The sequence below is a fragment of the Pseudomonas sp. A-B-19 genome, from assembly GCF_019947515.1.
GTDB lineage: Bacteria > Pseudomonadota > Gammaproteobacteria > Pseudomonadales > Pseudomonadaceae > Aquipseudomonas.
The window spans coordinates 1-51817 of the sequence record NZ_JAGYGN010000018.1 but is presented as its reverse complement, the minus strand read 5'-3'; the positions used below and the strand labels follow the sequence as shown (position 1 = coordinate 51817).

Here is a 51817-nt window from a genome sequence, read left to right as displayed (position 1 = left end):
GTGAAGCGGCGCGCGTGCTGTTCAACCACGGCCTGTGGCCGGCGGCGCTGGAGATCTGGCGCCAAGGCCCTTACGGCGGCCAGGCCAACCCTTACGTGGTGCGCCGCGAAGACGCCCATTGGGTCGACGGCAAGCTCACCGCCAACGGCATGGAGCCACTGCCATTTGCCATGCTGGCCAAGCGCGTTCACGAGCGCGGCCTGGTGAGCGGCGCCACCGTGCACGGGTTCAACCGCTGGAGCTGGGCCGAGGCCGAGTTCAGCATCGACGGTGTGCGCGAGCGTTTGCCGCTCGATGGCCTGGCCGTGAAGTACGGCGACGGTGCACCGAAGGCGAAGAAGGCGCAGATGAGCAGCGCCGGTTTCCATCTGCTGGATCGGCAGAACATAGCCTACCCGGCAACTCAGTTGAACAACGCGGCGGTGACTTACTACAGCCCGGTCGCGACGCTGGTGGAAGTGAAGGTCAACAAGGGTTCGAACGAAGTGTCGGTGCTCAACCACCACTCGTGGGTCGAGTGCGGTCGGGTGCTGGTGGAAGAACTGGTCAGGGGCCAGCTCGAAGGCGGTATCGCCATGGGCATCGGCCATGCGCTGATGGAAGAAATGCCGCTGTACGAAGGCGGGCCGGGGGAGGGTGACTGGAACTTCAACCGTTACCGCCTGCCGATGGCGCGTCACGTCGCGGTGTGGAAACAGACGGCGGACATCCTGCCGCCACTGTCGCCGAGCGACCCGTCCAAGGGCATCGCCGAAGTGGTGATGATCCCGGTGGTCGGCGCCATCGGCAACGCCGTGGCCCATGCCATCGGTAAACGTGTCCGCGACCTGCCTATCACTTCTGCACGCATCAAGGAGGCCCTCAATGGCTAACCGCCCGCTTCAACTGACCCTCAACGGTCAATCCGTCGGCCCGGTGGACATCCCTGATGACCTGCCAATGATCGACTACCTGCACGAGTACAAGAACCTCACCGGTTCGCGCCTGGGCTGCGGCCAGGGCATCTGCCACGCCTGCGTGGTGATCGTCGACAACCCCGACGGCACCAGCGAAGAAGTGCGCTCCTGCATCACCGGCGCACACTATTTCGAAGGCAAGAAGGTTCGGACCATCGAAGGCCACGCGACCCGTGACGAGCAGGGCAAGGTCACCGAGTTGAACCCGATCCAGCAGCGCTTCGTCGACGAGTTCGCCTTCCAGTGCAGCTATTGCGCGCCGGGCTTCGTGAATGCCGCGACCGTGCTGGTGGAAAAGCTGCAGCGTCAGCCGATCGTCAAAAGCCAGCTGGAAAAAGTCATCGAGGACAGCCTCGGTCATCACATCTGCCGTTGCACCGGATACGTGCGCTACTACAGCGCCACGCGCAACGTGCTGACCGATCTCGGCCTGGTCAAGGAGGGTTAAGCATGAAGCTTCTATTTAGCCGCCTGGCGCTGGCGGTTGGTCTCGCTGCGCCTGTGCTGGCGGCTCACGCCGATGATGCGCAGGTCAAGCAAGGCGAGTACCTTGCCCGCGCCGCGGACTGCATGGCGTGCCACACCGCACCGGGTGGCGCGCCCTATGCGGGCGGCCTGCCGATCGTGTCGCCGTTCGGCACGATCTACGGCACCAACATCACCCCGAGCAAAGAGCACGGCATCGGCCTGTACAGCGATGACGAGTTCTTCGCCGCGCTGACCGCAGGCAAGCGTCGCGACGGGGCGAACCTGTATCCGGCGATGCCGTACACCTCCTATCACCTGATGCCGCGCGCAGATTCCGACGCGATTCATGCCTACCTGAAAACCGTCGAGCCGATCGAGCGTGCCGCACCGGTCACCAGCCTGAGCTTCCCGTTCAACGTGCGCCTGGGCCTGATGGGCTGGAACATGATGTACGGCAAGGACGTGAAGCTGGAACCGGCTGAAGGCAAGAGCGAAGCCTGGAAGCGCGGCCAGTACATGGTCGACGTGTTGGGTCATTGCGGCGAGTGCCACACCCCGCGTGGCTTGCCTGGCGCGATGCAGCAGGACAAGCGCATGACCGGCGGCATTCTCAATGGCTATCTGGCGCCGAGCCTGCTGGCCACCGACCTGGCGGCCCGTGGCTGGAATCATCAGGACCTGAGCTCGTTCCTCAAGCACGGCATGAGCGCCCAGGGCACGATGTTCAACGAGATGTTCCCGGTGTTCCACAACAGCACCCAGGGCCTCAGCGATCCGGATCTGGCGGCCATGGCGACCTTCCTGCTCGGCGATCAGCCGCCAGCGGCGAAAGTGCTCACCGAAGTGCCGTTGGACAAGCTGAGCCCGAGCGCCCAGCGCGGCCGTCAGGAATATTTGAATGTCTGCGCCGGGTGCCATGCGTCGGGCGGTGAGGGCAAGCCGCACATCGCCGTGGCCATGCGTGGCAACACCACGCTGCGCCTGGAAGACCCGCGCAACCTGGTGCGGGTGATCGACGACGGTATTGGTGAGCAGAAGTTCTCCGGTTTCGAACACATGCAACCGATGCCGGGGTTCGCCGGGAAGTTGAGCGACGAGCAACTCACGGACCTGTTGAACTACCTGCGTCAGGGTTGGGGCGGTCAGCCGAATGATCTGGCGGTGAACGACGTGCAGAAGCTGCGGGCCGATGCGCCGCCGCTCGAGCACAAGGCCCACTGATATGCAGCATCTGGATCTGCAAGTGGTGCGCCGGGCGCTGGAGTGGTCGGCGGCCGGTCAGCGCATCTGGTTGTGTACGGTGCTGGCCACTTACGGCTCGGCACCGCGTGCACCGGGTTCGCTGCTGGCGGTGAACACTGATGGGCAGTGGATTGGTTCGCTGTCCGGTGGCTGTGTCGAGGAAGACTTTCTCGAGCGAGTCGCCGAGGGCGCGTTTGTGCAGCAGGTCAGCGCTGTTCGTTACGGCGAAGGCGATGACCCACGCTCGCGCGTCAGCCTGCCGTGTGGCGGGGTGCTCGATGTGCTGGTCGAGAAGCTGGATGCCGAATGTGACGTGCAGGCGCATCTGCGGGAGCTGGAGTCGGCGTTGTCGGGCCGGCGTCGGTTGATCCGTGAAGTTGATCTGCAAAGCGGTGCGCGCAGTCTGTTCGATGATCGTGAGCAGGGTGTACGTATCGAGCGTGAAATCGATCGGGTGCGCGTGCGCGTCGGCGCGGCTCAGCGTTTGCTGCTGGCCGGGTATTCCAGTGTGGCTCAAGCCTGTGCAGAGTTTGCCGTGGGGCTGGGGTTCGAGGTGATTCTGTGTGATCCGCGGGACGAGGTGCTGGAAGGCGTCGTGCTGGAAAACGTGGAGATTCGTCGCCAACTGCCGTCGGTGTTCATCGCCGACGGCGGCTGTCACAGCGACACGGCAGTGGTGGCGTTGACCCACGATCCGCGTATCGATGACCTGGCGATGATGGAGGCTGTTCGCACCGAGGCGTTTTACATCGGCGTGATGGGCTCGATGCAGACCTCGCAAAAGCGCTTCGAGCGGTTGCGACGTATTGGTGGGCTGGGGGATATCGAGTTGGCGCGCATTCATGCGCCGATCGGCTTGAACCTGGGCAGCAAGACGCCGGCAGAGATCGCGCTGGCGGTGCTGGCGGACATCCTGCGGATTCGTAGCGGTATCCCACGGGATCGTCTTTAAGATCAAAAGATCGCAGCCTGCGGCAGCTCCTGCGCCGAACGCATTCCCATGTAGGAGCGAGCTTGCTCGCGATGGACTCAAGAGCGCCGCGTTTAGCCAGTAAATACGCGTTATCGTTAACGACCATCGCGAGCAAGCTCGCTCCTACAGAGACCACATTCGCTTATCTGAACAGCATTACGCATCGCAGCGGGCCTTTTGATTTAGCCGTCAGTACCCGAACCTGTCCCGCAATCCGTAATACCAGGCGCCCAATGCCGCAAATGGGGTGCGCAGCATTTGTCCGCCGGGGAACGGGTAGTGGGGCAGGTCGGCAAACGCATCAAAACGTTCTGCCTGGCCGCGTAAAGCTTCGGCCAGTACCTTGCCCGCCAAATGCGTGTAAGTCACACCATGGCCGCTACAGCCCTGGGAGTAGTAGATGTTGTCGCCCAGGCGTCCGACCTGGGGCAGGCGCGACAGGGTCAGCAGGAAGTTGCCCGTCCACGCGTAATCGATTTTCACGTCCTTGAGTTGCGGGAATGCCTTGAGCATCTTCGGTCGAATGATCGCTTCTATGTTCGCCGGATCCCGCGCGCCGTACACCACGCCGCCACCGAAGATCAGACGCTTGTCACCACTGAGGCGGTAGTAGTCGAGCAAGTAGTTGCAGTCTTCGACGCAATAATCCTGAGGCAACAGGGTCTTCGCCAGTTCTTCGCCCAGTGGCTCGGTGGTAATCACCTGAGTGCCGCAAGGCATCGATTTGGCGGCCAGCTCCGGCACCAGATTGCCCAGATAAGCGTTGCCAGCGACGATGATGAACCTGGCCCTGACCTTGCCCTGCGGCGTGTGCACAACAGGGTTGGCGCCGCGCACAATGCGTACCGCCGGCGACTGTTCATAAATCGTCCCGCCCAGGGATTCGACCGCCGCCGCTTCACCCAGTGCAAGGTTGAGCGGATGGATGTGGCCGCCACTCATGTCGAGCATCCCGCCCACGTACTGATCGCAGGCCACTACTTCGCGAATGCGGCGTTGATCCATCAACTCAAGCTGGGTATGGCCGAATCGCTCCCACAGGCGCTTCTGGGATTCGAGATGCCCCATCTGTTTGGCGGTCATCGCGGCGAACACGCCACCGTCCTTCAAGTCGCACTGAATGTTGTATTTGGCGACGCGCTCACGAATGATTCGCCCACCCTCGAACGCCATCTGCCCCAGCAACTGGGCCTGCTTGGGGCCGACCGTACGCTCGATGACATCGATATCGCGGCTATAGCTGTTAACGATCTGCCCACCATTACGCCCGGACGCCCCGAAACCCACCCTGGCGGCTTCCAGCACCGTGACCTTGAAGCCGTTCTCCAGCAGAAACAGGGCAGAGGACAGCCCCGTATAACCGGCGCCAATCACACAGACATCGGTCTCGACGTCATCCTGCAACGCCGGGCGCGGTGGAGCCGCATTGGCCGATGCGGCGTAGTAGGACTCTGGGTAGGGGGTGTTAGCCATCCTGCAGCCTCTGTTTAATATATTTTACGAATGCGCCGATCGTACCCGAGTTGAAAATCGCCCGCCAGCCACCCGGAAAATCTTCTTTGCAGCAGCAAAATTAAATATTTTGCATATTCATAGGGTTAGCTCGAAAAAAGGTGTTGACACCCCTCCGGAATTCCGTAGAATGCCGCCTCACAGCAGGCACGTAGCTCAGTTGGTTAGAGCACCACCTTGACATGGTGGGGGTCGTTGGTTCGAGTCCAATCGCGCCTACCAAACAAAATCCGCTCTGCTGGGCGGTCTGGAAGGGCTCACCGAAAGGTGGGCCCTTTTTTGTTATTTGAAATTTTTCCTGGTCTGCCTAAAGCAAGAAACTCAAGCCTCTTGCCTCGCGTTACTGTGTCGTCGTCTGTACGCTGATACTCATGGCCCCTCCCTATGGCCGGTGTTACCACTCGATATTCAATAGTGCTGTTCGTAGTGTCCACTACATTACAGCGCATGAAGCCAGTCTCCAATGTTTTTGACGTTAACCTTGTCAGTGACGGCTTAATATTCTTTCGCCTGGACGTATTAATAAAACAGTGAGGAATAACCATGCCTTTAACTCCGGTAGTGTCTGGTCTGCCGGCGATGGGTGACTGCTCTTTAGGAAGTGTTGTTGAGTTGGTACTACTGCTAAAAGCTGTTGCGTCGATATTGAAATGGTTTGGGTCCGCTATAGGCGAACTGCCTGTTGTATAGGCGCCCGATATAAATGTTCCTGCACTTGTCGCTCTTGTAGGTGAGGGGCACAGCGACTGATTCAGGTGGGCGCCACTTTCCAGGATCGTGGGTGCCATTAACGAAGGAGTCGATAGCAACTCCTGATTTTTTCTCCCGTTTTTAACAGTTTTCAGGCGCCAAATATTTGAACTATTGAAGTTGATAGAAAGGCGATTGGCCTTAGCGCGATTTATTCATACGCGTCATTACAATCTCAGCCATAAGTAAAAAACACCCAACTAGAACAAGCGGCGAGGAGTACTGCAATCCGACAAAAGCCAAAATACTGACAACAAAAAACAGTCACATCCTCCCAATTAAGTCGGTGATATATCATGATCAAAATCATGGCCTACTTTTTAATTGGAGCTGTAACTGCAGGATGCAACGGCATCGTAAAACCCGACTTTTCGGGTCCTGCCAACGATTCATACTTTTCAGTCCACTCGGGGTTTCCCGCACCGTATCTATACATGGCCTCGGCCGTGCAATGGAACGATGACTATGCGGTAACCACCCGCCACACTCCGTTCATCCCCAACGTGAAGTACAGCTGCAGCACAGGCTGCGATCTCGTCTTCATCCAGCACAAGGCCAGCGGCCACTACCCGTCATGGCGCGCACCGCGAGTGGGCGAGAGCATCACTGCCGTTGGGACGAGTCCTTACCTCATGACCGCTACCGGGAAAGGCAAGGTGTATCAAACACCTTTCATCAATGCCGACGAACACAGCGGTGATCTCTATGCCATCCATGATGCCCCGCTGGTCAAGGGCATGTCGGGTGGGCCGGTCCTCACCAGTGACGGCTGTATTGTCGGCATCAATATCGGTTTCTACTCAACCACTCTGAACGATGTGAGCAATAACTCCGGCGTGAAGGGGGCTGAGCGGATCAGCATCTTTATTCCTTACTCGATCATTCAGCGCGAGTGGGGGATATTGCAGGCAAAACTCAACGATCCACACGGCGCGAGGTATGTCGCGAAGTAGCTTTTAGCTGTCAATCAATAAGCGGCGCGGCGACCGGGTTCTGCGGTCACTCTTGTCAGATGCATCGATCCGGGTGTCGCCTGCTGCATAAAAGATCAGAGTGCAAAACCCGTCGCATGGGCAAGATGTCCCTCCTGTACTCCGGCGATCAGGTGCAGTGAGATGTTCTGCGGTACTTCAATGGACGGTACCTCGATGCTTCCTACAATCTGGAGCTGCCGCTCGCTTGGTTCGGTCGACTCTGCTGCGTTTTCCCTGGCCATTCTTGCGTGGTTCATTGCGATTTCGTTGAGCGTTGACACGTTACATCTCCTGGTGACTGGCCAAGCGTATCGCTGGAGTCCTTAAGCATTGGTTGAATGGCTACTGCGTCAGAATCATGTCGTTCCGGCCGCTGCTACGGGCGATCTTAGCAATCGGCAAGCCACGGATGCGGGTGAATTCTTCGTTGTGTTCTCGTAGGCGACGAATGGCGGGCCACGGAGGATGATAGTCCGGATTCTTTGCCATTCAGGCGTAAACTAACAAGGCTGCCTCATCGAAAGGAGCGGCCTATGAACGTCGATCAAATCAGCAAGCAGGCATCTGTGGACAAGGCTGTTTGGGATCAATACTTCTGTACTGCATTAATTGCGGAAAGCAATTTGACTGCCCCGATTGTGGGCGGTGCTACGCACGAAGACAGGCAGAACCTGTTGATCGAGAGGGCGATAGCCCTCGCCGACAAAATGATGGAAAGTAGAAAATAAACAGAGCCCAGCCATCGCGCTGGGCTCATTGCATGCGCGGTTGTGCTCCGATGCGGGCGATGCGCGTGTTGCGGTTCAAACGATCAACTCTACCTTGCCGCTTGCCAGGCGATAAATCCCTCCCACTATCTTCAACCTGCCCTTGCTCTGTGCGTCTGTCAGCAAGGGCGAGGCCTGTTTCAGGCTGTTGACCGAGTTCTTGACATTCTGCGCGGTGGCGTTTTCCATCAGGCTCCCGGGTTGCTTCAGCACTGTCTCGATTGCCGACTTGAGTGCGTCAGTCAGTTTCGGGATATGGCCGGGGAAAATCGTCTGATCCTTGACGGCCTTGATGCCTGCCTCGATAGCGCCACAGCTCTCGTGGCCGAGTACGAGAATCAGTGGAGCGCCCAGTACGGCAACCCCGTATTCAAGACTGGCCAGGCCTTCCGGGGTCACGAAGTTGCCCGCGACGCGGATGGAGAAAAGATCGCCTCGCGCGGTATCAAACGCATATTCCGGGGCGATCCGCGAGTCAGAGCAACTCAGCACTGCCACGAACGGATTTTGACCGGACACCAGGGCCTCTCGCTCAGCCTTGAAATCGTGTGTCGTGGAAGTACCGCTTACATACCGTTCATTGCCCTCCATCAGTCTTTTCAGCGCCATATCGGGACCGATTACGTTTTGAGGTTTTGGTGGGGCTGACGCTTTTTCGGCTGCCTGGATGAGCTTGCCGGGCAGTGTGCCGGTCAGTAGCAGGGCGCCTGCGCCCAATCCGGCAATTTGAAGAAAACGACGGCGGCCTGTTGTGTTTGAAGCAGAGCTTGAATCACATGATTCACACATGATTTTGTTTACTCAGTTCAATGCGGTGAGAGTGGGTTGTCGTTGGGGCTGATACCGGCACTGCCACGGGCGCTCAATACCGGCGCAGTGGAGTCTAGTTGGTCTGTCATATTGTGTTCCGGGCAATGTCCGCAGATGCCGTGCAAGCAGGCATTTCATGGGCTACTACTGACAGGCTCATACAACTTCGACCTGGCAGGAGTTTTTCGATGCTGACTCACTGGTTTCTCGCGGCGGTTCATCTTTTGGCGTTTGCCTTGGGATTTTGGGCGGTGTTGGTTCGAGGCACCGCTTTTCGGCGTTTGGCCGATGGGGCCGCGCAGGTGCGCAGTGTTCTGGTGGCGGATAATATCTGGGGTATCTCAGCGGTCGTTTTGCTGATCAGCGGGGGAATGCGAGCCTTTGGCGGGTACGAGAAAGGCACGGACTATTACCTGCATCAGCCGCTGTTTCATCTGAAGATGACGCTGTTCGTCCTGATCTTGTTGCTGGAGATTGCGCCAATGGTGACGCTGATCAAATGGCGGATAGCGCTTGCCCGTAAAGTGGCGATCGATACAGGCCGTGCGAAGCTATTTGCGCGGATCAGTCATGTCGAGGCGTTGCTGGTGCTGCTGGTAGTGGTGGCGGCGACGGGTATGGCGCGTGGCGTGATGTTTGGTTGATCACGCAGCTAGCGCGTACTTCCGTGGGGTGAATCAGAAAGGTCTGACAGCCAGAGCGTTGAGCCTGTCGCTAGTATCGGTCTCTGGGGGCTTGTGTGGAAAGCCGGCGCAAGCGATGCAATGCCGAATCTTTAGCCAGCCGTGATTGCGGACTGAACGGGCTGGCTACTGACTGCAACAGGATTCAGGGTTGTGGCTTTTCCGGGGCGGTCAGGCCAGCCTGAATGCGTTGATAGATTTCTTCACGATGCACTGCAACGTCCTTCGGGGCGTTGATGCCGATCCTGACTTGCTGGCCGCTTACGCCCAGGATGGTGATCGTAATGTCATCACCAATGTTTATGCTTTCACCGACTTTGCGGGTGAGTATCAGCATGGTCTTCTCCTTGATTGCTTTGTGGGGCACCTGATTCGGACAGTGCAGAGGTCGGTGGTATGTATAGATTAGTGCGAAGTCTCGCGGTTTGGGTGCCTCTTTCTGACGTGCAGATGGGGCATTAATTCCCAAGGCGTAACTATACAGAGGCGGCAACCATCATTCTCGTTGTTTTGAGCCCATTTTATGGCGCTCGTGAAGTATTCATGGATGTTAAAATCCCCCGCTTTATGGATTCAGAGGGAAACGCCGTGCGCAAAATGGTTTTGGTAATCGCGATATTGGCGCTGGCGGGGTGTGGCGAGGGCAGTAGTGTGCAAGCGCCGAAGCCCGCACCGGCCATGGCTGCCGTACCTGCGGCGGTGTCCGGCCCGCAATGGGATCTTGAAGTGCGAGGCGAAACCCCTCAGGCAGTCAGCGATTTGAGTGGCTGGCTGATCGAGCACAGCTTCATGTCCAGCGTCGTCAAGGAAAATGGCAACACGCGAATCCTGATGGGACCGTTCAATTCGAAAGCCGAGGCCGAAGCCAAACAGGATGAAGTCCGTGCGGCGCTCACTCGCTCGAAAAGGCAGAATATCGAATTGCTGGTGCTTGAGCGTCCGGCCGCTCAGTAACGTTCTGTATCGCGGATGCTCAAGAAACAAAAAAAGGTCTCGGGTGCTCAGCCCCGAGACCTTTTCAACTTCGGGTATTGCCTGGATTCAACCGCAGGCCTTCATGTCTACCGGGCCGACAAACTCGTTGCCGCGCCCCATGACGCACGCCACGCTCTGGTTGCGTTGCCGTTCCCAGGCCTGAACCGGATAGGTTTTGTCCCACGCTTCGTACAGTTGCCGATCCCGTTTCGACAGACGTAAACCATACTGCTTGCTCATGTAGAAGTACGTTCGGGCGATCATGCCGCGGATGGACGGGCGGGGCATGACTTTCTTGGCCTTGAAGTCGATTTGGGTCAGGCACGAACCATATTGTCCCGACTGCTCGGGCAACCAGCCGAAGCTGAAGTTGCTGCGATCGCCGTTGACCTCGCCAATGCTGGGCACCAGGTTGTGCAGATCGGACTCGGCCTTTTGGTAAGCCGGGTCGTAGCGGGTGCAGTTCTTGCGGCCGCCTTCTTGCCAGCACTGGCGTTGATGGCCGATCTGCCAGGCCGGAACGATATGCTCCCATTCGATGCGGGATGCGCGTTTGGCATTTTTACGGGGCACGTAACCGCAAGCGGCAAGGTTCACCCGGTTGCCGGTGTACTTGCAGCCACAGTAAAACTCAGTGGATTGGGGTGCGTAGAGCTTCCACGCGACCTTTTTCGCCTCGGTGAAGGTGCGCGGGGCGTCGGCTTGCGCACCCATGACAAAAAACAGGAACAGCAAAGCAAACCAGCGGGCACTCATCGACTCAATCTTCCTTCGGCACAACCCAGAAAATCTGCACGCCGCCATCGTCGCGATAGGCGAGGGTGACGTTGTCGTTCTCGTCGATTTCTTCCAGCAAGCGTTCCCATTCATCCACCGGCTCGTCAGGAAGGCGGAAGATCAGCGCTGCCCTGGCCTTTTGTGCGGTGGGAGAGTTGATGATTTTCTGAACGCGCAGGCCCATGCGTACATAGGTGTCAGGAGGGGAGGTGGTGTCCACGGAATTATCCTTATTAAGCTGTACGTGCATACAGTATTTTACTGTGGGCCTTTTCGCAACTGCTTAAAAATCAAGAAAATCCTCTGACAGCGATTTGTTCCGTTTGGCGTAAGACGAAGGGGGTTTTTTTGTCGGATCCAGCGGCGGCCACTCGCCAGGGCTGGCGAATGGCGCACGGGGGTGCCCGACCGGATCGGTCGGGCGAGGGCGAATCAGTATTCCCAGAACATCCGCTGCAGCTCTTTGCTGTCATTGGTTTTGGTCAGCGCGACCATTGCCAGGATCCGGGCCTTTTGCGGGTTCAGATCGTGAGCCACAACCCAGTCGTATTTATCGTCAGGCTGTTCGGCGTTGCGCAATACAAAGCCGCCGGCATTGACGTGGGAGGAGCGAATGATCTGCACGCCATCCTTGCGCAAGGCTTGCAGGGATGGAACTACGCGCGACGATACCGAACCATTGCCCGTGCCGGCGTGGATGATGGCTTTGGCGCCGGCTTGAGCCAGGGCCTTGTAAGCAGTGTCGCTGACGTTGCCATAGGAATAGGCGATCTCGACGTCAGGCAGGCTCTTGATGTTTTTGATGTCGAACTCCGAATCCATGGTGTGACGCTTGGCTGGCAGACGGAACCAGTAGGATTTGCCTTCTACCACCATGCCCAGCGGACCCCAGGGGCTTTTAAACGCTTCGGTCTTGATGTTGATCATCTTGCTGACGTCGCGACCCGACTGGATTTCATCGTTCATGGTCACCAGCACGCCTTTGCCCCGTGCGTCTTTGCTGCTGGCCACGGCCACCGCGTTGTACAGGTTCAGCATGCCATCGGCGGACATCGCAGTGCCCGGGCGCATGGAGCCCACGACAATGATCGGCTTCTCGGTTTTTTCCACCAGGTTCAGGAAGTACGCAGTTTCTTCCAGGGTGTCGGTACCGTGGGTGATCACGATGCCATCGACGTCTTTGTTGTCGGCCAGCTCGGCGACGCGGCGACCCAGTTGCAGAAGGTTTTCGTTGGTAATGCTTTCGGAGGCGATCTGCATGACCTGTTCGCCGCGAACGTTAGCCAGTTGGCTCAGCTCAGGAACGCCAGCGATCAACTGTTCAATGCCGACTTTCGCCGCTTGATAGGTTGCGCTGTTGGCGGTGCTGGCGCCTGCGCCGGCAATGGTGCCGCCGGTGGCCAGGATCACCACGTTGGCCAGTTTCTGTTGGGTTTCGGCTTCTTTGGCCTGAAGGGCGGTGGGCAGAAGCAGCAGCAGGGCCAAGGCGCCCGGAACAAAGGTCTTGAGTGCAGATGTCATTATTTTTCTCTTCTGGTTGTGAGGCGGTGCAGATGCAAGTTCATCTAGCCCCGGGCGAATCTGAACGCCGGAGGGTGCGAGGGGAAAAGCAGGATCTGTACCAGTAATATCCGGAATTTAAAAAAACGCTTAAGTTAATGATTTGTAACGGTATTTTTGTTTGTGGTCAGGACGGTTTCGAGGGCGGGGCGTCCGGAATGCCGAACATGTTTAACTTTCGCGTTCGGCTCTCCGAAACGGATCGCTGCCTTGTTTAAGATTTCAACGGGTCAAATCATCACCAACGACTAAAGAAACGCCCGCGCCGGTCGATGCCCCTTGAAGGGATCTTTTTCTTCAGGAGTTCACATGTCGTTATCTATTGGCTTCCCGAATGCCGCGGGCATCACCATCGGAGGAAAGTCTGCGGCGACCATTCGCGCTTCAGGCGATATGACAGAGGATGTGGCTGTTACAGTGCCAGGTGTAAAGGAAAGCGACGGCACCCAGATTAAAACCGGTCCGGTAGGTCTGGGAGAAAGTGCCGGCACACAGGCCGAATCGCAAACCAGCGATAACACCAGCGTTGCGGTGAAAATCCTGCTCAAGCGTTTGCAGGAGCTTCAGCAGCAATTGCGCGAGCAACAGCAGCAACTGGCGCAAGCCCAGGCAGCGTCCTATTCAACCCCGCAAGCCAAGACCACGGCGGTAGCGGCCATTCAGGGGCAGGTTGCCGACACCAACGGCGCCATCCTGCAAGTGAGTGCGAGTCTGATCAAAGAGCTGGCCAAGGGGGCTGGCGCGGGATCAGTAGTCAACACCACGGCGTGAACGGGGTGCCGTTTTCCGCTGGACATCTCTGAAAGCACTTTTCAGGTCGTTGACAAATATCGGCAGGGTTCGCATAGTTCGCTTCACGCAAACGTTTGCGCGACTCCAGTGATGGCTTTCCATCGAGGTGGGTCGTGAAGCTTACGTCGGTGCAAGCGTTGCTCACAATAATCATAAGATCGGAGTGAACCCATGAAGCTGCCATTCGCTGGACGTCTTCTCGCTGTCGCTATGCTGGCCGCCGCATCCGCAGCATTGCCTGTCTCCTCGGCTTTTGCTGAAACCACGGAAAAACCGAAAGTCGCACTGGTCATGAAATCCCTGGCCAATGAGTTCTTCCTGACCATGGAAGACGGCGCCAAGGCTTACCAGAAAGATCACTCCGGCGAATTCGAGCTCATCTCCAACGGCATCAAGGATGAAACCGACACCGCAGGCCAGACGCGCATCGTCGAGCAGATGATCCTGGCCAAGGTCAATGCACTGGTGATTGCGCCGGCAGACTCCAAGGCCATGGTCCCGGTGATCAAGAAAGCCATCGATGCCGGTATCACCGTGGTCAACATCGACAACCAGCTGGACCCCGCCGTCGTCAAAAGCAAAAACATCAATGTGCCGTTCGTAGGCCCGGACAACCGCAAGGGCGCACGGCTGGTGGGCGATTACCTGGCCAAACAGCTGAAGGCCGGTGACGAAGTCGGCATCATCGAAGGCGTGTCCACCACCACCAATGCCCAGCAGCGCACCGCAGGTTTCAAGGATGCGATGGAAGCGGCGCAGATCAAGGTCGTGTCCGTGCAATCCGGTGACTGGGAGATCGACAAGGGCAACAAGGTGGCCGCCTCGATTCTCAGTGAATACCCGCAAACCAAGGCCCTGCTGGCCGGCAACGACAGCATGGCGGTCGGCGCAGTGTCGGCGGTGCGCGCCGCGGGCAAGGCCGGCAAGGTGCTAGTGGTCGGCTACGACAACATCAATGCCATCCAGCCAATGCTCAAGGATGGTCGCGTGCTGGCCACGGCGGACCAGTTTGCGGCCAAACAGGCAGTGTTCGGCATCGAGACGGCATTGAAAATTCTCAAGGGTGAAACGGTCGACAGCGGCGCCAATGGCGTGATCGAAACGCCGGTAGAACTGGTCACCAAGTAGCCCTCTGGCGACGCAGCGGCGCTCGTCCAGCCGGACGAGCGCATGGAGAGTTTTTATGTCAGTTTCCGTCCCGAACGCTGTCCTCTCGGTCAGCGGTATCGGCAAGACCTACGCCCAACCGGTTCTTACCGGCATCGACCTGACGCTGATGCGCGGGGAAGTGCTGGCGTTGACCGGCGAGAACGGCGCAGGCAAAAGCACGCTGTCGAAGATCATTGGCGGGCTGGTCACGCCGACCACCGGCCGGATGCAGTTTCAGGGGCAGGACTATCGTCCGGGTAGCCGGGCTCAGGCTGAAGCGCTGGGTATCCGCATGGTCATGCAGGAGCTCAATCTGCTGCCGACCTTGTCGGTGGCGGAAAACCTGTTTCTCGACAACCTGCCCAGCAGAGGCGGCTGGATCAATCGCAAGCAGTTGCGCAAGGCTGCCATCGAGGCCATGGCCCAGGTCGGGCTCGACGCCATTGACCCGGACACCCTGGTCGGCGAGCTGGGCATTGGCCACCAGCAAATGGTCGAGATCGCCCGCAACCTGATTGGCGATTGTCATGTGCTGATTCTCGACGAGCCGACGGCGATGCTCACTGCCCGCGAAGTCGAAATGCTGTTCGAGCAGGTCACCCGCCTGCGGGCTCGCGGCGTATCGATCATCTACATCTCCCACCGCCTCGAAGAGCTGGCGCGGGTCGCGCAGCGCATTGCCGTACTGCGCGATGGCAACCTGGTTTGCGTCGAGCCAATGGCCAACTACAACAGCGAGCAACTGGTCACCCTGATGGTCGGGCGCGAGCTCGGCGAACATATCGATATGGGGGCGCGCAAGATCGGCGCTCCGGTGTTGACGGTCAAGGGCCTGAGCCGTGCCGACAAGGTTCGCGACGTGTCGTTCGAAGTCCGTGCCGGCGAGATTTTCGGCATTTCCGGTTTGATCGGCGCGGGGCGTACCGAGTTGCTGCGCCTGATCTTCGGTGCCGATATCGCCGACAGCGGAACGATTGCCCTGGGGTCGCCGGCACAGGTTGTCAGCATTCATTCGCCAGTGGATGCAGTAGGTCATGGCATCGCCTTGATCACCGAAGATCGCAAGGGCGAAGGTCTTTTGCTGACCCAGTCGATCGGCGCCAACATCGCCTTGGGCAACATGCCCGGCATCTCCAGCGCGGGCTTGGTCGACAACGATCGCGCAAACGCCCTGGCCCAGCGTCAGATCGATGCCATGCGCATTCGCAGCTCCGGGCCGGCACAGCTGGTGTCCGAGTTGTCCGGCGGCAATCAGCAGAAAGTCGTCATCGGCCGTTGGCTGGAGCGCGACTGTTCGGTGTTGCTGTTCGACGAGCCGACCCGCGGCATCGACGTCGGCGCCAAGTTCGATATCTACAACCTGCTCGGTGAGTTGACCCGCAAGGGCAAGGCACTGGTGGTGGTCTCCAGCGACCTGCGCGAGTTGATGTTGATCTGCGACCGGATCGGCGTGCTGTCGGCGGGACGCCTGATCGATACATTCGATCGCGACAGCTGGACTCAGGATGAATTGCTTGCCGCTGCTTTTGCCGGCTACCAAAAACGTGATGCGCAGCTCTTTGAAGCCGCGCCTGGGGATCTTCCATGAAAACCGCTTCTTTCGCCGGCACACGCAGTGGCAACTTCTACGGCCTGGGCACTTACCTGGGGCTGGCGGGTGCCTTGTTGGCGATGATCGTGCTGTTCTCGGTGCTGAGCAGTCACTTCCTGTCCTACGATACGTTCAGTACCCTGGCCAACCAGATTCCGGACCTGATGGTGCTGGCGGTCGGCATGACCTTTGTGTTGATCATCGGTGGCATCGACCTGTCGGTAGGTTCGGTGCTGGCATTGGCAGCTTCGACCGTGAGCGTGGCGATACTTGGCTGGGGTTGGAGCGTCTTGCCTGCAGCGTTGCTCGGTATGGCCGTCGCGGCGCTCGCCGGCACTATCACCGGCTCGATCACGGTGGCCTGGCGGATTCCGTCGTTCATCGTGTCCCTGGGCGTGCTGGAAATGGCGCGCGGGGTGGCGTACCAGATGACCGGTTCGCGTACGGCCTACATCGGCGATGCGTTCGCCTGGTTGTCCAACCCGATCGCCTTCGGCATTTCGCCGTCGTTCATCATTGCGTTGCTGATCATTTTCATCGCCCAGGCCGTATTGACCCGCACGGTGTTCGGTCGCTACCTGATCGGTATCGGCACCAACGAAGAGGCGGTGCGGTTGGCGGGGATCAATCCCAAGCCTTACAAAATCCTGGTCTTCAGCCTGATGGGGTTGCTGGCCGGCATTGCTGCGTTGTTCCAGATTTCCCGCCTGGAAGCCGCCGACCCGAATGCCGGCTCCGGTCTTGAGTTGCAGGTGATCGCGGCCGTCGTGATCGGCGGGACCAGCCTGATGGGCGGGCGCGGCTCGGTGATCAGCACGTTTTTTGGCGTGCTGATCATTTCCGTGCTGGCCGCGGGGCTGGCGCAGATCGGCGCAACCGAGCCAACCAAGCGCATCATTACCGGCGCGGTGATCGTGGTGGCGGTGGTGCTGGACACCTATCGCAGTCAACGCGCAAGCCGGCGGACCTGAGTCATGGCGACTATCAAAGATGTGGCAGCCCTTGCCGGCATTTCCTACACCACGGTTTCCCATGTGGTGAACAAGACCCGCCCGGTCAGTGAAGAAGTCCGGATCAAGGTCGAGGCGGCAATCCAGACCCTCGACTATGTTCCCAGTGCGGTGGCCCGTTCACTCAAGGCCAAGACCACGGCGACCATCGGCCTGTTGGTGCCCAACAGCCTCAACCCGTATTTCGCCGAACTGGCCCGGGGCATCGAGGATTACTGCGAGCGAAACGGTTACTGCGTCATCCTGTGCAACTCCGACGACAATCCGGACAAGCAGCGCAGCTACTTGCGGGTACTGCTGGAAAAGCGCATCGACGGCCTGATTGTCGCCTCGGCCGGCGGCGACAGTCGCCTGGTACAAGGCCTGAAAGGCGTCCGCACGCCCATGGTGATTGTCGACCGCGGACTGGACGGTATCGATGCGGACCTGGTGCGCATCGACCATGAATACGGCGCGTATCTGGCGACCCGGCATCTGCTGGAACTGGGGCACCGGGATATCGCCACGATCAGCGGACCGGAAAACACCAGCGTGGCGCAGATGCGTCTGGCGGGTTATCGCCGGGCTTTGAAGGAGGCGGGCGTCGAAGTCTCTTCCGAGCGCATGCTGGAAAGCGATTTCACCAGCACCGGCGGTTACGGTGCCGCCGCAATTCTGCTGGAAAACAACCCGCCTACCGCCATTTTTGCGGCCAACGACATGATCGGCATCGGCGTGCTCCGAGCCGCCGCCGAGCGCAATATTCGCGTACCGAGTGAGTTGTCGGTGATCGGCTTCGACGATATCCAGATGAGTCAGTATGTCTATCCGTCGTTGACCACGGTGGGGCAATCGATCGTGCAACTCGGCGAAATGGCCGCCGAAGTGCTTTTACGGCGAATCGCCACGCCGGGCCTGGCGACTGATCAGCGGATCGTGACGCCGAGTATCGTCATACGTGAATCGACGGCGCCGTTGGCGGGCGTGTTTGCCCAGTGCCGTTGAAAATAGAAAGCCGTTGAAAACAGAAAGCCGCTGAATCAAAAACGCCGCCGAAACAGACTCGATGAGTAGCAATGTATGCCAGCAAAAGTAGTGGTAATAGGCAGTTTGAACATGGACCTGGTAACCCGGGCACCACGCTTGCCCAAGGGCGGTGAAACGCTGATTGGTCAGTCGTTTACCACCGTCTGCGGCGGCAAGGGCGCCAATCAGGCCGTGGCTGCGGCGCGGCTGGGAGCCCAGGTGTCGATGATCGGGTGCGTGGGCAGTGACGTCTATGGTGAGGCACTGCGCGGGGCGCTGTTGGCCGAGCAGATCGATTGTCAGGCGGTGAGCACCGTTGACGGTTCCAGCGGTGTGGCGTTGATTGTGGTCGATGACAGCAGTCAGAACACCATCGTGATCGTCCCCGGCGCCAATGGTGCATTGACCACAGAAGCCATTGACCGTTTTGATTCGGTGATACACGCGGCGGACGTGCTCATTTGTCAGCTGGAAGTGCCCGATGCTTCTGTTGGCCATGCGCTCAAGCGCGGTCGCGAGCTGGGCAAGACCGTCATCCTCAATCCGGCGCCAGCCAGTCGTCCGTTGCCAGCGGACTGGTACGCGTCCATCGATTACCTGATTCCCAACGAAAGCGAGGCATCAGCCCTGAGTGGGCTGTCGGTGGACTCCCTGGACACCGCGCAAGCCGCGGCGACCCGCCTGATAGCCCTGGGCGCCGGCAAGGTGATCATCACCCTCGGTGCGCAAGGTTCGCTGTTTGCCGATGGCCAGCGCTTCGAACATTTCCCCGCGCCCGTGGTAAAGGCTGTCGATACCACGGCGGCTGGTGACACGTTCGTCGGCGGTTTCGCGGCGGCGCTGGCCGCGGGGCAAGATGAGGTACAGGCGATCCGCTTCGGGCAGGTGGCTGCGGCGTTGTCGGTCACCCGTGCCGGCGCGCAACCTTCGATTCCCGCCTTGAGCGATGTACAGGCGTTTAAAATTCCATGAAAAAGACACCCCTGCTCAACATTGCATTGTCACGGCTGATCGCTTCATTGGGACATGGCGACAGGGTCGTCATCGGGGATGCGGGGCTGCCGGTTCCCCCCGGCGTTGAATTGATCGACCTGGCCCTGACCCATGGCATTCCGGATTTTGTCAGCACCCTGAAGGTGGTGCTCAGTGAGATGCAGGTCGAAAGCCATGTGCTGGCTCAGGAAATCTTCGATAAAAAGCCGTCGGCCCTGGTCACGCTGGATGAGCTGGACGGCGAAGGCGCACTGGGTCGGCGTGAGGTGCTCACCCATGAACAATTCAAGGTCCTGAGCCGGCAGGCCAGGGCGATTGTCCGGACAGGCGAGTGTCAGCCGTACTGCAACATTGTGCTGGTCGCCGGCGTAACGTTTTGACTGGCTGTCCGCGTGTTTGATGTCCCCGGCACAAGGAGTGTGTTCCGTATCGCTATGCTCAGAAACCAAACCCACTGCTCCGGAGCCTGCTGCTTTGACCTTGAAGACCGCAACGAACACCCACGAGGCAGCAAAGATCGACTTGATCATCGACACCGATCCAGGGGCTGACGATGTCGTTGCCCTGTTGTTCGCCCTGGCATCGCCGGATGAGCTGAATGTTCGGGCATTGACCACCGTTGCCGGCAACGTTCCCCTGGACAAGACCTCGCGCAACGCACGATTGGCCCGGGAATGGGCGGGGCGTGAGGAGGTGCCGGTCTATGCCGGTGCACCCGGGCCGCTGATGCGCGCGCCGATCCATGCCGAGGATATTCATGGTAGGGAAGGTCTGTCGGGCGTCGCGGTGCATGAGCCGAAGAAGGGGCTGGAAAAGGGCAGTGCGGTGACTTACCTGATTGATACGCTGAAATCGGCCAGGCCCCACAGCATTACTATCGCCATGCTCGGCCCGCAGACCAATCTGGCCCTGGCGCTGATCCAGGCGCCGGGTATCGTGCAGGGCATCAAGGAAGTGGTGGTCATGGGCGGTGCGCACTTCAATGGCGGCAACATCACGCCGGTGGCCGAGTTCAACCTGTTCGCCGATCCGCAAGCCGCCGAAGTGGTACTCAGGAGTGGTGTAAAGCTGACCTACCTGTCGCTGGATGTGACCCACAAGATCCTGACCAGCGAAGCGCGCCTGCAACAGATTGCCGCGCTGAACAACAACGCCAGTCGGGTGGTGAGCGACATTCTCAATGAATACGTCAAGGGCGACATGGAACACTACGGCATTCCGGGCGGCCCGGTGCATGACGCCACGGTTGTCGCTTACCTGCTCAAACCGCAGTTGTTCAGCGGTCGCTCGGTCAACGTGGTGGTCGACAGTCGCGAAGGGCCGACCTTTGGACAAACCATCGTCGACTGGTATGACGGCTTGAAGGCGCCAAAGAACGCCTTCTGGGTTGAAAACGGCGATGCCCAGGGCTTCTTCGATCTGCTGACCGAGCGCCTGGCCCGCCTGAAGTAAGCATCATCTCCCGCAGGTGGTTTTACTCCCTCGCGTTAACCGCTTAGGATTTTTGGTCCGACAGATGTTTCTCGAAGATCTGCTCGATGAACGATTGGGCGGCTTCGGTTCCAAGGTCCCTGACCAGCAGGTCGATACCGATAATGGCGAGCTCCTCCGTGCTGCCTGGGCTGTAGGAGCTGTGGCCGTCTTGCCACTTGGCCTTGATGTCAGCGTCGATGGTTACGGTGGTCATGATGGCGCTCGTGAGGTCGGGGAAGGCTGAGTGCCGAGTTAACCACTTTGCGGGGCTTTTGACACGTCGACTTAGGCAGCAAAGGAGGGCTGTGCGACACTTGGTCTCTGACGAATATTCAAGGAATGCGCTGTGCAGATCGATTTGAACTCCCCGGATGGCCTGACCCTTGAGGCGGTGCGCCGGTTGCTGGCCGGCGCCAGTGACGATGAACACACTCAGTTGCGGGTCACCAAAGGAGGCATTGCCTACATCTCCTCGGGTGTCGTGGGCGGTACCGATATCGACGGGTTGTTGTTCCGGCTGGAAACCTGGGCCAAGGGCTCCGGTTATGTCGGGCGAGTCGCGGCCAGCGATGAAGTCTGGGTCATGCAGATCTTCAATGCCTTGAAAGAGAACTGGCCCAATCCGCCATTCGACTACATCGACGTCTATTGAGCGTCGTTCATATTCAGTCACGATTCAGTGATTAAGGGCAGGGCGCCGCTCAGGCAGAATCGCGGCTCGTCCGGATCATGGGCACTGCCTGTGAAACCAAACGCCAGTCTGGCTGTCGCACGATCTCAGCTTAATCATTGAATAAGGAGGCTTCATGCCTTGGAAGCTCGCGTCATTGGGTGCTTTGTTGGCCGTTGCCACGCTGGCCGGTTGCAGCACTGCCTCTACCGAGTCGGCAGCAACGGATGTTGCGACGACAGACTCGGGTCACAGCCGCTGTGAAGCGAAGGCTGCCGAGTTCACCATCGGTAAACAGGCATCGCCGCAGCTGCTTGAGCAAGCGCGTACCCGCGCAGGAGCGCAAAATGCGCGGTTCCTGCTGCCAACCGACATGGTGACGCTGGAGTACCGTTCCGACCGCCTGAATCTGAACACCGATGCCAATAAGGTGGTCACCCGCGTCAACTGCGGCTGATCGCCCGGCTTTTGTTTCACCCATAAAAAACCCCGTCACATGGACGGGGTTTTTTTAGTGCGCCTGGAAATTACTCTGGGCGAACTTGAGCAGCTTGCATACCCTTTTGGCCTTTCTCAGCCACGAAGGAAACAGTCTGGCCTTCTTTCAGGCTTTTGAAACCGTCGCTTTCGATAGCTTTGAAGTGTACGAACAGGTCGTCACCGCCACCTTGAGGAGTGATGAAGCCGAAGCCTTTTTCATCGTTGAACCATTTAACGGTGCCGGTTTGGCGATTAGACATGGTGTATCTCCAAGAAACATATATTTTCAGTAGTGCTGTGCTGCTCAGGCCAACTGGGCACACCCGGATATCATAGTCGAAATGTTCGCTTTGGGAGCCCCCCGGGCGAGCTGTTTGCCGATCGGTCGTGGTTTCTTTATGTCTTTAAATGGCTGAAAGCCCCGGTTTATAAGGCTTTCAGCCGAAAGAAAAGACGAAAAAAAAGCTGTAAAACCTTCAAAAAATGTCAGATAAAGTGACATTCGGCCTGTTTTTTCGGTCATTGCAGGTGAAAAAAACAATGCGAGAAGCTTATTTCTTCGCCCCGGGATCGACCCTGCAAGTGGCGATTTTCTTCATCGCCTGATTTCCCAGTTCTTGACTTGCCGTGCCGTCCATCAATGCCTGAAGGTCTTTGGCAGGATAGGATTTGATCTGGTCGGCGCCGCAACCACAGACGGCTTTTGCCTTCGCATCACCGATCTTTTGTGCCGCTGCAGGGACGCATTGCGCCATGTATTTCTCGCGCTCACCCTTTGGCCAATCGGCGTGGGCGGCCAATGGCAGCAGCAGAACGATGGGTGCGACTACGGCGAACAAACGGTTCAGACGCATGCTGGGATGCTCCTTGTGGGTCAATGTCTTGTTATCTGAGCGCTAATGCGTGGCTCAAGTTCATCACTCTGGCATAAAAACGCCTGATTTACCGCGTCGGAAAACCTCTGCGCAGCTACCGCCGTTCATCTGTGCTAGCATGCCCCGCTCGGGCGTTTGCAGGCTCCGACGGACCTTCAGTCCCGGCAGCGGCAGATGCGCGATTAACCCTGATTTGAATCCCAGTCACTCTGGTTCGGTTTTCCGGTTGGCCGCAAGGCTCCTGCCGCTGTAAGGCAGGCGTTCGTCATTGAATGGCCTGGACCGGATCTTGTACTGGCTCATCCCAACCCACGTGACCTTTGGTAGGGGTCACCACTAGGAGAGGAGGCGCCATGCCAACTATTACTCTTCCCGACGGCAGTCAACGTTCATTCGATCACCCGGTTTCCGTAGCCGAGGTCGCCGCATCCATCGGTGCAGGCCTGGCCAAGGCCACCGTGGCCGGCAAGGTCAATGGCAAGCTGGTCGACGCCAGCGACATCATCGACAGCGACGCGTCGCTGCAAATCATCACGCCAAAGGATGAAGAGGGGCTGGAGATCATTCGCCACTCTTGCGCCCACCTGGTTGGCCATGCAGTCAAACAGTTGTACCCGACCGCCAAAATGGTCATCGGTCCGGTCATCGACGAAGGTTTCTATTACGACATCGCCTTCGAGCGTCCATTCACTCCGGACGACCTGGCGGCCATCGAACAGCGCATGCAGCAGCTGATCGAGAAAGATTACGACGTGATCAAGAAAGTCACTCCGCGCGCCGAAGTGATCGAAGTGTTCAAGGCCCGTGGCGAAGACTACAAGTTGCGCCTGGTCGAAGACATGCCGAACGAGCAGGCCATGGGCCTGTACTATCACGAAGAATACGTCGACATGTGCCGCGGCCCGCACGTGCCGAACACGCGCTTCCTGAAATCCTTCAAGCTGACCAAGCTGTCCGGCGCCTACTGGCGTGGCGATGCCAAGAACGAGCAATTGCAGCGCGTCTACGGCACCGCCTGGGCGGACAAGAAGCAACTGGCGGCCTACATCCAGCGCATCGAAGAAGCCGAAAAACGCGACCACCGCAAGATCGGCAAGCGCCTGGGCCTGTTCCACACCCAGGAAGAAGCGCCGGGCATGGTGTTCTGGCATCCCAATGGCTGGACCCTGTACCAGGTACTCGAGCAGTACATGCGCAAGGTGCAGCGCGACAACGGTTACCTGGAAATCAAGACCCCCCAGGTCGTTGACCGCAGCCTGTGGGAAAAGTCCGGGCACTGGGCCAACTACGCCGACAACATGTTCACCACCCAGTCGGAAAGCCGCGACTACGCGATCAAGCCGATGAACTGCCCGTGCCATGTGCAGGTGTTCAACCAGGGCCTGAAGAGCTACCGCGAGTTGCCGATGCGCCTGGCCGAATTCGGTGCCTGCCACCGTAACGAGCCATCGGGTGCCTTGCACGGCATCATGCGCGTGCGTGGATTCACCCAGGACGACGCGCACATTTTCTGCACCGAAGAACAGATGCAGGCTGAATCCGCTGCGTTCATCAAGCTGACCATGGATGTCTACGCCGACTTCGGCTTCACCGATGTCGAGATGAAGCTGTCCACTCGTCCGGAAAAACGCGTCGGTTCCGACGAGCTTTGGGATCGCGCCGAAGCTGCACTGGCCGCAGCCCTTGATAGCGCGGGCCTGCCGTACGATCTGCAACCGGGCGAGGGTGCGTTCTACGGTCCGAAGATCGAGTTCTCGCTGAAAGATTGCCTTGGTCGCGTCTGGCAATGTGGTACCCTGCAGCTCGATTTTAACCTGCCTGTGCGTCTGGGAGCCGAATACGTCTCCGAAGACAACAGCCGCAAGCACCCGGTCATGTTGCACCGGGCGATCCTGGGGTCTTTCGAACGCTTCGTCGGAATACTGATCGAGCACTACGAGGGTGCATTCCCTGCGTGGCTGGCTCCGACCCAGGCAGTGGTGATGAATATCACTGATAAACAGGCTGATTTTGCCGCCGAAGTGGAAAAAACTCTCAACGAAAGCGGGTTTCGTGCCAAGTCTGACTTGAGAAATGAAAAGATCGGCTTTAAAATCCGCGAGCATACGTTGCTCAAGGTTCCTTATCTCCTGGTTATCGGAGATCGGGAAGTCGAGATGCAGACTGTCGCTGTGCGTACTCGTGAAGGTGCTGACCTGGGCTCGATGCCCGTCGCCCGGTTCGCTGAGTTCCTCGCGCAAGCGGTTTCCCGGCGTGGTCGCCCAGATTCGGAGTAATTATTATTAAGCGTGAAATGAGACAAGATAAACGAGCTGCACCGAAAGCCCCGATCAACGAGAATATCTCGGCACGCGAGGTTCGGTTAATTGGAGCTGAAGGTGAACAGCTCGGGATTGTGTCAATTGAAGACGCGCTTCTTAAGGCTGAAGAGGCCAAGCTGGATCTGGTGGAGATTTCCGCCGATGCAGTACCACCTGTTTGCAAACTGATGGACTACGGCAAATCGATCTTCGAAAAGAAGAAGCAGGTTGCTGCGGCCAAGAAAAACCAGAAGCAGATTCAGGTTAAAGAAATCAAGTTTCGTCCAGGGACGGAGGAAGGGGATTACCAGGTAAAACTGCGCAACCTGGTACGTTTCCTGAGTGATGGGGACAGGGCCAAGGTATCCTTGCGATTCCGCGGCCGTGAGATGGCCCACCAGGAGCTGGGGATGGAACTCCTCAAGCGAGTTGAAGGTGACTTGCTCGAGTACGGTTCGGTCGAACAGCATCCTAAGATGGAAGGACGCCAGCTGATCATGGTCATCGCCCCGAAAAAGAAGAAGTAATCAACAGGGCACGGCAGGCCTTCTGATTATGTTTATCAACTGAATGCGGAGTATCCGAACATGCCAAAAATGAAGACCAAAAGTGGTGCTGCTAAGCGGTTTCTGAAAACTGCTAACGGTATCAAGCACAAGCACGCTTTCAAGAGCCACATCCTGACCAAAATGTCGACCAAGCGTAAGCGTCAACTGCGCGGTAGCAGCTTGCTGCATCCGTCTGACGTGGCAAAAGTCGAGCGCATGCTGCGCCTTCGTTAATTTTAGTCAAGAATAGAGGAAGTAACTCATGGCTCGTGTAAAGCGTGGCGTCATTGCCCGTAAGCGTCACAAAAAAATTCTGAAACTTGCTAAAGGCTACTACGGCGCACGCTCCCGCGTATTCCGTGTTGCCAAGCAAGCGGTAATCAAGGCAGGCCAGTACGCCTACCGTGACCGTCGTCAGAAAAAACGTCAGTTCCGCGCTCTGTGGATCGCTCGTATCAACGCTGGTGCTCGTATCAACGGTCTGTCCTACAGCCGTTTCATCGCCGGCCTGAAAAAAGCGTCCATCGAGATCGACCGTAAGGTTCTGGCTGATCTGGCAGTGAACGAAAAAGCGGCGTTTGCTGCGATTGTCGAGAAAGCTAAAGCCACCTTGGCTTAAGTACCCCCGACAGTCACCCGGCCTCGCATCTGTGGGGTCAGGTGTTAAACGTCATAAATAGGGGAAGAGCCTTCAAGCTCTTCCCCTATTTTGTATCTGGAGTCTGTACATGGAAAACCTGGATGCGCTCGTCTCTCAAGCTCTAGAGGCTGTGCAAAGCGCTGAAGATATCAATGCCCTGGAGCAAATCCGGGTTCACTACCTTGGCAAGAAGGGTGAATTGACTCAGGTGATGAAGACCCTGGGGAATTTGCCGGCAGAAGAGCGTCCGCAGGTCGGTGCGCTGATCAACGTTGCCAAGGAGCGTGTCACAGAGGTCCTTAATGCGCGCAAGGCATTGTTTGAAGAAGCCGATCTGGCTGCCAAACTCTCCGCCGAGTCCATTGACGTGACCCTGCCTGGCCGTGGTCAGACCTCCGGTGGTCTGCACCCGGTTACCCGCACTCTGGAACGCGTCGAACAGTTCTTCACCCGTATTGGCTACGGCATCGCCGAAGGCCCCGAGGTCGAAGACGACTATCACAACTTCGAAGCGCTCAACATCCCAGGCCACCACCCGGCCCGGTCGATGCATGACACCTTCTATTTCAATGCGAACATGCTGTTGCGCACCCATACCTCGCCGGTACAGGTCCGCACCATGGAGTCGAAACAGCCGCCGATCCGCATCGTCTGCCCAGGCCGTGTATACCGCAGCGACTCCGATATCACCCACTCGCCGATGTTCCATCAGGTCGAAGGCCTGCTGATCGATCGCGACATCAATTTCGCCGACCTCAAAGGCACCATCGAAGAGTTCCTGCGGGTGTTCTTCGAAAAGGAACTGGCGGTGCGTTTCCGTCCTTCCTACTTCCCGTTCACCGAGCCATCCGCTGAAGTCGACATGGAATGCGTGATGTGCAGCGGTAAAGGCTGCCGCGTCTGCAAGCAGACCGGCTGGCTGGAAGTGATGGGCTGCGGCATGGTGCATCCGAATGTACTGCGCATGTCCGGGATCGACCCGGAAGAGTTCTCGGGCTTTGCCTTCGGCATGGGTGTCGAGCGTCTGGCCATGCTGCGTTACGGCGTGAACGACTTGCGTCTGTTCTTCGACAACGACTTGCGGTTCCTCGCGCAATTTCGCTAGTCGTAACGAATTCTTAGGAGAGCAGGATGAAATTCAGTGAACAATGGCTGCGTGGCTGGGTTAGCCCGCAGGTAAGTCGCGACGAGCTGGTTGCTCGTCTGTCGATGGCCGGTCTTGAGGTCGATAGCGTTACGCCGGCCGCCGGTGTTTTCAGTGGCGTGGTGGTTGGCGAGGTGCTGAGCACCGAACCGCACCCGGACGCCGACAAGCTGCGCGTGTGCCAGGTCAGCGATGGTTCGCAAACCTTCCAGGTCGTGTGCGGTGCGCCAAACGTGCGCCCGGGCCTGAAGATTCCTTTCGCCATGATCGGCGCCGAGCTGCCAGGCGACTTCAAGATCAAGAAGGCCAAACTGCGTGGCGTTGAGTCCAACGGCATGCTGTGCTCGCAATCCGAGCTGCAGGTCGGTGAAGGTAATGACGGTCTGATGGAGCTGCCGGCCGATGCGCCGGTCGGTCAGGACATTCGTGAATACCTGAACCTGGAAGATGCCAGCATTGAGGTCGATCTGACCCCGAACCGTGGTGACTGCCTGTCCCTGGCCGGTCTGGCCCGTGAAGTCGGCGCGCTGTACGCCGCTCCGGTGGTCCGTCCGGTGGTGGCTTCGGTGCCTGCCGCGCATGATGAAGTGCGTTCGGTAGAAGTGCTGGCGCCGGCCGCGTGCCCACGTTATCTGGGGCGTGTGATTCGTAACGTCGACCTGTCCCGGCCTACGCCGCTGTGGATGGTCGAGCGCCTGCGTCGTGCAGACGTGCGCAGCATCGACGCTGCAGTCGACATCACCAACTACGTGATGCTGGAACTGGGTCAGCCGCTGCACGCCTTCGATCTCGCCGAAATCAACGGTGGCATCCGTGTGCGCATGGCCGAAGAGGGCGAGAAGCTGGTGCTGCTCGACGGTCAGGAAGTCAGCCTGCGTAGCGATACCCTGGTGATTGCCGACCACTCCCGCGCACTGGCTATCGCCGGTGTCATGGGTGGCGAGCACAGCGGTGTGTCCGCGACCACCCGTGATGTGTTCCTGGAAAGCGCCTTCTTCGACCAGATCGCCGTAGCAGGCAAGGCCCGTTCCTATGGCCTGCACACCGATGCATCCCATCGCTACGAGCGTGGTGTGGACTGGCAACTGGCCCGTGAGGCCATGGAGCGCGCGACCGGCTTGCTGCTGGACATCACCGGTGGTGAAGCGGGTCCGATCATCGAGACCGTCAGCGAACAGCACCTGCCGAAAATCGCTCCGGTCACCCTGCGTGCCCAGCGCATTACCCAGATGCTGGGTATGGAAATGGATTCGGCCGAAGTGGAGCGTCTGCTCAATGCCTTGGGCCTGACCATTACTGCCGACGGGGCAGGGCAGTGGCGTGTAGAAGTGCCAAGCCATCGCTTCGATATCAGCCTGGAAGTCGACCTGATCGAAGAGCTGGCACGCCTGTACGGCTACAACCGTTTGCCGGTTCGTTACCCGCAAGCGCGTCTGGCGCCGCAAGCCAAGGCAGAAGCCCGTAGCGACCTGCCTGAACTGCGTCGTCTGCTGGTTGCCCGTGGATATCAGGAAGCCATTACCTACAGCTTCATCGATCCGAAACAGTTCGAACTGTTCAATCCGGGTGTTGAGCCGTTGCTGCTGGCCAATCCGATCTCCAATGACATGGCCGCCATGCGATCGTCGCTGTGGCCAGGTCTGGTCAAGGCGCTTCAGCACAACCTGAACCGTCAGCAGGATCGCGTGCGTCTGTTCGAAAGCGGCCTGCGTTTCGTTGGTCAGCTCGAAGGTTTGAAGCAAGAGCCGATGTTGGCCGGTGTTGTTTGCGGTAGTCGCCTGCCGGAAGGCTGGGCGCAGGGGCGCGATACCGTCGACTTCTTCGACGTCAAGGCAGACGTGGAAGCAGTGCTGGGCTTCGCCGGTGCCCTGGATGCGTTCACTTTCGTGCCGGGCAAGCACCCAGCGCTGCACCCGGGTCAAACCGCGCGCATCGAGCGTGACGGTCGTCTGGTCGGCTTCATTGGCGCTATCCACCCTGAATTGTCGAAAACCCTCGGTCTCGACCGTCCGGTCTTCGTCTTCGAGCTGGTTCTGGCGGAAGTGGCGTCGGGCAAAATGCCTGCATTCCACGAGTTATCGCGCTTTCCTGAAGTGCGTCGTGACCTTGCACTGATTGCACACAAAGACGTCGCAGCCACGGCTGTACTGGACGTAATCCGTGAAAATGCAGGTGAATGGCTGACAGACCTCAGGCTATTTGACGTGTATCAGGGTAAAGGCATTGATCCTGATAGAAAAAGCCTCGCAGTCGGCTTGACCTGGCAGCATCCATCGCGCACTCTTAATGACGATGAGGTGAATACCGCAACGCAAAACATCCTCACCTCGCTTGAACAAAGGTTGAACGCCACGTTAAGGAAGTGACGTATGGGGGCTCTGACGAAAGCTGAGATGGCGGAACGTCTGTATGAAGAGCTGGGCCTGAACAAACGGGAGGCCAAGGAATTGGTCGAACTGTTTTTTGAAGAAATCAGGCACGCTCTTGAAGACAACGAACAAGTCAAATTGTCCGGTTTCGGCAATTTCGACCTTCGGGACAAACGCCAGCGGCCTGGCCGCAATCCGAAAACGGGGGAAGAAATCCCGATCACGGCTCGCCGTGTGGTCACCTTTCGTCCAGGGCAGAAGTTGAAGGCCCGAGTTGAGGCTTATGCTGGAACCAAGTCATAACGACGAGCTCCCCGTCATCCCGGGCAAACGCTACTTCACCATTGGTGAAGTCAGCGAGCTGTGTGCGGTAAAACCACACGTGCTGCGCTACTGGGAGCAGGAGTTTCCTCAGCTCAACCCCGTCAAACGCCGCGGAAACCGCCGGTATTATCAGCGCCAGGACGTGCTGATGATCCGGCAGATCCGCGCGCTTCTTTACGATCAGGGGTTCACCATCGGCGGAGCGCGCCTGCGTTTGTCCGGTGATGAAGCCAAAGACGACACCACCCAATACAAACAGATGATCCGCCAGATGATCGCCGAGCTCGAAGATGTGCTGGTGGTGCTCAAGAAATAAATTTCTGCTTTTAAATACTTTCAGTTTTCAAAAGCTTGCGATATATTCTTGAGCGTTCCTCGAGGTGAGGGACGTGTTTCACGCCTAGTCGGGGCGTAGCGCAGTCCGGTAGCGCACTAGCATGGGGTGCTAGGGGTCGAGTGTTCGAATCACTCCGTCCCGACCATATTTTCTGATTAAAATCAGGCACTTAAGCCGATCAGTTGGATCGGCTTTTTTGTGTCTGCGCAAAACCCGCGCAAAACTGGCGCAAAACTATCCGGTGATTTCGCTGATATTCAGGTCCGGAATTGCCTCGGACCAGATGACTTCCTCGTGGTCGCGCTGGTAGTTTTTGGTCATGCCCTCGCTCGCATGGCCTGCAATTTTCTGCCCGTCCTTTCCGGCTTTCTTGTATAGGTGCAGCGATAGCGCTCGCACTTCGTGGAAGCCCGGCATCTCTTCTTCCTTCCATCCCGCGTAGCAGTTCGCCGCCTCCCTGGCTTCCTTGAATGCTCGCGTCAAATACCGCTCCTCAACCTTCGTCCAGTGGTCCTTGGTCTGCGCCTGTTTCTGTTTCAGGCGATTGGGCTTCCGGTGCACCAAGTACGGTGACGCTGTGTCGTCACGGCAGCGACTGATCACCGCCTGCAACTCGGGCGTCACTCGAAAGCGAATCCACGCGGCATCACTGGCCTTCGCTGTCTTCTTCTGCACCAGGTATAGGAAGCCCTCCCGGATGCCATCAAAGCGCATATCGAGGATGTCCGTCCGCCGCTGGGCGGTGATCAGGGCCAGGTCGATCGCGTTCTGCAACCAGGCTGGCGCTTTTTCCCTAATTGCCTTTAGGCCCTCCACGGTGTGCCGCTTGCGCTGCTTCTTTTCGATGCGATTGATGGTGCTGGCAGCCGGATTGTCCGGGCACAGGCCCTTGGCCGCAGCATGGTTGAAAATGTCAACCAGCAGGGCCCGGCACTGGTTGGCTGTGCGTGGAGTCAGGGAGTCCAGCATCTCGGCGATCATGCGGATTGTGATCTGGTCAACTGCCTTGCCCTCGAAATGCTTGCGAAAGCGCCGGAAGTGCACGGCGTACAGGTCCAAGGTGCCCTTGGCCAGCTCGCGTGGAGGCAGGACGTCGCGCTCGTAGGTGTCGAGGAATCCTGTGAACGTTTCTGTGGCGTTATTCATCACGGCGCCAACCAGATCGGAGCCGCGCATGAACTCAAGGTTCAGCTGTTTCGCTGCATCAATGGCTTTAAGGCGATCGGCGCCGAACGAAAACCACTTCCCGTCGGTAGGCCGCCGGTAGCGATAGGTCGAGCGCCGCGCGTCGTAGTACAGGTTCTGCGGAAGTCCCTTGTTCGCAGGGTTGCGCGGCCGTGGCGCCATCATGCAGCTCCTTTCAATACCATTGCGACCAGGTCGTTGCCGTTCGAGCGGCTGAATGCGGCCCAGTCAACGTACCAGAGTTTGCCTATCTGCTCGCCGGGAACCATTCCGTTCCGGATGTGGTTGCGGATTGCCTGTGAGCAAAGCGGAGTGCCACCTCCGCCCCAGCGTCGGCGCTGAAACTCGCTTATCTTAATCAGTTCTTTTTTCATTGGATGCTCCATGCCGCGCGTGGCGGCAGAAGGTGGCGATGGGGGTACGCTGCTTTTCGCAGCGCCTGAGCTAACTTCCGGCGTCAAGCCATGAGGGGCTGCAACCGATACGCGTGGAATCGACGGCCATCCTGCGACCTGATCTCTGGAGCAAGGTCTGCCAGCTCATCAATCCGGTGATCCGCTGCGTTCAGGCGAAGCTGCAGGGCGTCACGCTCAGCGCGGATCTGGTTGATCTCCTCCTGTGCCTGGTCAACAACCTGCTGCGCTTCGTGCACTTCGATCCAGTTGCCAGTGCGGTCCTCCAGCTTTTGAACGCCGGCGTCTGAAGGCTTCAGCAGGAACATGTAGCGCGGTAGGGCATTCAGTTTGTCCCAGAACTCCTTGCCCGGGCGCGGCGTGAGGACTGTGTTGGATCGGTTTTCTGTGGGCATGGGGATACCTCGGCGGTATATTTAGCCTTTTGGGGATGGGAGGGAGTATGAGTAGTCCAATCAATAGCTATTTCGCCACTGATCGTAACAAGCAAATTTTATCTAATATGGTGAGCAAGGTTCGTGGTGGGTTGGATGCACTAAGAGATAGCGATAAGCCTAAGCATAAGTTCCTGCTTGAGTTTATTGGGGTAACGCTTTTTCACGTTCACAGTAACCCAGAAAGCTATGATGAAAGATGTATTATGAATATTGCTGCTTTGGGCGATCGATTCATGGACGAAGTGAAAAGCTTTGACCTAGGCGAGCAAAGCGCCGAGCATCTTTTTGCTTACTGCTACCGATTTGTGATTGAATATCAGCTTAGTAGTCCTCATCAGATTTCGAACGAGCTCCTCGAGATCCTGACTCGTGTATCTGATTTTGAGTATGGCGCTGCGACTACTCAAGTTAGATATGCTGGCCACCAGATGTTAATTAATGTCGTTCAACATTACCTGTACCACCCAAGTCTCAGTTCCTTAAAGGATTTGCCAGACGTCATCAAACGTTCTGAAAGCGAACGAGAGAGCGCTGAAAAAGCAATCTTAGATAGAGAAATCAGAGTGAACGCTTTGGCAGAAAAGCTTGAGACGTATGAAACAGCGTTCAATTTTGTTGGCCTTTATTCAGGTTTCAAAAGTCTGAAGACGACAAAAGTGTCTGAAAAGAGGTGGAATTTTTTCTTTCTCCTGGGGCTCGGGTTATTATTGCTAGTTCCCGTAGTGGTGAAATTTTTAAGCGTGCTCTATGCTCCAGCCAAATCTGAGCCGGACCTCATTGGTCTTGCTGCATTAGCTGGTTTGGAATTGCTGCTTCTTTATTTTTTTAGGGTCGCCCTTCAAAACTTTCGTTCTATTAAAGCCCAACTGCTCCAAATTGATTTGCGGATGACGCTTTGTCAGTTTGTGCAGAGTTATGCTGAATACTCAAAAGGCGCGCCTGAAGGTAGTGCGGGGTTGCTGGAGCGTTTTGAGCAGGTTGTCTTCAGTGGCATCGTTAACGACGAAAGCGCTATACCTTCTACATTCGACGGCTTAGATAAGCTTGCCGAATTAGTGGGAAAAATCCGTAAGTGACCCGGTCGATTCCCTCGCCAGCTGGCGTGATTCGTAGAAGTGGGGTATTTGTGTTCGGTCCGGCATGGAGCCGGAATGAAGTGACCGCGATTATTTAGGGGGGTAGTTATGGCTATTACTGGCTCTATTCAAACAGATGCGTTTCTAGACCGAAGTCCGAATCGTCAGTGTTGGTTGCTTTTTCGAGCAGGACCCCTTTCTCGTCTGAAGCAATTTCAGAATGGAAAGATGTACATGAACAGCGTTAGTTATTTTTCAGAGTTGAAGGGTGAGGAAGCTACCGCGCTAAGAAAAGATGATTTAGAAAAGAATTACTTGACGCTACACAGTCGAATGGGAGGGGCGTCGGTTGGTGAGCTTTTTGTTGAAATCGATGGAGAGGAAGTTTCATTAGGCCCGGACGCCATCATGCGAGTTGATTTGCCTAACCCCTCAAATATTTTTATTTTTTGTATGGCTGCTTTAGCTGATGGTCTCGATGGCTTGATCCCCGGTGAGCATGAAGGGAAGCTTACTTTAAGTAGTCGCTTTGCAGAGCTGGGTGATCATGTTTTGCTAGTGAATAATATCGGTGAATTCTCAAGGCGCATGAGTGCTGCAATTCTTGCGCACCCGCATTTGTATAGCTCTCCATTTTTTGAAGGAGGCTATGGGCAAGTTGATTATGTAGACATGGGTAATCACAGCGGTGTCGTCGGTTTATTTAGAAAAGATATTCAGTATGCATGGCAGAGGGAATATAGATTTTGTCTGGGGTGCGCATCTGAAGCTCTAAACGCCAATGGTGCACTCGAACTTGATATTGGAGACCTAAGTGATATTACATCTATTGTTCCCGTCGAGAAGTTTGCATCCCAGACTTTTACATTGAAGCGACACCAGTTTGAAATCAAAGATGTTGTAGTGAGCTAGTGGTACGTAGGTTGAGTGCGATAGGTGAGGGTGGGTTAGGCGCGCGCCCTGCGTGACCGATGGTGGCAATTTGGTTTGGGTTGGGGTATTACGGGTGACCGGCATGGGGCCGGGCACACGGAGAAAGCAGATGGAAGAGCACTACAAAAAAATACCAATCCCTGAAGGCCACACGCTGGTCGATAAGGGGATGGAGGCGAAAGGATCCCGCAAAGGTCAAGATACGGACATCTATTGGTATGACGAACTCAACAGCGCTGGCGAAGTAGTTGCCTCGTATGAAGTCACCGATAGCATGTCGGTCTATCCACCATTCAATCGTCACATCAGCGTTTCTAAATCATCCTGATCAAGATGGTGCAATGATCTCGTCCCCAGGATCACGCTGTAGCTCGGCGATGCTCTGATCGGAAAACGCTCGCGACACCTTTTCGTTTGGCTCGTAAGGTGTCGTGACACAGCGGAGCATCCATGCGGCAGTCTCGAAGTCAGCGGCGATCACGTTGCGCAGTAGGTTCTGATACACCTCCTGCTGGTTGTTGAAGCCGTGTTCTTCCATCAGGCGCTTTAGATCCGGTATGAACACGCCGGCCACCTCAACCTTGAATACGCCGATACCTTTCTTGGCATCGTCCGCCGCTTTCTTCTCGCGCTTCTTGCGCTGCTTGATAGCTTCCGCCGTCGGCTCCTGCTGTTCCTCGGCCATGGCCTGCCTCTTCAATACCGTGGGCTGGTAGATCCAGCCATGTCTGTCGTCGGCGCTGGCGCACCTGGTTGCTGATGCGTCTCATGCTGCCCCCTGCTGGGTCCAGACACCCACGGCGTCGAACACCCGGGCGGCCTGTTCTTCAGTCAGTGAGAGCTCGGCGGGAATGGCGATCCAGCCCGACGCAACCCGATGATTTGGGTTGCTTTCGGCGACCAGGGCTTTGTAGGTGTCCTCGATCACGTCTTCGAGGTGGGCGGCCAGATAATTGCCTTGAGGGGCGACCTCGACCGATTTGGTGTAGCGGTGGCCGTGCTGATCGCGACACTGGACGCTGACATAGATCGTCCAGCGATGGGCAAAGTCGCAGACTGCTTCGGCCATGCGTTGTCCTGGCGGGATGCTCTTGCAGCTCTTCCGGTTGAGCATCCCTTGACGTCCACTGGGGTCGATGTGGACCACCGCAACGTGATTGGCATTGAGCAGTGCCCGACTCGCTCGCTCTATCCGGGTACGCATGTTGTTGGGCTTTCGCTTTTTCATAGATTCATTGCAGTCTGGCGATTGGTTTTGGCTTCAAACTGCATGGCGATGTCGTGAGCAGCCTTGTAGTCGGCACGGAAGGCGCGAGTCTTGCCGGTGGTGAGGTCTTTAATCTGGTACATGCCGAAGCTTCCGCCGGCGACTTGGTAGCGCACCGGTTTGGCTGGGGTTCGTCGATCAACAAGACTGTAGAACCCGGAGCGGGCGGCCTTTGTTCGTTGCAGCAGCACACCGACTTCATCGAAGCGCTCAAGAAATGATGGGTGCATGGTTGATCCCTCGGAGTAGGTTAGGTGTATTCATCAGCACTCCGACCACCTGCTGGTGGCCAATTGGCCGGGAAGGGAGCTGATTGATAAATTGCAGGCGTAAAAAAGCCCGATCGGAACCGGGCCATTGTTTGCGTCACAAAGACCTGCTTAAGCGAACGCAGGTGTTGCCATCGCGGATTTCGACAAACCTGCCTGAATGCGCTGTGTGATTTCTTCTCGATGCACCTGGACATCCTTTGGTGCGCTTGTTCCGATACGTACCTGTTTGCCGCTAACACCCAGCACTGTGATCGTGATGTTGTTGCCTATGTTGATGCTTTCGCCTTCTTTGCGAGTCAAAATCAGCATTGTCCATTTCCTTGCGTGAGTTGGTTTTCCAATGCCGCCTTGCAAGAAGCGGCATCAGTGAAACATCACTGTATTACGCGGATTTCATTGCGTGGGAACCAGGCCCCGTCAAACCGAACCATGCAGCCAACAAAGGCGGCGTAGCGGGTCTCTCGATCAGTCTGGAAGCCGTAGTAGGAGCAAGTGGCCCGGGAGGCTACATTGCTCAGCAACATGCAGCCGACGATCAGGGCCAGCAGGATCAGCAGAACCTTTGCCGCGTACTTCAAGCCTCGATACCGTAGTCAGCGAGGCGCAGACCGAAGTGCATGCCTATTTCCTTCAGCACCACCAACTCTGCTGGCTCAATCTGACCATCAGCCTGGGCAACGGCAAGAATGTTAACGAAGGCTTCCTCCGCGTCGGCCGGAACGTTTTTGATGTCGGCCAGTTCCCGTTTGATCGCCAGTCGACCTACTTGAAAGTTGGCGTTCAACTGGCCTGTAAAACGATTGATTGTTTCGGTGATCTCGCTGCCGAAGTGCGTCAAATTCGGGTTGGAGCGAATCAGCTCATCCAGCTTGGAAACCTCGCTGGCTTCAATCTCTCCGTCGGCCGCGGCAACCAATAATCCGCCACCGACAATGGCCTGCATCAAGTCGCGGTTAACGACCTTCTTCATTTCGGCCTGGGCATTGCCGACTTGTTTGCCGAAGAGTTTTTTCATTCCGAACATGGTGTTTCCTCTGGTGGGATTACATCCCGCTGCACCCTGTCACCAAGGTGCAGCAGTGATGCTGTCCGTCCTATTGTCGCCGGAGGAGCGGGGCGCATTGCTTGCCGGGTCATTCACACGGTTCTGGCGTTTCACCATCGATCAGCCGTCCAGGTTGATCCTGTCGTGGGCAGGCTTTCGGGCCTGTCTGCTCGCCGGTCGCCGATAGAGGCAATGCGGTTTGTTGTTTGTTTCGCTGACTGTTAAAGAGCGGCGCGGCTTTCGCTGCTGAGCCGATGGCTTGAGCAATAAATTACTCGCGATAATACAATTGGTCAAGACCGCAGGTAATAAAAAATACAGCAGATAATAAAAACCCGCTCAATCGCGGGCTCTCTCTACGCTTCGCAGTACTCTCGCCACCCGATCCTAATGGCACCGCACTCAAGCCGATCCATGCGGACCCCATCGGTGTCTTCAATCTCCTGCATCACCTGGTGCCACGCTTCGGCAGATTCGTTCTCTGATCTGGTGACTAAAACGGATTGGATCTTCTGCGCATGCGGTGTAGCGATGAGGCGTTGGATACGTCGGCGTAGACGCTCACATAAAGTCTCAGATGAGCTTGCAGAAAGAGGGCGATGCATACGGTGATCCTTACTTTTGTCGTTTGAAAACACCACCATAAAATGTCAAATATTTGACGGGTTGGGATAGCCCTTTTCTGCTACCTGCAGCCGTCCTTATGTAAAAAGAGAAACGAAGGCTGCGGATTTAGAAAAAGAGAAAAAGTTTGTGTGGTCGGAAGACGAAAAAGCCCGCGCATGGCGGGCTCTCTAGAGGTAGATAAGATGGGTTGCCATGTTTATAGCTTTTGCAGCGCCCTAACCACGACTCCGACGATTCGACAATTCTCTGCACACATCTCTGTAGGGTAGGCAGGGTTCAATGGCTTCAAGTAACGCCGACCACCGTCATCTACGAGCTTCTTGAAGGTGGCCTGGTCACTGTCAGCCAATTTGGCCACCACTAGTTTTCCAGCCTGAACGTCAGCCTCAGTATCAACTAGGATCAGCGTTCCTTCAGTAATGCTTGTCCCGACCGGAGATGTCATCGAGTCACCTTTGACCTCAAGCCAGAAAGCCGGGCCCTTTGAGTTGTAGTCCGATAGCTCGTATCGATCTGAAAACCCAGGAGGGAAGGGTTCGACGGCTTCCGCCCAGGCACCAGCTGCAACCCAACTGATGACTGGATAGCGGAAGGACTCAATGGGTTGACGAGTTGAACCCACATTCGAAGGCTCAGAGCTTGAAAGCGAGCCGATTTCTTTAGCAAGACGCTCGCTAAAGGCTGAAACAGGGACTTTCAAATAACGCGCAAATACAGAGGCGGCCTCGATGTTCAAGGCGTTTCGCCCTGTCAAATAGTGGCTCGCAGCGCTCTGGCTATTGGCCTTGAGGCCTTCTATAGCAATTTTTTCTTGACTCAGCCCGAGCTCTTTTTTCTTCGCTTTATAGAGCGCGTTCAGCGCGGCGCATTCCTGCTGCTCTACGTCACTCAATGGGCGTTTTTTCAAAGGTTTATTCATAAAAGCACTGTATTACGTCAGGTAATATCAATCTAAGACCGCCGATATTGACTTAATAAAGACCGCAGGTAATACTTTTGCGTGTGCATGGTGAAAGAGGTTCTGTATGCAGCGCATACCACTCAAAGATTTTGTGACGAAAGTTGGCCAGCTAAAAGCAGCAACAGCGCTTCGTATGAGCCAAGGCGGCATCAGCAAAGCCTTAAAAGCAGGGCGGGAAGTTTATGTGACCGAATTTGATGACGGCAGCTTCGAGGCGGAAGAGGTAAAGCCCTTTCCTGCCCAACCTCAGCGTCTCGCTGGTTAATCAAACACATTATCCAGCGCTCCATTGAAGCCAGATTAGAAGAGAGCAGTTCATATGGATACGTCCAGTCCAGGACACAAATTGCAAACCCGTGATCAGGTGCTGGTTGCGCATGCGGCAAATCAGATCGCTCGCACCAACCTGAGCCAGGACGATTTCGCCCAGGCGCTGAGCCGAGAAATTTACTTAATCGTCCCTGCCGCGAAGATCGAGTTGGCGAAGGTACCTGATTTCGATGAGCTGGCGCGGTTGAACGATGTCCTCCCGTTCGTGAGGGCAACAGGTCGTTGGCTCAAACGTGTTCAACGCTGGCTGTCGAGCGAGCAGGAAATTCCTTCTTGGCTGGAAGAGTCGTGGGTGAATGCACTCGAGCCTGAGTTCCGTGATCACTGCGTCAATGAACTGGCCAGCCGTCACGGTTTGATTGGTGCCCGCCAGATGGCGACCGAACAATGCGGGAGCAAAAGCTTCAGTGCGTTGATCCGCGCCCTGGGGGATGTGATTGACACCGGAAGCGAGGTGTTCGACGACCAAGTGATGAGCGAAAAGGACCTGCCGCACTTGCCAGCGTTCGCCAAGGAGTGTCGGCAAGTTGAAGCAAGGGCAGGGGAGCTTGGCCGGAAAGCCGAAGAGATGATCGAAAAATCTCGCCCAGTGCTGAAGTCGATCGCCTGAGTCGTAGACACAAAAAAGCCGACGGTCGAGGTCGGCTGATTCGCAAAACTAGAGAGCGGCGATTATGCACAGCCACATTGTCTTGAGCAATACCTCCGATGTCATGACACGTTTTAGTGAATCGCCAAAAGTGTCATGTCACACCATGTCTTCACGCGAGATCGCCGAGCTGACTGGCAGCACGCATGACAACGTCCTGAAAACAGTCCGGGGGCTCGTTGCCAAGGGTGTCGTTTCGTCAAACGACACCCCCTATGTCCACCCACAAAACGGTCAGATATATCGCGAGTTCTTGCTATCTCAACGTGACACCTTGGTGGTGGTCTCGGGCTACAGCGTCGAACTGCGCGCGAAAATTATTGATCGTTGGCAGGAACTCGAAGCCCAGTTCAGTCAATTTCAGATCCCGGCGACCTACGCCGAAGCGTTGCAGGCAGCCGCTGACCAAGCAAGGGATAACCAGTCGCTGCGATTGGTCATTCTCGATCAGGCACCAAAAGTTGCTGCGATCAACCGTCTGGCGGCGGCCGGTGGAGCGATCTGCATCACCGACACTGCCAAACAGTTACAGATCCAGCCTGCGAGGTTGTTCGCCTGGCTTGAGCAGCATCGTTGGATTTTCCGCCGCAAGGGCTCCAAACGTTGGGTTGCCTATCAGCCACGCATCACCGCCGGCTACATGACTCACAAAGTCACAGCCCTGAAGCCTGATCCGGAAACCGGCATCGAGCGAGCTGCATTCGACCCAATGGTCACCCCGAAAGGCCTTACCCGTCTTGCTGAGCTTTTGCAGGAGGCCAAGTAATGGCCGGCGATTGGATCAAATTCGAACTCACCACCTTGGACAAGCCAGAGGTCTGCCAGATTGCTGACTTAGCCGACATCGACCCGGATGCGGTAGTGGGCAAATTGATGCGTGTATGGGGTTGGTTCGACCAGCAGACGGAAAACGGTAACGCTCCGAGCGTTAGCAAAAAGTTACTCGATCGGTTGGTGGGCGTTATCGGTTTTTGCGAACACATGAAAACGGTGGCATGGATGCATGAAGTGGGTGGCGTTATCAGCCTGCCGCATTTCGAGCGTCACAACGGGAAAACCGCCAAAAACCGGCTTCTCACAGCCAAAAGGGTAGCCAACCACAAAGCAGCTAACGCCAAAGGTAACGCTCCAAGCGTTAGCAATGCGTTACCTAAAGAAGATGTAGAGAAGAATAAAGATCAACACAACACTCTGGGCGCGAGTGATCGTTCGGCGGCAGTCGAGATGTCGCTTGAGTGGATGCCTGATCAACAGCTCTTGCAGGCTTACGCGCTACGGATGGCCCTACCGTTGACCGCATTCACTTCGGAGGCCACGGCTGCTTTCGTTTGCCATTACACCGCCAGTGGTCGTTTCGAGACGCAAGCAGCCTGGGTCAGTCTGCTCGTGAAGTGGATCAAGCGCGATGTTGCCAAAACGGCCAGTTCCAACATTCGGCAATTTCCCGTGAAGCAGGTCAACGGCCCGGATTTCGATGACACGACCTGGTCTGATGATCTGGGTGACTTGTGATGAGCCAAGTCAAACATGTCCCCCAGAGCGCCAACCAGTTGCTCAGCAAGATGGGCAACCTGCCGCCCGTGACGTTGGAGCGACCGAAACAATTGCCGCCTGGTACCGCTGACGTCGTTAACGCGCTGTTCAAGGAATTGCAGGCGATCTTCCCCGCGTGGAAGCAAGCTTGGCCCGATGATGAAGCCCTACGCGCTGCAAAACGCAGCTGGGTCAAGGCTTTCATCACCGCCGGGATCAATACGCTCGAGCAAATACGGTACGGCTTGCAGAACTGCCGACAGCACGGCGGCGATTTCGCGCCGAGCGTCGGCAAGTTTGTGAAGTGGTGTCAGCCAACGCCTGAAATGCTGGGCATTCCTTCGCACGATAAGGCCTTTCGTGAAGCGCTGGTCAATTTGGCCCCGAGCCGAGCGTTGTCCCGCGTGTGGTCGCACCCGGCGGTACGTCATGCCGCGCTTCAATGTGAGATGCATAACCTCAACAGTCTGGTGTCCGAGAAGGCCAGCAAGGTCTTTGATCGCGCTTATGACATCACCATCCGGATGTTGGTTAGCGGACAGCCGCTCGAAGACATCGCCATTGGCATCAGCCACGACTCGCAAAAGCCCGAAACGCAACTCGCGGAAGAGTACGGCGAGGCGCGGTTGTTGATGACCATGTCGCAACAGTCGATCCCGCTTGACGGCAAGGTCGCCCGCGCCCAGTTGCTGGCTCGTTTTGCCAGTGGTCCGGGAGAACGCGAGCAGCAACAAGCCTCGCTTCCACGTACCCGCTTGAACTCCCTCCCTGATCCATTCAATCCCACAGGTGGCTTCTGATGAATGCAGCCAAGCAACAAAACATGCTCGCCGGGCAATCTTCACTTGCCCGCAAGGTGTTCAAGGTCGTGCCAATCCAGGAGCGTTGGAGTGCCCACGACATTTTCAATTCGTTGATGGTTGCCGAAGCCACGGGGGCCCAGTTCCCGGCTGTCCGTCGCGGCTTGGGTGAGTTGAAGGAGGCAGGTCTCATTCGCGAACCCGTTAACGGTCACTTTCAGCGTACCGCCGTCACCATCAAATCCCCGAGAGAGCAGAGCATGCCAAAAGAAACCCAGTCAGCCGTTTTGACTATTAAAAAAGCCGATGTCAGCGCCCTGGATACGTTGGCGGTGCTGTCTGGCGAGGTCATCAGCTTTGCCGAGGAGGTCGGACAGCGGATGAAAAAACTGGCGGCGCGTATTGAGGAAGTGGCGCTTTCCGTCGAGGCGGAGCGCGAGACCAACGCTGACGCGCTCGAAAAATTCAAGCTGCTGCAATCTCTGCTGAAGGGGGGCTAATGGGCAAGCGCTTGGTGATCGTTTTGGATATGCCTGATCGCCGCCTGGCTGTGCCGAACCCGGCGAACTATCGGTTCGCCGTGTTCTGCTGCTCGTACAAGATGGATATGGGCAGCACTCCCGACCACGCTTTGGCACTGTTCGTTGACCAGGCAATGGCCGAGCGCTACGGCGCCTGGATGTGGCCGACCACGTTTCAGGTCGTTGACCTGGAAGATCCTCTCGGAGCCCGTAAATGACGGCCTTGGCGAAGACCCTGACGGTAAAGCTGTCGGATGCCGAGATCGAACGCAATGCCAAGAAGCTGCATGTCCGAGATCTGCGCGATGCCAGTCACCCGGCGTTGCACTTTCGCTTTGCGAAGAACCGTTCCCGTGGCTCTTGGTACCTGCTCAGCAAACGCACTTGGCACCGTATCGGCGGCTTCCCTGATCTGAGCACCAAGCAAGTGGTCATGGCACTGCCGGCAGTACGTTTGCGCGTGGCTGCCAACGAAGGTTCGGCGCTGTCCAAGTGGGGCACGATCAGCGAGCTGTTGGGATGGTACGCCGAACGTATGTCCCGTGATCGCAGCCTTTCCAGCAAGCGCAAGAGCACTGCCTCCTCGGCCATCAAACGTCACTTGATGCCGCGTCTGGGTGATCTACCTCTCAGCGATATCAACAAAGCCATGCTCGACAGCGAGCTGATCTGGCCATTGCAGGAAAACTACTCAGCGGGCTATGTGCAGCTGGTGTTTAAGCTTCTGGTCCAGGCGATGCGCCAAGCGTTCAAGCTCGGTTTTATCCACGTTAACCCGATGGCGGGAATCAAGTTCACGGATTTCAGCAAGACGAAAGTTGGAGCCAAGCCTGGCCGGTTACGCGGCGTTCAGTTGCCGCAGCTATTGGAGCAATTGTCCCATGTCGTGCTGACGGCGCCGGCCGACGCCATGTTGGCGCTGATGATGCTCTGTCATGGCACGCGTATCGGCGAAACCCGGCAGGCACGCTGGTCGCATATCAGTCTGGCCGAGCGCGAGTGGTTCATCCCGGCGGAGCACACCAAAACTGGCGTCGAGCATCACCTGCCGTTGACTGACCAGGTGCGCGAACTGCTGATTCGTTATCGCGAAATTCAGCAGGCCAAGGGATACGACGGTCAATTCTTGTTCCCGGCGCGCCATGGCAAGGCTCTCAGTGAAGGGCAGGCCAGTGCTGCATTCACCCGGCTGGGGCAAGGCGAATGGACCAGCCACGATCTACGCAAATTGGCCCGCACCGGTTGGGCAGATATCGGCATTGACCACCTGATCGGCGAGCTACTGATCAACCACGCCATGGGCCACAACGTGAAGGTGTACATCCAGTCGGACGTCATGACTCGCAAGCTCGATGCACTGGAGCAGTGGCACATCCATCTAGATCAGAAGGGTTTTGCCCTGATTCATGGGTTGACCGGTGTTAGATCCGGAGATTCCGGTAAACCTCTGGAGGCCTTTAAGAACAAGGCCTGTGATGCCCATCAAGAAACAACCACAGGAGAGGATTTAAAACATGCAGAAAGGGCAGGGGCTTGGCTTTAAGAGACAGCGTATCGAGCTGGAACCTTGCCCGACCTGCAAGGGCAAAGCGGTAGTGAAAGGGCTGTTTTATGAGTTGATTTGTACTGCTTGCAACGGTTCAGGTTGGGTTATTCGGGGTAGCAGGTTGGTGCTTTCTTCGGACGAGTTAGTAACCCAATTGAGCTTCAAATTGCAGCAGGCTCAGCGCGAAATTGAAGTGCTCCAGCAGGGCTCGTCGATATCTGGCCCAGCCGAGTACTACCAACAGAACAACCGTCGCGGTGCCGGCGGAACGAATTTCACGGGGGATTGAGCGATGGTTAATCGGACGCTGATCAGCGAACTGAAGAGGGCGGTAGCATGAAGATCAATTCCGCCCGCCAGGCATGGCATGACTGCAACTACAACCCCGCCCCCGGTCAGACCTCTGATGCTGCCGTGCTGGGTGTTGTGGTGCAGAAAACCGAGCGCGGACCTACGGCTGATCATGCGATCCATGCGACGTTAGCTGGCCAGGTTCAGTCGGCAATCGCCCGTCTTCACAACACGTTGCGTGCATTCGGTAACGCCATGTACGCAGCTGAACCTACCGATGATGATCGGGAAGAGGCAGAAGAGGCCGTGTTCAATCTGGCATGCACCCGGGCGGCACGCATGACAGCCGACAAGAGGGAGCGCGCCGAGTACGTGGCCAAGGGTGTGTTCCGTCGTTATCGCTACATGCATCAGGGCGGCCAGTCGGCTAATGATGATCCGCTGATCAAGCCTGAACAATTCAGGTCCTGGATGAATGCCGAGTACGGGGTCAGGCTTCCATCCGCAGCCTGGGGTCGGGATTGGGAGCCGTTTGTGCAGCTCTGCTTTGACGCCTGCTACGACATCGACGCGAAGGCTTTGAGCCCGATCGGGGGACTGATTTACAAGATGAAAGAGGCTGCTTGACTTCCCGCACGGCTGGCGGCAATATTTCGCCACTGTTAGAGTTTTGCCTTTGGCAACTTACTCATAAATCAAAGAAAACCCCGCCTTCGAGCGGGGTTTTTGCGTTTAGGCCGACTCGACTGAGACCGTCAGGCGTTTGCCCAGGGCAGCCAAAGCGCTTTCGACCTGTTCGATTTTCGAGCTGTGTTCAAAGTCGACAAGCCGATCTACTTTCGATTGAACAGCGCCCAACAGGCGGCACAAGTCAGCTTTTCGCATGCCCTTATCTCGCATGGCATTCCACAGTGCGATCTTGGCGTTCACGAGCGCGGACAAATGAATGACGTGCTGACCGTCCTTCGCAGGCGATGCCTGGGGAATGTGCCGTAACTGGTCAACATAAATCGACAACGCCACCTCAAGGCCTTCGGCAGCGTTGTGCAGCAACTGCTCAAGCGTATCGCCAGCGCTGTGTGCCTCTGGAATGTCGTCACACGATGACCAGAATGAGCCCACATCTTCTGTCACGTTGATCGCATAGTCGTACATGGTGTTACCTCTTGTGGAGCTGATGACCCGGAGTTCAATGGGTGGAGCCTCAATCCTTGAGGCCCAGTTGTTTGATGATTGCCCTTCTTGTCCCTTCGGCCATCTCCTTGGCGCCGTGGTCTGGAAGGGTTGTCTGTTTGCTTCCGTAGTAGAGTTTGAAGTGGCTTCCTTTTGCCGTATTCGAAATCTCTACCCCTTGGGCTAACAGCCACCGCTTGAACTCGTTACATTTCATCAGCTCTCCTCTGTCTGTCTGATGGATTCAGTATATACCATAAGTGGTATATTACAATGCATTTGTGATGTGTTTTTGAGTTTTCCTATTTCCAAGGCCTCGCCATCGTGCGGGGCTTTTTTGTGATCCTTCTTCCGAGCCTCGGGAGGCAATAGAGACCCCTGAACATGCCGGACAAACCCGATACCTGGGCCATTGCATTTATGTGGCTAAGTCAGCATTCACAAACTATTTGGGCGGCATTTCTGTCGTTGTGCATGACCGTGCTGCGTGTGTTCTACACAGGCGGCACTTGGAAAGACGCGCTGATCGAAGGCCCCATGTGTGTCTTGCTATCCCTCAGCATTATTTGGGGCTTCGAGTTGATGGGGTTGTCGTCGTCGCTTGCCCAGCCGGTTGGTATCTGGGTTGGGTTTCTTGGGGTGAAGAAGGTTGCCCACTGGGCCGATCGGATTGCTGAAAGCAGGTTTCCTAAATCGGATTGCTAAATGGTCAAGATCAAGATCACGCCAGACATGCTGCCCGTGTCCGAGGCGCTGCTGGAGCTGGAGAAAAAGCACATTCCGCATGTGCTTACCCTGACTGCGACCCGATTGGCCCAGCGGGTCAAGAAGGGTGAACTGACCGTCATGGCTCAGCGCTTGGACCGGCCAACGCGGACCACGATGAACAGCCTGTTCGTCAAAATCGCCACCAAGAGCAAGCCAGCTGAAGTCTATTTCAAGGACTCTTGGACCTCGGGAATCCCCGCTGATACCTATCTTCAGCAGACCGTCCGGGGTGGGCCACGTCCGCATAAGCGCTTTGAAAAATCGCTGATTTCGAACGGCCTAATGAAGTCCGGTCAATACGCTATTCCCAGTCCGAATGTCCTCGATAAGCACGGCAACGTGTCGCGCGGCTTGATGAACAAAATCTTATCGGGCCTCGGTGCGGCAGAGAGCCGGCGCGGCTACAAAGCCAATGCCACCGGCAGCAAGCGCAGTCAGCGCAAGGGTAATGCCCGAAGCTATTTTTCCGGCGTTGTCGATGGCACGCCAGGGGTGTGGGAACGCAAAGAAACCGCGTTCGGCGATGCGGTCCGGCCGGTGTTTGTGTTCAGCCGCAGCGCGCCGGTGTACCGCACGATCTTCCCGTTCTTCAAGATCGCCAACAACATCTGCAAGGCCAACTACAGCGCTGAGTTCCGCGATGCATTTGCCGATGCAATGGCCACCGCCAAGCCCTGACAGAGAGCAAGAAAGGACGGTTTCTGGCTGGTAATGCTTGACCTATTTGCCCCGGCGCAAATTTAACGGGTCCTCCCGAGGGGGTGGGGGCTAGGGGGTAATTCGGGCCCGCTGCTTCGCTATATATGACCCATTTTTGAATCGAGGTTGTTGTTTAGTCCATGGCCAATCCGACCATCTCCCGAGAGCCTCATTGGCTCAACAAGTCGCGCATGGCTACCAGCCTCGGCATCACGACTCAGGCCTTTGATAAATGGGGCGTTCAGCCCGTTGCGAAGATCGGCCGCGATGTCTTTTACGACGTTCGATCGGTGCTGGATAACCGGCTCAAGCACCAGGTGACAAAAGACCAACCTGTCGACGACAACGGTGATCCGATCGATCCGCTGATTGAATACAAACAGGCACAGCAAAAATTGCGTCTGACAACTGAGCAGGCGGACGCTCAGGAAATGCGCAACAAGGTGAAGGCCAAGAAGCTGGTTCCGGTTGATTTTTGCTTGTTCGCATTGTCTCGCCTGAGCGCAAAGCTCGGGTCAACCCTCGACACCGTGCACTTGAAAGTTAAGCGCAAGTGCCCCGACATCGAGGTGCGTCACCTTGAGGCGATCCAGCGCGAAGTCGCCGTGACGCGTAATGATGCGGTCGGCTTGGCTGATCTTTTGCCGGAGTTGCTTGATGAGTTTGTCGACACCTTGGATGAGGGCGCTGGTTGAGGGTGTCCGCAAGGGGCTCGCCGGCCTCTACAAAGAGCCACCGCGCACAGCGGTTGAATGGGCCGATGAGCATTTCTATCTGTCGTCCGAGTCGTCCTATCAAGAGGGCGATTGGACGACGGCGCCTTTTCAGGTCGCGATTCTCAACGCAATGGGTAACGACCTGATCCGTGAAGTGAACGTGCTGAAATCGGCGCGGGTTGGCTACACCAAAATGCTGGTGGCCAACATGGGCTACAAGGTCCAGCACAAGAAACGCAACGTCATCGTCTGGTGCCCAACCGATGGCGACGCTGACGGGATGATGAAACGGCACATCGAAACGATGATTCGTGACAGTCCTGTGGTGCGCGCCTTGGCACCTTGGTATGGGGTGAAGCATCGCGATAACACGCTGGATGAAAAGCGCTTCGATAACGCCAAAATGCTGTGGTGCCTGGGTGGCACGGCGGCGAAAAACTACCGGGAGAAAAGCCCGGATGAAGTGATCTATGACGAGCTGTCGAAGTTCAACGCGGACATTGAAGGCGAGGGTGCTCCGACCATTCTTGGCGACAAGCGCCTAGAAGGTGCCACGTTCAAAAAGTCCATACGCGGATCGACTCCGACGACCGTGGTGGTCGCTGACGACAATGAAGAAACCTCGGGGGAGGGCTGCCAGATCACGCGGGCGGCCAATGATTCCCCGCACTTTCTACGCTTCAACATCAAGTGCCCGTGCTGCGGGACCGAGCAATACCTGAAGTGGGGCGATCCGGCTACGCCGTTCGGTATCAAGTGGGCCGTGGATGAGCTGGGGCAGGTGACCAAGGCCTGGTACCTCTGCGAATCCGGCCATGGCTGTACCTTCGAATACCACGAAATGGTCGCGGCATCGGTGAACGGGCGATACATCTGCGAGCGGACCGGTATCTGGACGCGTGACGGCATGGACTGGTTCACCGATGTGGACACTTCAATGCCGTCGCCGCGTTCGGTGACTTTCCATATCTGGACGGTGTATTCGGAGTTTGTGACCTGGGCTGAAGTCGTCACGGAATGGCTCAAGATCAAGAAGGATCGAGGCAAGCTAAAAACCTTCGTCAACACAACCTTGGGCGAAGCGTGGGAAGAGGACCAAGGCGAGCAGTTGGAATGGCAGCAGTTGCACGCGCGCCGGGAGATCTACCCGCAAGTGCCGGCGAAAGCGGTTGCCCTGTTTGGCGGTATTGATACCCAGGATGACCGCTATGAAGGTCGGGTCTGGGCGTTTGGCGCAGGTGAGGAAGCGTGGCTGGTTCATAAGTTTGTGCTGCAAGGTGACCCGGGCAGCATCGAGCTACGGGCCAAGGTCGGCATCGAGATCCACAAGACCTTCACCCGGGCAGATGGCACGGTGATGGGCGTCGAGCGTTGGTGTTGGGACCAAGGTGGTCACTACTGCGATGAAGTGCGTGAGGAATGTATCAAGCACGGCACTCAGTGGGTAATTCCTGTGTTCGGTGCCTCGACCTACGGTAAGCCAATAGCGACCTGGCCGCGTAAAAAAACCAAGGTCAAAGGCGGACGTGCGTATCTGGTCGAAGTGGGTACCGACAATGCCAAAGAGCTGATCTATGGTCGGCTCAAGATGCAGCCGGACGGTTCGGGTGCGCCTGTGCCTGGCTGTATCCACCTGCCTGCCAACGAGATGATTTGCGGCGAAGACGAGTTGCGGCAACTGACTGCCGAGCGCCGCAAGTGGGTGATCGTCAAACACCAACGTGTCCAGCGCTGGGACGCCGGCGGACGTCGAAACGAAGCGCTTGATTGCCTGGTGTACGCCTTGGCGGCGCTACGCATAACGCAACAGCGTTTTGGCATGAATCTCGACCTGCTCGCACAGCAGTTGCCGTCAGGCACCTGGGCTGTGCCGATGAGTCACGAACAGGAAAGCAAACGGGCCACCGTTGCCGCTCTGACACCGGCCACGGTGTCGGTGCCTGAGGTAGTGCCTGAACAATCATCCGACCAGCCCGCCGAGTCGGGTGGCTGGCTTAATACAGGACAAGGCGCATGGCTATAACCGCTCAAGACATGGTGGACCGTTATCTGGAGGCCGAGCTGGCCATCCTGCAGGGCAAGGAAATCCTTTTTAACGGTCGCAAGCTGATCATGGATGACCTGGAGGAAATCCGTGCCGGCCGACTGGAATGGGAGCGTCGGTCGCGAGCGCAACAGGCTGCGGCGGCGGGGCAGCCGCCGTACGCGCTGGCGACATTCCGATGAACCTGCTGGATCGCGTGCTGGCCCCGGTGTTTCCGGGGCTGGTGGCTGAACGTCTGCATGCTCGTCACAAGATCATGGCCTTTGAAGCCGCGCAGATGACTCGCACGCACCAAGCCAAAAAACAATCCGCTAGCGCGGATCGCTCATTGCAGCGCTCGGCGCGTTCCCTGCGCGAACAATGCCGCAAGCTGGACGAAGACCACGACATCGTTACTGGTTTGTTCGATCGTCTGGAGGAGCGTGTGGTGGGCGGCATGGGCATCGCGGTCGAGCCGTTTCCCTTGAGCTACGCCGGGGAAGTGCATCTGAAGTTTGCGGCGCAGATCAAGGCCCGCTGGGCCGAGTGGTCGTTGCACCCGGAAACGTCCGGCGAACTGTCCCGCCCGCAGATGGAGCGACAGGTGTGCCGCACCTGGCTGCGCGATGGCGAAGCCTTGGCGCAGAAGCTCAAGGGGCGAGTGCCCAGCTATGAGCATTTGAACGTGGTGCCCTTCGCCCTGGAGTTGTTGGAGCCGGATTACTTGCCGTGGGAATACAACGATGAAGCCAAGGGCATTGTGCAGGGGATCGAGCGCAATCAGTGGCGGCGGGTCCGGGCCTTTCACCTGGTCAAGCATCACCCCGGGCACGCCGCCGGTTACCAGCTGACCCTGGCCACCAAGCGTGTGCCAGCCGAGCAAATGATTCACATCGCGCACCGCAAGCGCATCGGTCAGAACCGCGGCCAACCACTGCTGCATGCCGTGCTGGTCCGTCTGGCGGACATCAAGGATTACGAGGAAAGCGAACGGGTCGCCGCCCGTATCAGCGCGGCGCTGGCCATGTACATCAAGAAAGGGACGCCGGACGACTACACGGCACCGTCTGCCGTGAATGGTCAGAGCGTCAGCGCCCGGAGCATTCCCATCGGCCCGGGCATGGTGTTCGACGGCCTGCTGCCCGGCGAAGACGTCGGCATGATCGAAAGTAATCGGCCCAACCCCTTTCTGGAAGGCTTTCGCAACGGTCAGCTCAAGGCCGTGGCCGCCGGCACCCGGGGCACCTACTCCAGTGTGGCGCGCAGTTATGACGGCACCTATTCCGCGCAGCGGCAGGAGCTGGTCGAGGGGCAGGCGGGCTATGACCTGCTGCAACACGAATTTATCGACTACTGGAGTCGCCCGGTTTATCGCGAATGGCTGCACATGGCGATCGCCAGCGGGGTGATCCAGGTGCCGGCCGACGTCGATCCGGACACCGTGTTCGGTGCGATTTATCAAGGGCCGGTGATGCCTTGGATCAACCCGATTCATGAGGCCAATGCCTGGAAGATCCTGGTCGAAGCCGGCTTCGCCGACGAGTCGGAAGTGGCGCGGGCGCGGCAGCGCAATCCGCAGGAGCTCAAGCGTTCCCGGGCTTCGGAAATCAAAACCAACCGAGAACAGGGGTTGGTCTTCAGCTCGGACTTCTATCACGAGACCTATGGAAAAACGCAAAGCAATGAACAGCAAAACAAAACGAAGCCTGCCGATGATGAGGCCGAGGGCCTCGATAACCCCGACGAATAAGCCCGGCGAAAGCTGGTACTCGCTCCGTGCGGCGCAGCAGCGCGGGGTGGTCGAGGTGATGCTGTACGACGAGATCGGCGCGTGGGGCATTACCGCCAAACAGTTCGCCCGCGATTTGGCGGCCATCGGCGATGTGTCTCAGATCAACCTGCACATTCACTCGCCGGGCGGCGACGTGTTTGAAGGGACCACCATGTACAACCTGCTGCGCGGCCATTCGGCGCGGGTGGTGGTGTACATCGACGGCCTCGCCGCTTCGATGGCCAGTGTGGTCGCCATGGCCGGCGATGAAATCAACATGCCGGCCAACGCCATGATGATGATTCACAAGCCGTGGGGTGGTCAGGTCGGTGATGCCGATGCCATGCGCGAGTACGCCGATTTACTCGACAAGGTCGAGAGCACGCTGATTCAGGCGTACATGCGCAAGTCAGGCAAATCGATTGAGGACATCCAGACGCTGCTCAAGGCTGAAACCTGGATGGATGGCAACGAAGCGGTAGCGGCCGGTTTCGCTGACAACGTGCTTGACCCGTTCAAGGCGGCCGCTCAACTCACTTCAAAACGCATGCAGGAGTTCACCAACATGCCTACCTCGGCACAAAATCTGTTCAATCCACGCGCTTCCGTTCCAACCCCAGCACCGACCCCAACC

At 57.2% G+C, this 51817-nt stretch carries 69 protein-coding genes and 2 tRNA genes (1 of these 71 cut by a window edge); 48 read left to right on the top strand and 23 right to left on the bottom strand.

The window, feature by feature from the left end:
* The 4 genes in view from KGA81_RS19705 to KGA81_RS19690 are tightly spaced (at most 2 nt apart) and all read left to right on the top strand, a layout consistent with a single transcriptional unit that may run on beyond the window.
* Positions 1–872 carry the 3' portion of a xanthine dehydrogenase family protein molybdopterin-binding subunit gene (locus KGA81_RS19705; protein WP_223547774.1) on the top strand. Its footprint begins 1960 nt before the window's first position, so only the last 872 of its 2832 coding nucleotides appear in the window; the start codon falls outside the window, past its left edge; its stop codon occupies positions 870–872.
* Positions 865–1404 carry a (2Fe-2S)-binding protein gene (locus KGA81_RS19700; RefSeq protein WP_223547773.1) on the top strand — a complete coding sequence of 180 codons (540 nt, stop codon included), beginning with the start codon at positions 865–867 and terminating at the stop codon, positions 1402–1404. Before KGA81_RS19705 ends, KGA81_RS19700 begins: the two co-directional genes overlap by 8 nt.
* Positions 1405–1406: 2 nt before the next feature.
* Positions 1407–2645 carry a cytochrome c gene (locus KGA81_RS19695; RefSeq protein WP_223547772.1) on the top strand — a complete coding sequence of 413 codons (1239 nt, stop codon included), beginning with the start codon at positions 1407–1409 and terminating at the stop codon, positions 2643–2645.
* Between the two features lies 1 nt (position 2646).
* A complete protein-coding gene (locus KGA81_RS19690) occupies positions 2647–3618 on the top strand; it encodes an XdhC family protein (protein ID WP_223547771.1) in 972 nt (323 codons plus the stop codon).
* Positions 3619–3828: 210 nt separating this feature from the next.
* On the opposite strand, the gene KGA81_RS19685 is transcribed toward KGA81_RS19690, so the two are convergent.
* Positions 3829–5112, bottom strand: a complete 1284-nt coding sequence (locus KGA81_RS19685) for an NAD(P)/FAD-dependent oxidoreductase (protein ID WP_223547770.1) — start codon at positions 5110–5112, stop codon at positions 3829–3831.
* A 184-nt stretch (positions 5113–5296) separates the two neighbouring features.
* Here KGA81_RS19685 and KGA81_RS19680 point away from each other — a divergent pair.
* Positions 5297–5373 (top strand) — tRNA-Val (locus tag KGA81_RS19680).
* A gap of 824 nt (positions 5374–6197) precedes the next feature.
* Positions 6198–6854, top strand: a complete 657-nt coding sequence (locus tag KGA81_RS19675) for a trypsin-like peptidase domain-containing protein (RefSeq protein WP_223547769.1) — start codon at positions 6198–6200, stop codon at positions 6852–6854.
* Between the two features lie 95 nt (positions 6855–6949).
* Here KGA81_RS19675 and KGA81_RS19670 read toward each other — a convergent pair whose 3' ends face one another.
* Complete coding sequence (locus KGA81_RS19670) at positions 6950–7156, bottom strand: hypothetical protein (RefSeq protein WP_223547768.1); 207 nt, start codon at positions 7154–7156, stop codon at positions 6950–6952.
* Positions 7157–7408: 252 nt separating this feature from the next.
* Between KGA81_RS19670 and KGA81_RS19665 the strand changes: the two genes are divergently transcribed.
* The gene (locus KGA81_RS19665; RefSeq protein WP_223547767.1) at positions 7409–7603 is read left to right on the top strand and encodes a hypothetical protein; all 195 of its coding nucleotides are present in this window, start codon (positions 7409–7411) and stop codon (positions 7601–7603) included.
* A gap of 75 nt (positions 7604–7678) precedes the next feature.
* Here KGA81_RS19665 and KGA81_RS19660 read toward each other — a convergent pair whose 3' ends face one another.
* Positions 7679–8431 carry a carbonic anhydrase gene (locus tag KGA81_RS19660; protein ID WP_223547766.1) on the bottom strand — a complete coding sequence of 251 codons (753 nt, stop codon included), beginning with the start codon at positions 8429–8431 and terminating at the stop codon, positions 7679–7681.
* Between the two features lie 209 nt (positions 8432–8640).
* On the opposite strand from KGA81_RS19660, the gene KGA81_RS19655 reads away from it, so the two are divergent.
* Positions 8641–9096 carry a DUF2214 family protein gene (locus KGA81_RS19655; protein ID WP_223547765.1) on the top strand — a complete coding sequence of 152 codons (456 nt, stop codon included), beginning with the start codon at positions 8641–8643 and terminating at the stop codon, positions 9094–9096.
* 184 nt (positions 9097–9280) lie between these two features.
* Here the strand turns inward: KGA81_RS19655 and csrA (KGA81_RS19650) are convergent, their stop codons facing one another.
* Positions 9281–9472, bottom strand: coding sequence for a carbon storage regulator CsrA (gene csrA, locus KGA81_RS19650; protein ID WP_053161267.1), 192 nt, complete (start codon positions 9470–9472; stop codon positions 9281–9283).
* A 251-nt stretch (positions 9473–9723) separates the two neighbouring features.
* On the opposite strand from csrA (KGA81_RS19650), the gene KGA81_RS19645 reads away from it, so the two are divergent.
* On the top strand, positions 9724–10089 hold the full coding sequence (locus KGA81_RS19645; RefSeq protein ID WP_223547764.1) for an SPOR domain-containing protein: 366 nt from the start codon (positions 9724–9726) through the stop codon (positions 10087–10089).
* Between the two features lie 87 nt (positions 10090–10176).
* On the opposite strand, the gene KGA81_RS19640 is transcribed toward KGA81_RS19645, so the two are convergent.
* The 3 genes from KGA81_RS19640 to KGA81_RS19630 form a co-directional block, all read right to left on the bottom strand.
* The gene (locus KGA81_RS19640; RefSeq protein WP_223547763.1) at positions 10177–10866 is read right to left on the bottom strand and encodes an endonuclease; all 690 of its coding nucleotides are present in this window, start codon (positions 10864–10866) and stop codon (positions 10177–10179) included.
* A gap of 4 nt (positions 10867–10870) precedes the next feature.
* The gene (locus KGA81_RS19635) at positions 10871–11137 is read right to left on the bottom strand and encodes a DUF1654 domain-containing protein (RefSeq protein ID WP_223547762.1); all 267 of its coding nucleotides are present in this window, start codon (positions 11135–11137) and stop codon (positions 10871–10873) included.
* Positions 11138–11319: 182 nt separating this feature from the next.
* On the bottom strand, positions 11320–12408 hold the full coding sequence (locus tag KGA81_RS19630; RefSeq protein ID WP_223547761.1) for an asparaginase: 1089 nt from the start codon (positions 12406–12408) through the stop codon (positions 11320–11322).
* A gap of 348 nt (positions 12409–12756) precedes the next feature.
* Between KGA81_RS19630 and KGA81_RS19625 the strand changes: the two genes are divergently transcribed.
* The 8 genes from KGA81_RS19625 to KGA81_RS19590 all read left to right on the top strand — a co-directional run bounded on the left by KGA81_RS19625 (position 12757) and on the right by KGA81_RS19590 (position 20439).
* Entirely contained in the window at positions 12757–13218 is a 462-nt protein-coding gene (locus KGA81_RS19625) for a hypothetical protein (RefSeq protein ID WP_223547760.1), read from the top strand.
* A gap of 192 nt (positions 13219–13410) precedes the next feature.
* Entirely contained in the window at positions 13411–14367 is a 957-nt protein-coding gene (locus KGA81_RS19620; protein WP_223547759.1) for a sugar ABC transporter substrate-binding protein, read from the top strand.
* Positions 14368–14422: 55 nt separating this feature from the next.
* A complete protein-coding gene (locus KGA81_RS19615) occupies positions 14423–15976 on the top strand; it encodes a sugar ABC transporter ATP-binding protein (protein ID WP_223547758.1) in 1554 nt (517 codons plus the stop codon).
* A complete protein-coding gene (locus KGA81_RS19610; RefSeq protein ID WP_223547757.1) occupies positions 15973–16950 on the top strand; it encodes an ABC transporter permease in 978 nt (325 codons plus the stop codon). Before KGA81_RS19615 ends, KGA81_RS19610 begins: the two co-directional genes overlap by 4 nt.
* Positions 16951–16953: 3 nt before the next feature.
* Complete coding sequence (locus tag KGA81_RS19605; protein WP_223547756.1) at positions 16954–17973, top strand: LacI family DNA-binding transcriptional regulator; 1020 nt, start codon at positions 16954–16956, stop codon at positions 17971–17973.
* A gap of 75 nt (positions 17974–18048) precedes the next feature.
* Positions 18049–18966 carry a ribokinase gene (gene rbsK / locus KGA81_RS19600; protein ID WP_223547755.1) on the top strand — a complete coding sequence of 306 codons (918 nt, stop codon included), beginning with the start codon at positions 18049–18051 and terminating at the stop codon, positions 18964–18966.
* Positions 18963–19367 (top strand): D-ribose pyranase, encoded by a 405-nt coding sequence (gene rbsD / locus KGA81_RS19595; protein ID WP_223547754.1) that lies wholly within the window; start codon positions 18963–18965, stop codon positions 19365–19367. The genes rbsK and rbsD overlap by 4 nt, the downstream gene beginning before the upstream one ends.
* A 94-nt stretch (positions 19368–19461) precedes the next feature.
* Positions 19462–20439, top strand: a complete 978-nt coding sequence (locus tag KGA81_RS19590; RefSeq protein ID WP_223547753.1) for a nucleoside hydrolase — start codon at positions 19462–19464, stop codon at positions 20437–20439.
* Positions 20440–20482: 43 nt separating this feature from the next.
* On the opposite strand, the gene KGA81_RS19585 is transcribed toward KGA81_RS19590, so the two are convergent.
* Positions 20483–20674, bottom strand: a complete 192-nt coding sequence (locus tag KGA81_RS19585) for a hypothetical protein (RefSeq protein WP_223547752.1) — start codon at positions 20672–20674, stop codon at positions 20483–20485.
* 132 nt (positions 20675–20806) lie between these two features.
* Between KGA81_RS19585 and KGA81_RS19580 the strand changes: the two genes are divergently transcribed.
* Positions 20807–21112, top strand: coding sequence for a hypothetical protein (locus tag KGA81_RS19580; protein ID WP_223547751.1), 306 nt, complete (start codon positions 20807–20809; stop codon positions 21110–21112).
* 154 nt (positions 21113–21266) lie between these two features.
* Positions 21267–21587, top strand: coding sequence for an I78 family peptidase inhibitor (locus tag KGA81_RS19575; RefSeq protein ID WP_223547750.1), 321 nt, complete (start codon positions 21267–21269; stop codon positions 21585–21587).
* 70 nt (positions 21588–21657) lie between these two features.
* On the opposite strand, the gene KGA81_RS19570 is transcribed toward KGA81_RS19575, so the two are convergent.
* On the bottom strand, positions 21658–21870 hold the full coding sequence (locus tag KGA81_RS19570) for a cold-shock protein (protein ID WP_003179963.1): 213 nt from the start codon (positions 21868–21870) through the stop codon (positions 21658–21660).
* 291 nt (positions 21871–22161) lie between these two features.
* Positions 22162–22464, bottom strand: a complete 303-nt coding sequence (locus tag KGA81_RS19565) for a hypothetical protein (RefSeq protein WP_108217751.1) — start codon at positions 22462–22464, stop codon at positions 22162–22164.
* Between the two features lie 374 nt (positions 22465–22838).
* Between KGA81_RS19565 and thrS the strand changes: the two genes are divergently transcribed.
* The 9 genes from thrS (at position 22839) to KGA81_RS19520 (ending at position 30292) form a co-directional block, all read left to right on the top strand.
* The gene (gene thrS, locus KGA81_RS19560; protein ID WP_223547749.1) at positions 22839–24761 is read left to right on the top strand and encodes a threonine--tRNA ligase; all 1923 of its coding nucleotides are present in this window, start codon (positions 22839–22841) and stop codon (positions 24759–24761) included.
* Positions 24761–25312 (top strand): translation initiation factor IF-3, encoded by a 552-nt coding sequence (gene infC, locus KGA81_RS19555; RefSeq protein ID WP_172668659.1) that lies wholly within the window; start codon positions 24761–24763, stop codon positions 25310–25312. Before thrS ends, infC begins: the two co-directional genes overlap by 1 nt.
* Before the next feature lie 60 nt (positions 25313–25372).
* The gene (gene rpmI / locus KGA81_RS19550; protein ID WP_002553160.1) at positions 25373–25567 is read left to right on the top strand and encodes a 50S ribosomal protein L35; all 195 of its coding nucleotides are present in this window, start codon (positions 25373–25375) and stop codon (positions 25565–25567) included.
* Positions 25568–25595: 28 nt separating this feature from the next.
* Positions 25596–25952 (top strand): 50S ribosomal protein L20, encoded by a 357-nt coding sequence (rplT, locus tag KGA81_RS19545; RefSeq protein ID WP_007905879.1) that lies wholly within the window; start codon positions 25596–25598, stop codon positions 25950–25952.
* Between the two features lie 109 nt (positions 25953–26061).
* The gene (gene pheS, locus KGA81_RS19540; protein ID WP_007975711.1) at positions 26062–27078 is read left to right on the top strand and encodes a phenylalanine--tRNA ligase subunit alpha; all 1017 of its coding nucleotides are present in this window, start codon (positions 26062–26064) and stop codon (positions 27076–27078) included.
* Positions 27079–27104: 26 nt separating this feature from the next.
* Positions 27105–29483 (top strand): phenylalanine--tRNA ligase subunit beta, encoded by a 2379-nt coding sequence (gene pheT, locus KGA81_RS19535; protein ID WP_223547748.1) that lies wholly within the window; start codon positions 27105–27107, stop codon positions 29481–29483.
* 3 nt (positions 29484–29486) lie between these two features.
* Positions 29487–29789 carry an integration host factor subunit alpha gene (ihfA, locus tag KGA81_RS19530; protein ID WP_002553164.1) on the top strand — a complete coding sequence of 101 codons (303 nt, stop codon included), beginning with the start codon at positions 29487–29489 and terminating at the stop codon, positions 29787–29789.
* Entirely contained in the window at positions 29770–30126 is a 357-nt protein-coding gene (locus KGA81_RS19525; protein ID WP_003179985.1) for a MerR family transcriptional regulator, read from the top strand. Before ihfA ends, KGA81_RS19525 begins: the two co-directional genes overlap by 20 nt.
* 89 nt (positions 30127–30215) lie before the next feature.
* A tRNA-Pro gene (locus tag KGA81_RS19520) sits at positions 30216–30292 on the top strand.
* Between the two features lie 89 nt (positions 30293–30381).
* Here KGA81_RS19520 and KGA81_RS19515 read toward each other — a convergent pair.
* From KGA81_RS19515 to KGA81_RS19505, 3 genes are all read right to left on the bottom strand, one after another.
* Positions 30382–31494, bottom strand: coding sequence for a phage integrase Arm DNA-binding domain-containing protein (locus KGA81_RS19515; RefSeq protein ID WP_154863129.1), 1113 nt, complete (start codon positions 31492–31494; stop codon positions 30382–30384).
* Entirely contained in the window at positions 31494–31706 is a 213-nt protein-coding gene (locus KGA81_RS19510; RefSeq protein ID WP_154863062.1) for a hypothetical protein, read from the bottom strand. The genes KGA81_RS19515 and KGA81_RS19510 overlap by 1 nt, the downstream gene beginning before the upstream one ends.
* A gap of 83 nt (positions 31707–31789) precedes the next feature.
* Positions 31790–32140: a hypothetical protein gene (locus tag KGA81_RS19505; protein WP_154863060.1), complete on the bottom strand. Its 351-nt coding sequence runs from the start codon at positions 32138–32140 to the stop codon at positions 31790–31792.
* Positions 32141–32187: 47 nt separating this feature from the next.
* On the opposite strand from KGA81_RS19505, the gene KGA81_RS19500 reads away from it, so the two are divergent.
* From KGA81_RS19500 to KGA81_RS19490, 3 genes are all read left to right on the top strand, one after another.
* Positions 32188–33258, top strand: a complete 1071-nt coding sequence (locus KGA81_RS19500; RefSeq protein WP_154863058.1) for a hypothetical protein — start codon at positions 32188–32190, stop codon at positions 33256–33258.
* A 234-nt stretch (positions 33259–33492) separates the two neighbouring features.
* On the top strand, positions 33493–34170 hold the full coding sequence (locus tag KGA81_RS19495; RefSeq protein ID WP_154863056.1) for a hypothetical protein: 678 nt from the start codon (positions 33493–33495) through the stop codon (positions 34168–34170).
* Between the two features lie 130 nt (positions 34171–34300).
* On the top strand, positions 34301–34519 hold the full coding sequence (locus KGA81_RS19490; protein WP_154863054.1) for a hypothetical protein: 219 nt from the start codon (positions 34301–34303) through the stop codon (positions 34517–34519).
* Here KGA81_RS19490 and KGA81_RS19485 read toward each other — a convergent pair whose 3' ends face one another.
* From KGA81_RS19485 to KGA81_RS19450, 8 genes are all read right to left on the bottom strand, one after another.
* Positions 34520–34876 (bottom strand): hypothetical protein, encoded by a 357-nt coding sequence (locus KGA81_RS19485; RefSeq protein ID WP_154863053.1) that lies wholly within the window; start codon positions 34874–34876, stop codon positions 34520–34522. It lies immediately after the preceding gene.
* 81 nt (positions 34877–34957) lie between these two features.
* Entirely contained in the window at positions 34958–35419 is a 462-nt protein-coding gene (locus KGA81_RS19480) for a hypothetical protein (protein WP_223547747.1), read from the bottom strand.
* Positions 35416–35688 (bottom strand): hypothetical protein, encoded by a 273-nt coding sequence (locus KGA81_RS19475; RefSeq protein ID WP_154863049.1) that lies wholly within the window; start codon positions 35686–35688, stop codon positions 35416–35418. The genes KGA81_RS19480 and KGA81_RS19475 overlap by 4 nt, the downstream gene beginning before the upstream one ends.
* Positions 35689–35838: 150 nt before the next feature.
* Entirely contained in the window at positions 35839–36039 is a 201-nt protein-coding gene (gene csrA, locus KGA81_RS19470) for a carbon storage regulator CsrA (RefSeq protein WP_154863047.1), read from the bottom strand.
* A gap of 65 nt (positions 36040–36104) precedes the next feature.
* The gene (locus KGA81_RS19465; RefSeq protein WP_154863045.1) at positions 36105–36308 is read right to left on the bottom strand and encodes a hypothetical protein; all 204 of its coding nucleotides are present in this window, start codon (positions 36306–36308) and stop codon (positions 36105–36107) included.
* The gene (locus KGA81_RS19460; RefSeq protein WP_060540004.1) at positions 36305–36754 is read right to left on the bottom strand and encodes a tellurite resistance TerB family protein; all 450 of its coding nucleotides are present in this window, start codon (positions 36752–36754) and stop codon (positions 36305–36307) included. Before KGA81_RS19460 ends, KGA81_RS19465 begins: the two co-directional genes overlap by 4 nt.
* A 377-nt stretch (positions 36755–37131) precedes the next feature.
* Positions 37132–37380: a DUF1654 domain-containing protein gene (locus KGA81_RS19455; RefSeq protein ID WP_154863044.1), complete on the bottom strand. Its 249-nt coding sequence runs from the start codon at positions 37378–37380 to the stop codon at positions 37132–37134.
* A gap of 218 nt (positions 37381–37598) precedes the next feature.
* Positions 37599–38321, bottom strand: coding sequence for a LexA family transcriptional regulator (locus tag KGA81_RS19450; protein ID WP_060540002.1), 723 nt, complete (start codon positions 38319–38321; stop codon positions 37599–37601).
* Positions 38322–38427: 106 nt separating this feature from the next.
* Here KGA81_RS19450 and KGA81_RS19445 point away from each other — a divergent pair, with 106 nt between their 5' ends.
* The 10 genes from KGA81_RS19445 to KGA81_RS19400 all read left to right on the top strand — a co-directional run bounded on the left by KGA81_RS19445 (position 38428) and on the right by KGA81_RS19400 (position 44660).
* On the top strand, positions 38428–38628 hold the full coding sequence (locus KGA81_RS19445) for a Cro/CI family transcriptional regulator (RefSeq protein WP_060540001.1): 201 nt from the start codon (positions 38428–38430) through the stop codon (positions 38626–38628).
* A 54-nt stretch (positions 38629–38682) separates the two neighbouring features.
* Entirely contained in the window at positions 38683–39303 is a 621-nt protein-coding gene (locus KGA81_RS19440; protein WP_060540000.1) for a hypothetical protein, read from the top strand.
* A 145-nt stretch (positions 39304–39448) separates the two neighbouring features.
* Entirely contained in the window at positions 39449–40108 is a 660-nt protein-coding gene (locus tag KGA81_RS19435; RefSeq protein ID WP_154863127.1) for a phage antirepressor KilAC domain-containing protein, read from the top strand.
* Positions 40108–40854, top strand: coding sequence for a DnaT-like ssDNA-binding domain-containing protein (locus KGA81_RS19430; protein ID WP_223547745.1), 747 nt, complete (start codon positions 40108–40110; stop codon positions 40852–40854). The genes KGA81_RS19435 and KGA81_RS19430 overlap by 1 nt, the downstream gene beginning before the upstream one ends.
* On the top strand, positions 40854–41675 hold the full coding sequence (locus tag KGA81_RS19425; RefSeq protein ID WP_154863040.1) for a replication protein P: 822 nt from the start codon (positions 40854–40856) through the stop codon (positions 41673–41675). Before KGA81_RS19430 ends, KGA81_RS19425 begins: the two co-directional genes overlap by 1 nt.
* Positions 41675–42175 carry a hypothetical protein gene (locus KGA81_RS19420; protein WP_154863039.1) on the top strand — a complete coding sequence of 167 codons (501 nt, stop codon included), beginning with the start codon at positions 41675–41677 and terminating at the stop codon, positions 42173–42175. The genes KGA81_RS19425 and KGA81_RS19420 overlap by 1 nt, the downstream gene beginning before the upstream one ends.
* A gap of 29 nt (positions 42176–42204) precedes the next feature.
* Complete coding sequence (locus tag KGA81_RS19415) at positions 42205–42414, top strand: hypothetical protein (protein WP_154863125.1); 210 nt, start codon at positions 42205–42207, stop codon at positions 42412–42414.
* A complete protein-coding gene (locus KGA81_RS19410) occupies positions 42411–43739 on the top strand; it encodes a tyrosine-type recombinase/integrase (protein ID WP_223547744.1) in 1329 nt (442 codons plus the stop codon). The genes KGA81_RS19415 and KGA81_RS19410 overlap by 4 nt, the downstream gene beginning before the upstream one ends.
* The gene (locus tag KGA81_RS19405; protein WP_223547743.1) at positions 43711–44031 is read left to right on the top strand and encodes a hypothetical protein; all 321 of its coding nucleotides are present in this window, start codon (positions 43711–43713) and stop codon (positions 44029–44031) included. The genes KGA81_RS19410 and KGA81_RS19405 overlap by 29 nt, the downstream gene beginning before the upstream one ends.
* Positions 44032–44078: 47 nt before the next feature.
* A complete protein-coding gene (locus KGA81_RS19400; protein WP_116583231.1) occupies positions 44079–44660 on the top strand; it encodes a hypothetical protein in 582 nt (193 codons plus the stop codon).
* A gap of 105 nt (positions 44661–44765) precedes the next feature.
* Here KGA81_RS19400 and KGA81_RS19395 read toward each other — a convergent pair whose 3' ends face one another.
* Both KGA81_RS19395 and KGA81_RS19390 read right to left on the bottom strand, forming a co-directional pair.
* Positions 44766–45188 (bottom strand): type II toxin-antitoxin system HicB family antitoxin, encoded by a 423-nt coding sequence (locus tag KGA81_RS19395; RefSeq protein WP_223547742.1) that lies wholly within the window; start codon positions 45186–45188, stop codon positions 44766–44768.
* A gap of 49 nt (positions 45189–45237) precedes the next feature.
* Positions 45238–45423, bottom strand: a complete 186-nt coding sequence (locus KGA81_RS19390) for a type II toxin-antitoxin system HicA family toxin (RefSeq protein WP_116583233.1) — start codon at positions 45421–45423, stop codon at positions 45238–45240.
* A gap of 167 nt (positions 45424–45590) precedes the next feature.
* On the opposite strand from KGA81_RS19390, the gene KGA81_RS19385 reads away from it, so the two are divergent.
* From KGA81_RS19385 to KGA81_RS19355, 7 genes are all read left to right on the top strand, one after another.
* The gene (locus KGA81_RS19385) at positions 45591–45911 is read left to right on the top strand and encodes a phage holin, lambda family (protein WP_116583242.1); all 321 of its coding nucleotides are present in this window, start codon (positions 45591–45593) and stop codon (positions 45909–45911) included.
* Positions 45912–46652 carry a hypothetical protein gene (locus tag KGA81_RS19380; RefSeq protein ID WP_223547741.1) on the top strand — a complete coding sequence of 247 codons (741 nt, stop codon included), beginning with the start codon at positions 45912–45914 and terminating at the stop codon, positions 46650–46652.
* A 161-nt stretch (positions 46653–46813) separates the two neighbouring features.
* Positions 46814–47368, top strand: coding sequence for a terminase small subunit (locus KGA81_RS19375; RefSeq protein ID WP_008015854.1), 555 nt, complete (start codon positions 46814–46816; stop codon positions 47366–47368).
* Complete coding sequence (locus tag KGA81_RS19370; RefSeq protein ID WP_223547740.1) at positions 47331–49412, top strand: phage terminase large subunit family protein; 2082 nt, start codon at positions 47331–47333, stop codon at positions 49410–49412. Before KGA81_RS19375 ends, KGA81_RS19370 begins: the two co-directional genes overlap by 38 nt.
* Positions 49403–49615: a primosomal replication protein PriB/PriC domain protein gene (locus KGA81_RS19365; protein ID WP_223547739.1), complete on the top strand. Its 213-nt coding sequence runs from the start codon at positions 49403–49405 to the stop codon at positions 49613–49615. Before KGA81_RS19370 ends, KGA81_RS19365 begins: the two co-directional genes overlap by 10 nt.
* Complete coding sequence (locus KGA81_RS19360; protein ID WP_223547738.1) at positions 49612–51162, top strand: phage portal protein; 1551 nt, start codon at positions 49612–49614, stop codon at positions 51160–51162. The genes KGA81_RS19365 and KGA81_RS19360 overlap by 4 nt, the downstream gene beginning before the upstream one ends.
* On the top strand, positions 51125–51817 hold a 693-nt coding region (locus tag KGA81_RS19355), incomplete at its 3' end, for a head maturation protease, ClpP-related (protein WP_223547737.1). The genes KGA81_RS19360 and KGA81_RS19355, both read left to right, overlap by 38 nt.

What these genes read in the sequence shown, in the direction of transcription:
- KGA81_RS19405 (WP_223547743.1), top strand. Translation starts at nt 43,711, where the DNA reads ATGCAGAAAGGGCAGGGGCTTGGCTTTAAGAGACAGCGTATCGAGCTG.
- rbsD (WP_223547754.1), top strand. Translation starts at nt 18,963, where the DNA reads ATGAAAAAGACACCCCTGCTCAACATTGCATTGTCACGGCTGATCGCT.
- rpmI (WP_002553160.1), top strand. Translation starts at nt 25,373, where the DNA reads ATGCCAAAAATGAAGACCAAAAGTGGTGCTGCTAAGCGGTTTCTGAAA.
- KGA81_RS19425 (WP_154863040.1), top strand. Translation starts at nt 40,854, where the DNA reads ATGAGCCAAGTCAAACATGTCCCCCAGAGCGCCAACCAGTTGCTCAGC.
- KGA81_RS19360 (WP_223547738.1), top strand. Translation starts at nt 49,612, where the DNA reads ATGAACCTGCTGGATCGCGTGCTGGCCCCGGTGTTTCCGGGGCTGGTG.
- KGA81_RS19620 (WP_223547759.1), top strand. Translation starts at nt 13,411, where the DNA reads ATGAAGCTGCCATTCGCTGGACGTCTTCTCGCTGTCGCTATGCTGGCC.
- KGA81_RS19415 (WP_154863125.1), top strand. Translation starts at nt 42,205, where the DNA reads ATGCCTGATCGCCGCCTGGCTGTGCCGAACCCGGCGAACTATCGGTTC.
- KGA81_RS19510 (WP_154863062.1), bottom strand. Translation starts at nt 31,706, where the DNA reads ATGAAAAAAGAACTGATTAAGATAAGCGAGTTTCAGCGCCGACGCTGG.
- KGA81_RS19385 (WP_116583242.1), top strand. Translation starts at nt 45,591, where the DNA reads ATGCCGGACAAACCCGATACCTGGGCCATTGCATTTATGTGGCTAAGT.
- KGA81_RS19380 (WP_223547741.1), top strand. Translation starts at nt 45,912, where the DNA reads ATGGTCAAGATCAAGATCACGCCAGACATGCTGCCCGTGTCCGAGGCG.
- KGA81_RS19430 (WP_223547745.1), top strand. Translation starts at nt 40,108, where the DNA reads ATGGCCGGCGATTGGATCAAATTCGAACTCACCACCTTGGACAAGCCA.
- KGA81_RS19455 (WP_154863044.1), bottom strand. Translation starts at nt 37,380, where the DNA reads ATGCATCGCCCTCTTTCTGCAAGCTCATCTGAGACTTTATGTGAGCGT.
- KGA81_RS19475 (WP_154863049.1), bottom strand. Translation starts at nt 35,688, where the DNA reads ATGCACCCATCATTTCTTGAGCGCTTCGATGAAGTCGGTGTGCTGCTG.
- pheS (WP_007975711.1), top strand. Translation starts at nt 26,062, where the DNA reads ATGGAAAACCTGGATGCGCTCGTCTCTCAAGCTCTAGAGGCTGTGCAA.
- KGA81_RS19565 (WP_108217751.1), bottom strand. Translation starts at nt 22,464, where the DNA reads ATGCGTCTGAACCGTTTGTTCGCCGTAGTCGCACCCATCGTTCTGCTG.
- KGA81_RS19685 (WP_223547770.1), bottom strand. Translation starts at nt 5,112, where the DNA reads ATGGCTAACACCCCCTACCCAGAGTCCTACTACGCCGCATCGGCCAAT.
- KGA81_RS19445 (WP_060540001.1), top strand. Translation starts at nt 38,428, where the DNA reads ATGCAGCGCATACCACTCAAAGATTTTGTGACGAAAGTTGGCCAGCTA.
- rplT (WP_007905879.1), top strand. Translation starts at nt 25,596, where the DNA reads ATGGCTCGTGTAAAGCGTGGCGTCATTGCCCGTAAGCGTCACAAAAAA.
- KGA81_RS19660 (WP_223547766.1), bottom strand. Translation starts at nt 8,431, where the DNA reads ATGTGTGAATCATGTGATTCAAGCTCTGCTTCAAACACAACAGGCCGC.
- KGA81_RS19515 (WP_154863129.1), bottom strand. Translation starts at nt 31,494, where the DNA reads ATGGCGCCACGGCCGCGCAACCCTGCGAACAAGGGACTTCCGCAGAAC.
- KGA81_RS19610 (WP_223547757.1), top strand. Translation starts at nt 15,973, where the DNA reads ATGAAAACCGCTTCTTTCGCCGGCACACGCAGTGGCAACTTCTACGGC.
- KGA81_RS19410 (WP_223547744.1), top strand. Translation starts at nt 42,411, where the DNA reads ATGACGGCCTTGGCGAAGACCCTGACGGTAAAGCTGTCGGATGCCGAG.
- KGA81_RS19690 (WP_223547771.1), top strand. Translation starts at nt 2,647, where the DNA reads ATGCAGCATCTGGATCTGCAAGTGGTGCGCCGGGCGCTGGAGTGGTCG.
- KGA81_RS19630 (WP_223547761.1), bottom strand. Translation starts at nt 12,408, where the DNA reads ATGACATCTGCACTCAAGACCTTTGTTCCGGGCGCCTTGGCCCTGCTG.
- KGA81_RS19390 (WP_116583233.1), bottom strand. Translation starts at nt 45,423, where the DNA reads ATGAAATGTAACGAGTTCAAGCGGTGGCTGTTAGCCCAAGGGGTAGAG.
- KGA81_RS19675 (WP_223547769.1), top strand. Translation starts at nt 6,198, where the DNA reads ATGATCAAAATCATGGCCTACTTTTTAATTGGAGCTGTAACTGCAGGA.
- KGA81_RS19605 (WP_223547756.1), top strand. Translation starts at nt 16,954, where the DNA reads ATGGCGACTATCAAAGATGTGGCAGCCCTTGCCGGCATTTCCTACACC.
- rbsK (WP_223547755.1), top strand. Translation starts at nt 18,049, where the DNA reads ATGCCAGCAAAAGTAGTGGTAATAGGCAGTTTGAACATGGACCTGGTA.
- KGA81_RS19365 (WP_223547739.1), top strand. Translation starts at nt 49,403, where the DNA reads ATGGCTATAACCGCTCAAGACATGGTGGACCGTTATCTGGAGGCCGAG.
- KGA81_RS19370 (WP_223547740.1), top strand. Translation starts at nt 47,331, where the DNA reads ATGAGTTTGTCGACACCTTGGATGAGGGCGCTGGTTGAGGGTGTCCGC.
- KGA81_RS19375 (WP_008015854.1), top strand. Translation starts at nt 46,814, where the DNA reads ATGGCCAATCCGACCATCTCCCGAGAGCCTCATTGGCTCAACAAGTCG.
- KGA81_RS19490 (WP_154863054.1), top strand. Translation starts at nt 34,301, where the DNA reads ATGGAAGAGCACTACAAAAAAATACCAATCCCTGAAGGCCACACGCTG.
- KGA81_RS19640 (WP_223547763.1), bottom strand. Translation starts at nt 10,866, where the DNA reads ATGAGTGCCCGCTGGTTTGCTTTGCTGTTCCTGTTTTTTGTCATGGGT.
- KGA81_RS19460 (WP_060540004.1), bottom strand. Translation starts at nt 36,754, where the DNA reads ATGTTCGGAATGAAAAAACTCTTCGGCAAACAAGTCGGCAATGCCCAG.
- KGA81_RS19485 (WP_154863053.1), bottom strand. Translation starts at nt 34,876, where the DNA reads ATGGCCGAGGAACAGCAGGAGCCGACGGCGGAAGCTATCAAGCAGCGC.
- KGA81_RS19505 (WP_154863060.1), bottom strand. Translation starts at nt 32,140, where the DNA reads ATGCCCACAGAAAACCGATCCAACACAGTCCTCACGCCGCGCCCGGGC.
- KGA81_RS19480 (WP_223547747.1), bottom strand. Translation starts at nt 35,419, where the DNA reads ATGAAAAAGCGAAAGCCCAACAACATGCGTACCCGGATAGAGCGAGCG.
- csrA (WP_053161267.1), bottom strand. Translation starts at nt 9,472, where the DNA reads ATGCTGATACTCACCCGCAAAGTCGGTGAAAGCATAAACATTGGTGAT.
- KGA81_RS19495 (WP_154863056.1), top strand. Translation starts at nt 33,493, where the DNA reads ATGAACAGCGTTAGTTATTTTTCAGAGTTGAAGGGTGAGGAAGCTACC.
- KGA81_RS19625 (WP_223547760.1), top strand. Translation starts at nt 12,757, where the DNA reads ATGTCGTTATCTATTGGCTTCCCGAATGCCGCGGGCATCACCATCGGA.
- KGA81_RS19400 (WP_116583231.1), top strand. Translation starts at nt 44,079, where the DNA reads ATGAAGATCAATTCCGCCCGCCAGGCATGGCATGACTGCAACTACAAC.
- KGA81_RS19570 (WP_003179963.1), bottom strand. Translation starts at nt 21,870, where the DNA reads ATGTCTAATCGCCAAACCGGCACCGTTAAATGGTTCAACGATGAAAAA.
- KGA81_RS19395 (WP_223547742.1), bottom strand. Translation starts at nt 45,188, where the DNA reads ATGTACGACTATGCGATCAACGTGACAGAAGATGTGGGCTCATTCTGG.
- KGA81_RS19420 (WP_154863039.1), top strand. Translation starts at nt 41,675, where the DNA reads ATGAATGCAGCCAAGCAACAAAACATGCTCGCCGGGCAATCTTCACTT.
- csrA (WP_154863047.1), bottom strand. Translation starts at nt 36,039, where the DNA reads ATGCTGATTTTGACTCGCAAAGAAGGCGAAAGCATCAACATAGGCAAC.
- KGA81_RS19585 (WP_223547752.1), bottom strand. Translation starts at nt 20,674, where the DNA reads ATGACCACCGTAACCATCGACGCTGACATCAAGGCCAAGTGGCAAGAC.
- KGA81_RS19700 (WP_223547773.1), top strand. Translation starts at nt 865, where the DNA reads ATGGCTAACCGCCCGCTTCAACTGACCCTCAACGGTCAATCCGTCGGC.
- KGA81_RS19525 (WP_003179985.1), top strand. Translation starts at nt 29,770, where the DNA reads ATGCTGGAACCAAGTCATAACGACGAGCTCCCCGTCATCCCGGGCAAA.
- KGA81_RS19500 (WP_154863058.1), top strand. Translation starts at nt 32,188, where the DNA reads ATGAGTAGTCCAATCAATAGCTATTTCGCCACTGATCGTAACAAGCAA.
- KGA81_RS19435 (WP_154863127.1), top strand. Translation starts at nt 39,449, where the DNA reads ATGTCTTCACGCGAGATCGCCGAGCTGACTGGCAGCACGCATGACAAC.
- pheT (WP_223547748.1), top strand. Translation starts at nt 27,105, where the DNA reads ATGAAATTCAGTGAACAATGGCTGCGTGGCTGGGTTAGCCCGCAGGTA.
- KGA81_RS19665 (WP_223547767.1), top strand. Translation starts at nt 7,409, where the DNA reads ATGAACGTCGATCAAATCAGCAAGCAGGCATCTGTGGACAAGGCTGTT.
- KGA81_RS19575 (WP_223547750.1), top strand. Translation starts at nt 21,267, where the DNA reads ATGCCTTGGAAGCTCGCGTCATTGGGTGCTTTGTTGGCCGTTGCCACG.
- KGA81_RS19655 (WP_223547765.1), top strand. Translation starts at nt 8,641, where the DNA reads ATGCTGACTCACTGGTTTCTCGCGGCGGTTCATCTTTTGGCGTTTGCC.
- KGA81_RS19450 (WP_060540002.1), bottom strand. Translation starts at nt 38,321, where the DNA reads ATGAATAAACCTTTGAAAAAACGCCCATTGAGTGACGTAGAGCAGCAG.
- KGA81_RS19615 (WP_223547758.1), top strand. Translation starts at nt 14,423, where the DNA reads ATGTCAGTTTCCGTCCCGAACGCTGTCCTCTCGGTCAGCGGTATCGGC.
- KGA81_RS19635 (WP_223547762.1), bottom strand. Translation starts at nt 11,137, where the DNA reads ATGCACGTACAGCTTAATAAGGATAATTCCGTGGACACCACCTCCCCT.
- ihfA (WP_002553164.1), top strand. Translation starts at nt 29,487, where the DNA reads ATGGGGGCTCTGACGAAAGCTGAGATGGCGGAACGTCTGTATGAAGAG.
- KGA81_RS19440 (WP_060540000.1), top strand. Translation starts at nt 38,683, where the DNA reads ATGGATACGTCCAGTCCAGGACACAAATTGCAAACCCGTGATCAGGTG.
- thrS (WP_223547749.1), top strand. Translation starts at nt 22,839, where the DNA reads ATGCCAACTATTACTCTTCCCGACGGCAGTCAACGTTCATTCGATCAC.
- KGA81_RS19695 (WP_223547772.1), top strand. Translation starts at nt 1,407, where the DNA reads ATGAAGCTTCTATTTAGCCGCCTGGCGCTGGCGGTTGGTCTCGCTGCG.